Origin of the sequence: Microbacterium sp. 10M-3C3 (assembly GCF_003931875.1) — a bacterium.
Lineage (GTDB): Bacteria > Actinomycetota > Actinomycetes > Actinomycetales > Microbacteriaceae > Microbacterium.
Genome location: NZ_CP034245.1, coordinates 3,224,972 through 3,281,031 on the forward strand (window position 1 = coordinate 3,224,972; position 56,060 = coordinate 3,281,031).

Here is a 56,060-nt window from a genome sequence, read left to right on the forward strand (position 1 = left end):
GCGTGCGCGCGGGCACGACGAGGCCGAGCCGGTCGTACTGCCGCAGCGTCTGCGGGTGCATGTTCGACAGCTCGGCGGCCACCGCGATCGCGAAGATCGGGGCGTCCTCGTCGATCTCGTCGTCAGCCATTCGTCGTCACCTCCTCCGCGCCTCGCGCGCCTTCCTCAGCCGCGCGCCTTGGACAGCAGGTCGGCGCGCGGGTTCTCCTTCGGCTCCACGTCGTGGAAGCGCTCGAGCGCCTCCCGTGCGGCGTCGTCGAGGTGCGACGGCACGACGACCTGCACCTCGGCGAGGAGGTCGCCCGTGCCCTTCGACGTGTGCACGCCGCGGCCCTTCACCCGCAGCACGCGTCCCGACGGGGTGCCGGGGGCGACCCGCAGCTTGACGGGCTCTCCGCCCAGGGTCGGCACCTCGATCGTCGCGCCGAGGGCGGCCTCGGTGAAGGTGACCGGCACCGTCACGCGCAGGTTCAGACCGTCGCGCGTGAACACCGGATGCGGCCGAACCTGCACCTGCACGACGATGTCGCCGGGCTCGCCGCCGTCGGGCGATGGGCGTCCGCGGCCTCGGAGGCGGATCTTCTGCCCGTCCGAGACACCGGCCGGGATCTTGACCTTGAACGGCTTGCCGTCCTCGCCCTGCAACGTGATCGTCTCGCCCTGGGTCGCCGTGGCGAAGTCGATCGTCGTGCGGGCCGTGACATCCGCCCCCCGCTGCGGGCCGCCGAAGCCGCGGAATCCGCCGCTGGGCTGGCCGAAGCGACCGGAGCCGAAGCCCCCGCCACCCTGGTCGAACACCGAGAAGAAGTCGTCGAACCCACTCGTGCTCGTGCGCGTGCGACCACCGCGGCCGCCCTGCCCGAACATGCTGAACACGTCCTCGAACCCGCCCGCGCCCTCACCGCCCGCCGTGAAGCGGGCGCCCGAGCCCATCGCGCGGATCTGGTCGTACTCGGCGCGCTGTTCGGGGTCGCTGAGCACCGCGTACGCCTCGCTGATCTCCTTGAAGGTCGCCTCGGCCTGGGCATCGCCGGGGTTCGAATCGGGGTGATACTTGCGGGCGAGCTTGCGGTACGTCTTCTTCAGATCGGCTTCCGAGACGTCCTTGTCGACACCGAGGACCTTGTAGAAGTCCTTGTCGAACCAGTCCTGACTCGCCATGCGCTCTCCTACTCGGCCGGAACGGCGACGACGACCTTGGCGGGTCGCAGCTCGACCGAGCCGAGGCGGTAGCCGACCTCGACGACCTCGAGGATCGTCGGCTCGGTGACACCCGGCGTGGGGGCCTGGAAGATCGCCTCGTGCTGCTGCGGGTCGAACGGCTCGCCGGCGGCGCCGTACGACACGACGCCCTGACGCTCGGCGAGCGCGCGCAGCTTGTCGGCGATCGCGGCGAAGGGCGTGCCCGCCTCGAGGTCGCCGTGCTTCTCGGCGCGGTCGAGGTCGTCGAGCACCGGCAGCAGACCCTTGACGGCCTCGCCCTTCGCGCGCTCGATCTCCCGCTCGCGCTGCTCCTCGGTGCGGCGGCGGTAGTTGGCGTACTCCGCCTGCAGGCGCTTGAGGTCGGTCAGCAGCGCCGACTCGAGGTCGGCGAAGCGGGCGTCCTCGGATGCGGCATCCGCCGTCTGCTCGGTGCCGAGGATGTCGTCCACGGTCAGCTCGTCCTGCGACGAGGGGTCGGATGCTTCGACAGGCTCAGCAACCGACCCCTCCTCGTCCGGTCGAACCTCGTCCTCGTCCCCGGTCCCTGAGCCCGCCGAAGGGTCGAAGTTCTTGTCCGTCATGTCAGCTCTTCTTCTCGTCCTCGTCGTCGACGACCTCGGCGTCGATGACGTCCTCCTCCGGGTTCGGCGTGGTGCCGTCGCCCGGGGTGCCGGCGGGGGCCTCGTCGGAGGACTGCGCCTGCTGCGACGACTTGTAGATCGCCTCGCCGATCGCGCTCTGGCTCTGGTTGAGCTTGTCGAACGCGGTCTTCACGGCGTCGTCGTCGTCCCCGGCGAGCGCCGACTTCAGTGCGTCGACGTCGGCCTGCACCGACTCCTTCACCTCTGCGGGGATCTTGTCCTCGTTGTCCGTGAGGAGCTTGTCCACCGAGTACGAGAGGGTCTCGGCCTGGTTGCGGGTCTCGGCCGACTCGCGGCGCTTCTTGTCCTCGGCCGCGTGCTCCTCGGCCTCGCGCACCATCCGCTCGATGTCCTCCTTCGCGAGCGACGAGCCGCCCGTGATGGTCATCGACTGCTCCTTGCCGGTGCCCTTGTCCTTCGCCGAGACGTGCACGATGCCGTTCGCATCGATGTCGAAGGTGACCTCGACCTGCGGGATGCCGCGCGGCGCGGGCGCGATGCCGGTGAGCTCGAACGTGCCCAGCGGCTTGTTGTCGCGCGTGAACTCGCGCTCGCCCTGGAAGACCTGGATCGCGACCGACGGCTGGTTGTCGTCGGCGGTCGTGAAGGTCTCGCTGCGCTTGGTCGGGATGGCGGTGTTGCGCTCGATGAGCTTCGTCATGATGCCGCCCTTGGTCTCGATGCCGAGGCTGAGCGGGGTCACGTCGATGAGGAGGACGTCCTTGCGCTCGCCCTTCAGCACGCCGGCCTGCAGGGCGGCGCCGACGGCGACGACCTCATCCGGGTTCACGCCCTTGTTGGCCTCCTTGCCGGCCTCGCGCTTGACGAGCTCGGCGACGGCGGGCATACGGGTCGAGCCACCGACCAGCACGACGTGCGCGATGTCGGACACCTTGACGCCGGCCTCGCGGATGACGTCGTCGAACGGCTTCTTCGTGCGGTCGAGGAGGTCCTTCGTCAGGTCCTCGAACTTCGCGCGCGTGATCGTCTCGCTCAGCGACACGGGACCCGAGTCGGTCAGCGACAGGTAGGGCAGGTTGACGCTCGTCGACGTCGAGCTCGAAAGCTCCTTCTTCGCCTGCTCGGCGGCCTCCTTGAGGCGCTGCAGCGCGATCTTGTCGCCTGAGACGTCGACGCCCGTCGTGTCCTTGAACTGCTTGATCAGGTGGTCGACGAGGCGCTGGTCCCAGTCGTCGCCGCCGAGGCGGTTGTCACCGGCGGTCGCGCGCACCTGGATGGTGGAGAAGTCGTCGTCCTTGCCCACCTCGAGCAGGGACACGTCGAACGTTCCGCCACCGAGGTCGAAGACGAGGATGAGCTCGTCCTCCTTGCCCTTGTCCAGGCCGTACGCGAGCGCGGCGGCGGTGGGCTCGTTGATGATGCGCAGCACGTTCAGGCCCGCGATCTCGCCGGCCTCCTTCGTGGCCTGGCGCTCGGCGTCGTTGAAGTACGCGGGCACCGTGATGACGGCGTCGGTGACGCTGTCGCCCAGGTACTCCTCGGCGTCGCGCTTGAGCTTCTGCAGGATGCGCGCGGAGATCTCCTGCGGCGTCCACTTCTTGCCGTCGACGTCGAAGGTCCAGTTCGTGCCCATGTGGCGCTTGACGCTGGACACGGTGCGGTCGACGTTCGTCACGGCCTGGCGCTTGGCGGTCTCGCCGACGAGCACCTCGCCGTCCTTGGTGAACGCGACGACCGAGGGGGTCGTGCGGAACCCTTCGGCGTTGGCGATCACCTTGGGCTCGCCGCCCTCGAGGACGCTCACGACGGAGTTGGTCGTACCGAGGTCGATTCCCACTGCACGGGGCATATTCGTTTCTCCTTGGTCTGAGCCGGGTGGACGGCTCGTGGTTGCGGAAGTCTGCTCGCTATCTGTCCCCCGAGCTAGCCGAGGGGTGGTCCCCGAGCTAGCCGAGGGGTGGTCCCCGAGCTAGCCGAGGGGTTGAGTCGCGATGACTCAAGCGTAACGAGGGGCTGGCCAGGCGTCAAGTGAACTTGATATGAATTGGCTCAACTTCCCACTAGCATGGGCGCATGCCCCTCCCCTGGACGCTCACGCGCCTCAGCGGCCCGCGCGTCGTCGTCGATCTGCTCCGAGAGGACGACCTCGACGCCCTCGCCGCCATCCAGTCCGATCCCGACATCTGCCGCTACATGCTGTACGAGCCCCGCTCACGCGAGCGCGTCGCCCAGCTGATCGCCGAGAGCATGCCGCTGGACACGCTGACCGCCGACGGCGACGACATGCAGCCCGCGATCCGGCTGGCCGACGGCACGCTGATCGGCACGCTGTACGTCAAGCTCGTCAGCGCGGCCGACCGTCAGGCGGAGATCGGCTGGGCGCTGTCGCCCGCGGCACAGGGGCGCGGATACGCCGCGGAGGCCGCATCCGTCCTGCTCGACGCCCTCTTCGGCGACGCGGGGCTGCATCGCGTGCGCGCCGACCTCGATCCGCGCAACACCGCCTCGATCGCGCTGTGCCGGCGGCTGGGGATGCGCGAGGAGGCGCTGTTTCGCGAGGACCTGTGGTTCAAGGGCGCGTGGGGCGACACCGCCGTGTACGCGATCCTGGATCGCGAATGGCGGGCGCGGCGCGGTGGCGTCGCCGGCGACGCGCCGGGCGTAGCCTGAGCGCGACGGCCCCCGCGACCCCCGCGGCGCGCGGCCGGGCACGATCCGCCGCACCAGGCGTTCACCGAAGGGCAGCACAGTGGCTGACATGACCTCCCCCGACGCCACCCCTCGCGACACCGCCCCCGCGTTCTCCGCGACGACGCCCACCGACGCGCTCGCCGCCGCGGTGGCGACGGATGCGGCGCCCGAGCGCACGCGCCCGCGCATCGTGATCGCGTGGGGGCTGTGGGACTGGGGCTCGGCGGCGTTCAACGCCGTCGTGACGACCTTCGTGTTCACGGTCTACCTCACGAGCGAGAGCTTCGGACCCTCGGGCGTCGTGGAGGCGCAGCTGGGGTGGGCGCTCTCGGCGGCGGGGCTGCTGATCGCCCTGCTCGCCCCCGTGACCGGCCAGCGCTCGGACACCTCGGGGCGACGCAAGCTCTGGCTCGCGGTCAACACGTACATCGTCGTGGCGATGACCGCCGCGATGGTGTTCGTCGCCCCCGACCCCTCGTTCCTGTGGCTCGGGCTCCTCCTCGTGGCCGCCGGCAACGTCTTCTTCGAGTTCGCCGGTGTGAACTACAACGCGATGCTGTCGCAGGTGTCGACGCCGCGCTCGATCGGCCGCGTGAGCGGCATCGGCTGGGGCATGGGCTACGTCGGCGGCATCGTGCTGCTGCTCATCGTGTACTTCGGCTTCATCCAGGGCCTCTTCGGCGTGCCGGAGGGCGACGGCTGGCCGGTGCGGCTCGCCATGCTCGTCTCGGCGGCGTGGTTCGGCATCTTCGCCCTCCCGGTGCTGTTCGCGGTGCCCGAGTACCGCGGCGTGGGCGTGCGCCGCGAGCGTGTCGGCTTCTTCGCGTCGTACGCGCGGCTCGGCCGCGACATCGCCCGCCTCTGGCGCGAGTCGCGGCACACCGTGTGGTTCCTGCTCTCCTCGGCGGTGTTCCGAGACGGCCTGGCGGGCGTGTTCACGTTCGGCGGCGTGCTCGCCGCATCCGTCTTCGGGTTCTCTCCGGGCGAGGTGATCATCTTCGCGGTGGCCGCCAACGTCGTCGCGGGCATCTCCACGATCCTCGTCGGCACGCTCGATGACCGTCTGGGCGCGAAGCCCGTCATCGTGACGGCGCTGATCGGCCTCGTCGTGTCGGGGATGCTCGTGTTCCTGCTCCACGACGGCGGCCAGATCGTGTTCTGGACGGCCGGCCTCGCGCTGTGCCTGTTCGTCGGGCCCGCGCAGTCGGCGTCGCGGACCTTCCTCGCCCGCATCATCCCGCCCGGCCGCGAGGGCGAGGTGTTCGGCCTCTACGCGACGACCGGGCGCGCGGTGTCGTTCCTCGCGCCGACGATGTTCGCGCTGTTCGTCTCGGTGTTCGGCGCCGCGTACTTCGGCATCCTCGGGATCGTGCTCGTCCTCCTCGTCGGACTCGCGCTGCTCATCCCCGTCCGCGCGAAGCAGGACGTGCTGCGCTAGCCTCGCGCGCTGCGCCGAGCGGCGCCGAAAGTGCACGCGCGCGGCGAGAGTGCACGTCCGGGCGAGCGGTCTCGCCGCGACGGTGCACTCTCGGCGGCGGATGCGGCGGGTTCAGCCGCGCGGCCACGCGTCGGCGAGCTTCGCGAGGAGGCGCGCGAGCTCGGCCCGCTCCGCTTCGCTGAAGTCGGCGAGCGCGCTCTGCACGGCGTCGCGGCGCTGATCGCGGAATCCGCGCACGAAGGCGGCACCCGCATCCGTCAGCGCGATGCGCGTGCGCCGCGCGTCGTCGGGGTCGGGCTCGCGCCGAAGGAGCCCGAGCTCCTCGCCCTGCTGCACGAGACGTGACGCGCGGGGCTGGTCGACGCCGATCGCCTCGGCCGCCTCGCCGACGCTGAGCGGATGCTCCGCCGCGGCCAGCGCGTCGAGGAGGCGCAGCCGCGCGAGACCGGCACGCGGACCCCCGCGCATCGCCCACGGGCCGCCCGCGCCCCACGGGCCGGCCTGCCCGCCGGGACCGCCGACGCCGCGCCGGCCGCCGTGCGAACCGTGGCCGTCGGGGTCGTGCGGACCGTGGCCCCCGCGCCAGGCGCCTCTGCCCTCCCACGGACCTTTTCCCTCCCACGGTGGAGCGGGGCGCGGCCCTCGCAGACGCGCGAGGGCGGCGGCAATGGCATCGACGGGGTCGGGAGCGGTCATGGAGACGAATTTACATGCCACTTGACATGCATCGGGAATACATGTCACCCTACATGCAGTTGCTTGTAATATGACATGCACCTTCGGAACGGCGTCGCCACACCGAAGACACCGGCGGCTCGACCGCCCGACGAAAGGATTCCCATGGACAGCACGAATGCTTCCCCCAACGACCGTACGCTCGGCTTCTGGCTGCGCGCGGTCGACGCCCTGCTCGACCGTGCGATCGCCGAGGCGCTCGCGACCGAGCAGCTCTCCCGCCGCGACTGGATGCTGTTGAACGTCCTCGACGGACGTGTCGACGCCCCGTGGTTGCAGGAGCGCCTCGCCCGCAAGGGCGGTGGCCGCATCCGGCGCCTCGCCGACCGCGGCTGGGTCACCCTCGACGACGATCAGTGGACGCTCACCGACGAGGGCCGCGCCGCACGCGAGCGTCTCGGCGAACTCGTCGACGGCGTGCGCAAGCGCGTCGCCGGCGCCGTGTCGCCCGAGGACTACGCGACCACGATCGCTTCCCTCGAGGCCATCGCCCGCGAACTCGGCTGGACCGACGACGGCTCCGTCGCCTTCCGCGGCCGCGGCCGCCGGGGCTTCGGCTTCGGCCCGCGCGGCGGATTCGGTCCGGGCTTCGGCCCGCGGCACGGCTTCGGCCCCTGCGCGCACGGCGAGCACGAGGGCGGCTTCGGCCCGCGCGGCGGATTCGGTCCGGGCTTCGGCCCGCGGCACGGCTTCGGCCCCTACGCGCACGGCTTCGGCCCGCGACCGGGCTTCGGCCCCTTCGGTCGCGGCTTCGGCCCGCACGGGCACGGCCGCGGCTGCGCCCCCGCCGACGACACCGCGTACGAGCGCGGCTTCACCGCCGGGTTCGCTCAGGGCCGCGAGGCCGGAGCCGGCTTCCCCGCCGCATCCGTCGCCCCGACCACGCCCGCCGCTCCGACCGCCTGATCGCGTTCGCAATTCAGGAAGAGCGGTCCGTCACCGCAGAGCCGCTCCCGGAATTCCGGGGGCGGCTCTGCCCGTGTGCGCGGATTCTCCTGAATCACGGACCGGAATCGGCGGCCCGATTCAGCGGCCGGGCGAGCCCGCGTCGGTCACGCCGACGTCGGTGCGGTGGAAGTTCACGAATGAGCGGGATGCGGTGGGGCCGCGCTGGCCCATGTACCGGTTGCCGTACGGGCCGGTGCCGTAGGGGTTCTCGGCGGGCGACGTGAGCCGGAAGAAGCACAGCTGACCGATCTTCATCCCGGGCCACAGCTTGATCGGCAGTGTCGCGACGTTCGACAGCTCGAGCGTGACGTGACCGGAGAACCCGGGGTCGATGAACCCTGCGGTCGAGTGTGTCAGCAGCCCGAGCCGGCCGAGCGACGACTTGCCCTCGAGGCGCGCGGCGACGTCGTCCGGGAGGGTGACCTGCTCGAACGTCGACCCGAGCGCGAACTCGCCGGGGTGCAGGATGAACGGCTCGTCGGGCGCGACCTCGATGAGGCGCGTGAGCTCCGGCTGGTCCTCGGCGGGATCGATGAAGGGGTACTTGTGGTTGTCGAACAGGCGGAAGTACCGGTCGAGCCGCACGTCGACGCTCGAGGGCTGCACCATCGTCGCGTCGTAGGGCGCGAGCCCGATCCGTCCCGAGTCGAGCTCGGCCCTGATGTCGCGATCCGAGAGCAGCACGGCATCAGCCTAGAGCGCGCGCGCTGTTATGCTGTCCGGGCGCCGCACGGGCGCACGGGGCTGTAGTTCAATGGCAGAACTTCTGCTTCATCATCCCAGACGCGCCTCGCCCCTCATCTAGGTCTCCTGGACCCAGCAATTGCTGGTGTCCAGCGGTGTCTTCGACACCATGGGAGACCACCGATGACCGCATTCTCGACGGAGTTTCGACGGAGAAACCCTGCATTGGGTGCCGATCGGCCGCGCCGACGTCACCGTTCTGCACCACATCTCACCCGAGGTTCAGCGCAGCGATGCCGCGTTGCACGGCTGTCGCACCTACGGTGCATGACACCACAGACGCCCCGACCCCGCGACCCCGCCCCGCTCGACCCGACGAGGCTCGACCTGACTGCCGACGGCGCACCGATCATGTGGACGGTCGAGGAGACGGCCGCGTTCCTCGGGCTCACCCGGCACACCCTCGACGTGTGGCGGTCGAACAGGTCCGGCGGACCGGTCTACGTCAAGATCGCAGGCAACCGCATCCGCTACTTTCCTGCCGACGTGCGGGACTGGCTCATCGCCCAGCGGCGGGGGTCGTGATGCCCAGGCCGAAGAAGCAGCCGGGTGAGCTCGGCAGGGTTAGTGTCCAGCAGTACCGGGAGCGGTTCCGCGCCGACACCCGCATTCGTGACGGCGAAGGTCGAGCACACCACGTGCAGGGGTGGGGTCCTTCCCCGGAAGCCGCGCAAGACGACCTGCAGCGCAAGGCCCACCTCATCTGGGGCGGCGTCTTCCAGCAGGTCGACCCGGCCGGGACGGTCGAGCAGCTCGCCGTCGCCTGGTTGCTGGATCTCCGGCGGAATCGGCAATGGGACGAGGCCGACCCGCAGCCGGGCAAGATCAAGCCGCAGTCGATCGATCGCTATGAGGGAACACTGCACAGCACGATCAAGCCGCTGCTCTGGGGAGTGAAGATCACGTCGTTGACGCCGGCGCGCATCTACAACTTCCTCCACGAGGTAGCCCGCACGAAATCGAATCACGAGGCCTTGATGGCTCGCAGCGTGCTCGCCGGCATGTTCGACCTAGCGATTCTGCACGGTGTCGTCTCGCCAGGAGCCAGTCCGGTGCCCTCAGTAAGGACACTCGCCATCCACCGCCCAGCCTCGAAGCTGATTGCGTTGACTGACGACGACCTCGCGGTGATCATCCAGCTCGTCCTGGCGTGGGAGCAGAATCGTGGAAGCAAGACCGGGAAGCGACCCGACGTGCGCCTCCTCGCCGATCTCCTCATACTCACGAACCGCCTGACCATCCGGCTCTCCGAAGCCCTGGCACTCCGGCGCGAAGACGTCGTGCTCCGCCCGAACAAGCAGAGTGTCCTCACCGAGCACGTCTGGATCAACGGCACGATGACCCACACGGACGAAAAGGGTCTCTACAGACAGTCCGAGCTGAAGGGCAAAGGCCAGGAGAGACTGATCGAGGTCGTGAACACCGATGTGCACGCCGTGCTCAAGCGGCGGATGGCCGACTCCCTCGGCGATCTGCTGTTCGTCACACGCGCCGGAAAGGGGATGTACCCCGAGCGCCCACAAGCGCTGGCGCGCAGGTTCCGAGCGGCACACAAGGAGGAGCTGGACGCTATCGGCGTGCCGCAGGAGATGTTCGTCTACCGCTCGATGCGAAAGTCTGCTGCGGCTGCGCTCGGCGCCGACACCGCTCAGCAGGTCCTCGCGCACGAGAGCAAGCGGACGACGACACAGCACTACACCGGCAGAGAGGAGAAGATCGTCGGCGCCGAGTCGCTGCTAGCTTTGAGCGGCTCGATCGAGCACCGCGACTGCCAACCGTAGACACGCGCGTTCGCCATGCGCGCCCACGTCCCGTATGCTGGAGGTCACCTACTCGGGGACGTCGTTCAATGGTAGGACGGCTGCTTCCCAAGCAGCCAACGCGGGTTCGATTCCCGTCGTCCCCTCTCTGTGGCCTCGGCGGACCCCCTTGATACGCGAATGTACTGTGCGTGCGGCTCGGGTCGTCATCGGTACCGGTCAGCCGTGTCTTACGTCGAGTCCTGCTTCTCCCTTGGACAACACGCGGCTGGATTGGGGCTTTGCTATGTGCTTCTAGGAGCATGTGGACGCGATCCGGGAACGGATCAGAGAACTTGATGAGCAATGTGACACCGTCGAGCGGCCCAAACCGTTCCTGATCGCGGCGCGCTCTGTCGACTAGCCAGTCGAACGGTGGAAAGAGCCTTAGCTAGCTCAAGTCGCCCGGAAGCGCCGCGTGCCGTCTACGCAGACTCGGCGGTGGTCTGGCGTACCATACGGCCCACACGCCGCTGCTGGCCGCGCTCGCGGAGTCGTGTTTTCGCTAGAAGGATGAGGCTGATGGGGCCCATGATGAGGAACTTGAGTGCCGACCAGAGGCAGACCAGCACGATCAGGTTGAGCCATCCGGGCGCGCCCGCCTCGATGGCGGTAGTGCACCAGTAGGCGATCGCGAAGTACGGAGCGGCGAGGAGCATCCCGGGGACGCCCCACTTGAGGCCCCTGCGCGTGCGGATGAGGTCGAGGACGATGTTGCTCGGCATCCACACCCGCAAGAACCCACGGATGAAAATACTGGCAGCCAGGATCATTCGGAACACAGCAGGCACCTCCCACAATGGCGACATCGTTCTTGGGGGAAGGACTCGTCCCGGAGCGGAATCTCCGGGTTCGTCGACCGCCGTGCACTGAACCGGCGGCGCATCATGTGTTGATCGCCTGTACTCAGGCTACTCCTCCCATCCCGCTCCCGGAAGGGACCGACGCAGCGGTCCGTACGCACGTCGCGCACCTGACGGTCGAAGGGAGATGAGGCCGATGGCTGATCGGATAGGCGGGCAGCTGGCGTTCGACTTCGACGAGCTGGCTCGAGAGGATGCGCGCGCCAGTCTCGGCGAGTGGTCGGGCGCGCCTTTGCACTTCACGACGGACTACTACCCGCCGCGTGAGCTGGATGAGGCGTTCGCACACTGGTGCTTCCTGAACACGCACTTCGATTCCTACGCGAGCAGCCATATGTGGCACCGCGCTATCACGATTCCCGGCGACATGACGGTCGGTGACAGCGAGCACACGGCCTCGACGTTCACTGCGGAGCTGCGACCCCGTGTCGCGCAGGAGGGGCCCGGTGGGTTGCTCACGCAGCTGATCTGCGAGCCCTGCGAGTGGCATGCGATCAGCGGGGATGAGAATCACGCTGTCGAAGCGTGGCACGATCACGCGTTCCCCGGCTGGCGCGACCTTCCGGTGATCCCTGCGCAGATCCGGGTGCGGTCCGAGTCCGGGTTGACGAAGCTCGCAACGGCGTGGATCGCAGAGCACTATCCGGTTGAGGCGCAGGTGCCGGGCGCGCCGATCATCACGGAGCGCGCCTCGCACGGAACGCGCCACGTGGCCGGCTACTCGCCGTGGGGAGGCTACGACCTCTCCGCTACTGCGCTCGATCGTCCCGCACCGCCATCGACATCTCCGAAGCGTTCTCCCGCTCGCGCGCTCCCTCAGCCATTGCCGCCCGCGGCTGGCCCTGCACGGCCCGGGCATGTCCTCGGCGCATGATCGTGCTCGCATGCCTGGGGCGAGACAACCATCGTCGTCTCGCCCCAGAAGCCGTCGTCGTCGTTTTCAGGTCAGCTCGCCGGTCTGCGTATCGAGGTGCTGGTAGAAGTCCCTCTCAGCCTGGCGGCGACGTTCGACGTCCGCGACGACGAACTTGACGAAGTCCTCGTCACGGTTCGCGATCACGATGTCCTCGACCGGCTCGGCGGCGTCCTCGCCAGGCCACACGGTCTGCCGTGTAGGCCGGTCACGATCCAACCTCGTCCCCGACGCGGCGACCCAGTCCCGTAGACGGCCGCGGGCATCGGTGAAGTCGCGGTGCCAGCCCAGCGGGGCGGAGCCGTTCTGTTCCGGGTCGTAGGCGCACAGCCAGTGCAGGTGCAGCGCGGACAGCTCCCACAGCAGCTCGGGATGCCGGTACCAGAACGGCGGCACCACGCTCGCGGGCAGCCCGTACGTGCGGCGCAGCCAGTTCACCCAGCTGTTGAGCTCCAGCCACTCGTGCTCAGCGTCATCTGCCCGCAGGAGGTTCCAGTTGATCGGGTGCGGCGGTTCCGGGAGCATCGGCATCTCGAACGCCGGCTCCGGCTCGCCGCCCTCCGGGTCGTCGCGGCCGTCGATGTCCACCGATTCGTCGTCGGTTCCGGTCATCGTCTTGGCTTCCGACTCAGCGCCCGAGTGCGGGCGCTGCCTGGGTCTGCGGACGCGGCGCGTTGAAGGGGTCATCGAGCGGCGACGACACCTGGCGCTCCTGACCCCGGCTCGCGCGTGGCGTGCGGTCGACGACGTAGGGGTGACGAGCCGGATCATGGCTGATCTTGTTCGCGATGAACTCCTCGCCCTCGACCGCCTGCCCGTCACGCTGCTGCGTGTAGGAGCGCTCGTTGCCCTGGGCAATGAAGGCGTCCCCTTTCTGCAGGTTCGCCAGCGCCCACTCCGCGGCCTCGCCGTACGCGACGATGTTGCTGAAGCTCGAGTCGAGCTGCGTGAAGGTGCCGTCGTCGTTGCGCTGCGCGTGCGACTGCGCGAACCGGGCGTAGAACTTCGTCCTGCCCTCGCGTGTCTCCGACCGTCGGGGCGTCGTCGCGATGAACCCCGAAACGGACGGCTTCGTGGTGATGGTCATGATCGTGTCCTCCTGCATCCTCGTCACCCCATCCGGGGCGTCTCTGTGCAGGAGAGGTGCACACCCTCACCACAACAGAGAAGTGTGATGCACCCCGTCACAGGATCGCGGCGTCGCCACTGTCACGGCGGGCTCGACCGGCCGACACCAGCAGGAAGGCCCAGAGAGACTGCTGTACTTCGGCGCGTACTCGCGCGAGGCGGGCTGTTGACGAGCCCGCCATTCTCACGGGCCGAGGTTTCGGCCGTTCTCGCGCCCGACTGGAGCGCCGGGAGTCTTGGGCTCGAATGCCGCCGGATGACGATCCGGATGTGAACGTATGCCGAGTGCGGGCCTGTGGGCGTTCACGACTTCCACGGTCAGTGACGCCCGCTCGGTGGCGGTCGGCTCAGGTTCGCCATTGTCCTGCATCGCGGCGAGCTGTGCCTCGACGCGGGTGAGGTCTTCCTCGGCTTCGGTGAGCGCGGTCGCATGCTTGAAGGGCAGGCCAATCCTCGCCTGCGCTTCTGCGGCTGACTGCTGTGCGATGTCACGGTCGCTGCGTGCCTGCTCGAGCAGGGTGGGGATGCCGGAGACACGGTTCTCGATGCGTTGGATGAGTCCGGTTGCGCCGTCCAGAAACGCTTCCCGGGACATGCTGAAGCTACTGCGAGGAACCCCGACGAGACCGACCTCGACCATCAGCGTTCTGAGCATCGGGTGCGTCGACAGGCGGATGTCGAATCCGCTGATCGACCCGATCATGCCGTAGTCGCGACTCGTGTAGAAGGGCACCGACGTGAAGCCTGAGTCCCGTGCCCAAGCCATGAGGGCATGGCCGGCGTCGACGCGAGAGTCGTAGTTGTGGCCGTGCAGTCGCATCCGGAACCGGTCGCCGCCGGTATCCCGGACGCGCGGTGCGGCGGCCTCCAGCCCTTCGATGTCGGCTTGAGCTCGTCGGGCATCATCGCGGGCACGATCCCGGGTGTGCACGAGCATGGACTCGTTGCGTTGGTGCGCGCGTTCCAGCCGGCGTAGGCGCGTGACTTCGTTCTGGACGGTCGAGTGCTCCAGCAGCAGCGGGTTGCCGGAGCTGATCGCCTTCGCCTCCGCTGCCGAGAGGGCGGAGGAGTCGATCTCCTCTATCTCGCGGGTGTCGAGGCGGCCCCGCATCAGCTGCGCGATGAATGTGGCCTTCCGCTCGACGCCCTGCCACATATACGAGTCGAAGGACCGCTCGGTGACGAACCGGACGATCGCGACCTCGGGGTTCTGGTTTCCTTGCCGGAGGATGCGACCCTCCCGCTGGGCGATATCGGACGGGCGCCAGGGGCAGTCGAGGTGATAGAGCGCGACGGCCCTGGCCTGCACGTTCGTACCGACGCCCATCTTCTCGGTCGACCCGACCAGCACGGCGATGTGCCCGGCGCGTGCGGCGGCGAACAGTCGGGCCTTGTCGGCGTCGGTCTTCGCTTCGTGCATGAACCGGATCGCCTCGCCGGGCATGCCGCGCAGCACAAGCTGAGCGTGGAGTTCGTCGTAGGCGTTCCACCTGTCGGGGTTGGGGGTGCCGATGTCAGAGAACACCAGCTGCAACGCGCCGCGCACGGATGAGGGCTGCCCGGTGAGGGTGTCGAGGTACTCGTTGTCGCGTGTCTTTTCCCACACACGGAAGATCGCGTCCGCGGCGGCGTCCACCTTCGTCGGCCCCGACGGCCCTCCGGATGGGAGCACCATACGGATGTCGAGTGCGGCCTTGCGCCCGTCTGTGCTGATGGTGAGCATGTTGTCTTCGTCCGGAGTGACTTGCTTGTTCTGCACCTTCTCCGCGCGATCACCGAGGGATTCGATGTATTGCTCCAGTTCCACGGTGGGCTGCACCGGGACCGTCGCCGGCACCCGCGCGCCGTCGTCCCGTGCCGCGAGGTCGGGCGTCGGGAGTTGCAGGTCGTCGGCGGTCTTCACGTCGGCGAACACCGACCAGAGCTTGAGCATCTCTGGCACGTTCTGGAACTTCGCGAACCGGGTCTTCATCCGGAACGTGTTCCCGGTCGGGGCCATCTCCATCTGCGTCACGGTCTGCCCGAACGTGGCCGCCCAGGCGTCGAACGACCCGATGCCCGCCTTCTCCAGCAGATCGGGGCGCAGGTAGCGCTGCATCACGAACGCTTCGGTCACGCTGTTGCTGATCGGCGTGGCAGTGGCGCCGGTGACCACGCGTTCGCGGCCTTGGGAGCGGAGGTGTTCGAGCTTCATATGCAGGTCCGTGGCGCGGTCGGAGCCGTCGATCGCGGCGTCGCGGATGTTCGACTCGGTGGCGAGGTTCTTGTACATATGCATCTCGTCGACCACCACGTAGTCGATGCCCGTGTCCTCGAAGCACACCCCTTGGTCGCGGCTGGTGTCGGTGCGGTCTTTGAGCTTGTTCTCCAGAGCGAGGAGCTTTCGCTGCACGCGCTTGACGCTCATCCGGTCCTCGCCCTCGGCGTGCTCCAGCACGCCCTTGACCTCTTCGACCTGGGCGCGGATGTACGCCTGCTGCGTCTCGGTGCGCAGCGGGATCTTCGCGAACGCCCCTTGCGTGAGGATCACCGCGTCCCAGTCGTTCGCCGACGCGCGGGCGACGAACAGGCGCCGCTTGTCCGCCGTGAGTTCCTGGCTGGACGCGGCGAGTACTCGCGCCTGCGGGTACAGCTGCAACCATTCCCGCCCGAACTGCTCGAGCATGTGATTCGGCACGACGATGACCGGCTTAGAGATGAGACCCATGCGGCGCATCTCCATCGCGCCCATGATCATCTCTGCCGTCTTCCCCGCCCCGACCTCGTGGAACAGCCCCGCGGCAGGTTCCGCGATCATGCGGGCGACCGCAGCACGCTGGTGCGGGCGCGGCGTGAAGTTCGCCGCCAGCCCTGGCAGGGACAGGTAGTCGCCCGCATCGGTGTAGTCGCGCAGCACGATGCTGTTGAACCGCTTGTTGTACTCGGCGACCAGGTCGGCGGCGCGGGCCGGGTCTTCCCACACCCATTCGGCGAAACGCTCCTGCAACGCCTCGGCCTTCTCCTGCGCCGCGGCGGTCTCGACCGGGTTGAGGACCCGCCTCTTCGTCCCGTCCGCCTCCTCGATCTCGTCGTAGACGAGGATCGTCTTCTGCTCCATCACCGCCTGCGCGATATCCGGCGCCGGGCGGCGCAACGTACCCCATTCAGATGTCGACAGCAGGCCTTGGCGTCCGCCGCGGACTTCCCACATGCCCGGCATCGGGTTCTCCACCCGCACTTCGGGGTTTCGCAGCAGCTCGCGAAGGAAGTCTTGGTGAACCTGCTCGCTGATCCACACCGCCCCCAGTCGCGCCGAGATGTCCTCCACTCCCAGCGGCTCGGGCAGAACGCTCTGGAGCGCGTCGACGTTCCTCTGGAACTCCGGGTCTTCCGCAGCGCGGGAGGTCGCGTCATCGAGCTTGGCTCGGACGTCGCCGGAGAGATATGCGGGCGCGTGCACCAGCTCGCCTGTGACCGGATCGGTGAACACGAGCCCGTCGAGTGCGGGCCGCGCCTCGTGGTCGGTCATGCCGAGCAGGTCGGCGATGAGGGCGATGTCGATACGCCCGGTTCTGTCCAGGCTCACCGCGATCGCGTCGGCGGGGGTCTCCACGCCCTGTACCTCCGCGCGCGGTGCGACGACCCGGCGCGAGAGGATCGCTGCCTGGTGCGCCGTCTGGTCGGTGTCGTCGAACTGCTCCAGAGCCAGGACGAGGGGGCCGAACGGGTCGGATCGCAGCAGGCGCAGCGGGGTCGGGACGATGCGCGCGTACGTGGCGTCACCGGCGTCGTTCGTGCGGCCGGTCGGGCGCAGCCCGTACCTGTTCAGCGGTCCATAGGCGCCGAGGTACTTCTGATAGTCGCGCCGCAAGGCCGCGCGCGCCTCGGTGATCTCCTCGGTGTCATCGACGGTCGCCGCTTCCATCGCCAGCAGCGCGGTCGCGCGATCGCGCAGCCCGAGTAGCGCGGTCAGCTCCTTGCTGGCGGACTTCGGCACCGCGAACGGCTCCAGCCCGCCGCCCGCGACGGTCGCGAAGGCGCCGCCGGGCTGGACGACGATGCTGCCGTCCCACGCCTCCGGCGGCGACGGGGTGAACGCTGCCCGACGCGATTGCTGCGCAGCGGTGCGCTCGGTCATGACGAGCCCGCCTCGGCGCGCGGAGAACACGAGCGCATCGATCGCGCCAGCGAGGTCATTTTCGAGCCGATCGACGTCCGCAGTGACCTTCAGTGAAGCCTGACCGTACATGCCCTGCTCGACGCTGAGCTCCCCGAGGACCTGTTCGGGGTGCTCGTCGAAGTAGGCGTTGATCTTCGTCGGCTGACCATCCAGCGTGATCGTCCGCACGGTCTCCCACAGCTCGTCCGCCGGCGGTTCGCCGTCTTCGCGGCGTCGGAAAATGAGCAGATCGGTGAGCGCCTCGGTTCCGGCCGCCCTGCGGTGCGCGCCGGTCGGGAGACGGATCGCGCCGATGAGGTCGGCGAGGTCGTTCATCTCTCGCCGTGCGCCGGGGCTCTGCGCATCCATCGTGAAGTGCGACGTCAACGTCGCCACCAGGCCGCCCGGGCGGGTCAGCCGGAGCGACTTGAGGATGAAGTGGTTGTGCATCGATTGCTTGGTGGCGTTGTGCACCGGGTCGTGCAGCACCACTTTCGAGAAGGGCACGTTCCCGATCGCCGCGTCGAAGTGCGCTTCCGGGAGGCGCGTATCTGCGAACGACTCCGCCCGCACCTCTGCGTGCGGGTAGAGGCCCCGGCTGATCGCCGCGGTGATCGGATCAAGCTCCACGCCGGTCATGGTCGCGCTGTCGGGGGCGAGGCCGATGAATGTTCCCGCCCCCGATCCGGGTTCGAGCACGGCGCCGCCCTGGAAGCCCAGGGCGGTGAGGGCGCGCCACAGCTGCCGCGCGATCAGCGGGTCGGTGTAGTGGGCGTTGATCGTCGTCCGGGCGGCCGCCTCCCACTCGTCATCCGCCAGCAGGGCGCGCAACTCGTCACGCTCCCGCGCCCAGTCCGGCTTCGCGGCGTCGAACACGTCCGGGATCGCACCCCACGACGACCAGCGCGCCAGCGCCCGCTGCTCATCGCTGCGCGCCGCGCGCCCTTCATCGGCGAGAGCGCGGGTGAGGCGGATCGCCTCGACGTTGGCACGGAACCGCGCCTTCGCCCCGGACGGTGCGAGATCTTCCTGCGACGCCGGGACGAATCGTGACGCCAGCTCAGGAACCGGCGCGGATTCAGCGGTGGCTACTGGAGTTCGCGGAGGAAGCGGATCGTCGCCGCTTCCGTCAGCACCTCGGCGTTCGCCCGCAGGTACTCCCGCGGCGGCTCCGTCGCGACCAGGCCCTCCAGGAACGAGACCGGGACGGCCCAGTCCTTCGCCATCTGCTCCAGCTCCACCGAGGAGGGCATCAAGTCCGGGGAGTCCTGCATCCGCTCCGCCCAGGTCACCAGATTCTCGTCTGAGGGCCGGGTCTGCTCCCACTCCTCGCGGGCCTGATCCAGCGGCAGCTCCGGATCGTGGCTCCACACCAGCTGTGCCATCACGACCTCCTCCGCTGTTCTCCGCGCGGTCGCCAACCGGGCGACCTTCTCGGGATAAGTCTCCCTCGCCGGGTCCGTCCCTGCCAGTATCGCCTGCAGGTCCGACACCTCGGCCTCGACCTGCCGGCCCAGGCTCTCGAAGAACTCCGCCGGGTTCTCCAACGCCGCGTACCTGGCCGGCAGGTGCTGGTGCCAGTGGCTCGTCGCGAGCTGCCCGTACTTGTTCATCCGTGTTTCCTCCACCATCGTTCGCGTCGGTCGCTTCTCCGTCACGGGCGAGCGAGAGGGTCGCGTCCGCTGCGGTCTCACCGAGGCCCCACAGGTCGAACTCGAGCTGGCCCTCGTGCACCTTCGGCCCGCGCCGCCTGACCATCACAGGGCCCCCTCACCCGTCGACAGGGCGCGGCGCTTCATCGTGCGGTCGTTCGGCATGGGTGCTCCTATGGTTCGTCCTGACCGACAGGTGCGTTCTCGACATCACCGGTGGCGGGGGCGGGCCGTTCGAGAAGCCGCTCGATACCGGCCCGATCGGCACGCAGCTCTTTCGCGTCGCGGCGGACCGTCCACGCGCGCAGGCGGGTCACGATCGGCGGGGCGCTGCGCAACAGCACGAGCGCAGTGCCGAACGGCAAGGTCCTGATCGTGTCCGGCGGCATGATCGCCACCCGCCGGATCGACCGTTGTGCCGACCGGGAGCCGTGGTCGCCGACCGTTGTGGAGTCGGTGATCTCGTCGCGTTCGCCGATCAACGTCGACAGGTCGTTCAGATCCCGCGAGTTCGACGCGCCACCGAGGATGATCTTCACGATCGACGCGTCCCAGATCGCACTGGCCGCGTTCTCCGACCACTTCTCCCGTGCCTGCGCGAGCGACTGCAGCACGGGCACGGTGGTGATCCCGGTGCCGCCACCTTCGGCCATCAACGTCGGAAGGGACGGCAGCGGAGCCAGGTTGCCGACCTCATCGAGGGCCAGCAGCAGGGGCGGATCGAGGCGCGCCCCGGGGCTGGTGGCGGCGATGTGCCGGGCGGCCTCGACGAGGTCTTCCACGAAGGCCGCCACCAGCGCCGAGCTGTTGTTCGCGCCCGCACCGGTCGCCAGCAGATACAGCGTGCCCTTCGCGCGCAGGAACGACTCGGGATCGAACTGCTCGGCAGGCCCCGGTGAGACCGCGTCCAGCACTCGCGGGTCGGCGAGCGCGGCCAGCGCCAGGGAGACGCCTTGCCAGATCGAGTCGCGGGTGCGGGGGTCGGAGTCGATCATTGCCTGCAACGACTCCGCCCACCCGGCCGCCGCCCGGGGGTGGCCGACGAGGATCGCCACCGCATCGGCCGCCGCCGACGGGTCGAGGGTCCAGCGGAACAGTTCCGCCGGCTGCCGGTGGTCGAGAGCCGCAGCGTGTAGGAGGGCTTGCAGGGCTGTGCGGGTCTTGCCTTCCCAGAACCCGCCTCCTTCCACACCGCCTGCGGACAGGCCTGTGCCTGCGGCGAGTCCGGCGGCGCGGATCATCGCGGTCAGCGGGTCTTCGCAGCCGCGGATCGGTGACCATCGCAGCCCCGCAGGCAGGCCTTCGGCCAGGTGCTGCGGGTCGAACACCGCGACGGGCCCGATCGCCTGACGGGCGCGGAGGGTCGCGGTGAGGTTATCGGGTCGTGTCGAGGTGGTGACGACTGCGCCGGGTGCGTCGAGGATCATGTTGATCACCACGTGGAGGCCCTTGCCGGAGCGGGGCGGGCCGATGAGGAGGATGGAGTCCTCGACGCTCGCCCACACGCCCGGCCCTCGTGAGGTGCCGAGCAGGTAGGCGATGTCGTCTGCGGCGGGCTTGTGCACCGAGGGGCGCAGCTGGCTGCCACGACGCAGCAACGCCTTGGCCGAGGCGTTCCGCACGACGTCTGCGCGGGTGGCGATCCCGGCGATGCGGTACGGGTCGCTCTTCGATGCGCGCCCGTGCTCGCGCATCAGGCGCCACACCGACCAGCCGATCATCCCGGTCCCGGCGAGGAGGATCAGCGCGGTGGCCCAGTAGGCGATCGGGTTGAGCCCGGGGGCGCCCAGCGGGACGGCGGGGTCGAGGGGGTGCAGCAGCACGCCGAGGCCGGCCTCGACGCCGCCCGTCGGCTGCGGGAGCCCGGTGATCCATGCGGTCAGCGCGGCCGCGCCGCGCAGCACCGCGGCCAGCAGTGCGGCCGCGACGAGGATGCCGATGCCGAAGTTGGTCAGCTCGTCGCCGAGCGACCCTGCGGGTCTCGGAGTGCTCATTGCGGGTGCCCGATCTCGAGCGTTCCCGATACTCGCCCGAGCAGGATCACTTCGCGGGTCGGGCTCGCGTCGAGCTGTGTGGCTTCCAGGACGGTGCGTGCGGTGCCGTCGTGGCTGGCGTCGGTGTGGGCGACGACGACGGCGACCGCGATGTCCTCGCCGGGCACGAACCCGCTGCCGCGCAGTTCGACGAGCTCCACGGCAGCGGCGGCAGTGGCGGCTTGCGGGTCGGGCGCGGTCTCCGACGTGCGCCGCCGGGCGGGTGCGACGATATCGGTGAACACGGTGCCGTCGCTCTCGCGAACTTCGACGCGGATCGCGGAGTGCCGCTGGTCGGTGATCTGGTCGATTAGCCGGGCGAAGTCTTCCCTCCGCCAGGCGGGAGCGAACGGCTCCGACGGATACGGGACGTCATCGATGGTGACCGTCAGCTCGCCGGTCTCGGCGACGGCGATGACGACGCTCGGCAGCACTGTCGGCGCCTGGTCGGTCGGTGCCGCGGCGCGGCGGGCTGCACGTCGGGTCTTCGGCTGTTCATGGTCTGGGCGTTGAGGTTTCACGCCCTGCAGGTGCACGCGCGCATCCGCCCTCACCCCGGTGGGGCGAGGGCGGCGGGCGGATCAGAGCGACGGGGCGGGCGGGGCCGGCCCGCGCCGGTCGGGACCGCCGAAGGCCTGCTCCTGGTCGGCGAGGTTCTTGGTGCGTCGCACCCACCGCTCCACTGTCGTCAGCAGCTCCGGAAGCTGTTCCGGGAAGCTCTCTCCGAACTGTTCCTCCGCCCAGACGTGCGTGCCGTCCGGGTGGCGGGTTCTGCGCTCGGCGCGCCAGAGCCATGATGTCGGCACCCGGTCGGGGTCGTCCCAGCCGACGCCGGGCGCGTACTGCTCTTCGATCGCGAACCGTGTCCGTGAGTGTGCTTCCGGGTAGAACACGTAGTGCCCTGCTCCGAACGTCTCCGGGTCTTCCTCCAGCAGCGACACGGTGCCTTCGTACTTGCGCGCGATGCGGCGTAGCCCCTCGTCGAGCATCAGTATCGCCTGCGTCAGCCGCTCCTCGGCCTCGTTCTCGCTCATGACGCACCGCCCCGGCCGGTCTGCAAGTAGCGGGCGTCTGTCCGGAAGAGTTCGAGCTCAGCGGGGTGCAACTGGTGTTGCGTCACGAAGGATCTGTCCTTGATCCGCCACAGCCCTTGCCCGACGCCCAGTCCGGGCAGGAGTTTCTGCTCGGTTCCCGTCAGCCCGAGAGCCTGCGCGGTCGCGCCGAGCTGGTCGGATTCCTGCCGGTAGACGATCCGCGTCTCGGCGTTGGCGAGCAGCGAGTTCGCGAGGCTTCTCATGGCGGAGCCTTGATCGCCGACGTTGTCCAGGTCGGTGAGCTTGTGGAACAGCAGCATGTTGGCGATGCCGTAGTGCCTCGCGAGCCGCCAGTGTGCGTCCATCCGTTTCAGCAGCGCGGGGTGGGACATGAGCCGCCATGCCTCGTCGTAGATGACCCACCGCTGCCCGCCGTTGGGGTCCAGGAGCGCGGACTCCATCCATGCGGACGAGCAGGTCATCAGCACCGAGATCAGCGTGGAGTTCTCCGTGACACGGGATAGGTCGAGGGAGATCATCGGCAACGACGGGTCGAACCGCACCGTCGAGGGGCCGTCGAACAGCCCCGCAAGGTCACCGGCGACGAGGCGGCGCAGGGCGTGACCGACCAGGCGCCCGTCTTCGGCGAGACGTTCGTCGGCGTCGTGCCCCGGGTCGAGGATGCGGTCGACGATCATCGGAAGGATCGGGACGCTATTCGCTCGCACCGTCTCGGTGAGGGCGAGGTCGATCGCCGTGTGCTCCAGCGGCGTCAACGCTCGGGCCAGCACCGTCTCCGCGAGCGCGCCGATCAGGTCACGCCGCCGCGACGCGACGGTCGACGCCCATTGCTCATCCGAGAGCCCGCTGGGCCGGTGACCCTCATCAAGCGGGTTGAGGCGCGTCGACAGCCCGTGGCCGAGCACGACCGCCCGTCCGCCGACGGCTTCGGCCACGGCCGTGTGCTCGCCTTTGGGATCGCCCGGCACATACACACGCCGCCCGAACGGCAGGCTGCGCGTGTAGAGCGACTTCGCCAGCGACGACTTCCCGGAGCCGACGATCCCGGCCAGCACGATGTTCGGAGCGGTGATCAGCCCCCGCGCGTACAGCACCCACGGGTCGTAGACGAAGCTCCCGCCGGAGTAGAGGTCTTGGCCGACGAACACGCCGTCCGCGCCGAGCCCCCCTTCCGCGACGAACGGATACGCTCCCGCCAGCGTCGCACTGGTGTCCTGGTGGCGGGGCAGGCGGAACCGGCCCGGGGTGCGCAGTGCGCCAGTTCCGGTCTCTCCTGCGGCAGGCAGCAGGGTGGTGGCCTGTTGTTCGCGGCGCGCGGCGTCGGCTCTTGCCTGGGCGCTCTCGCGCTCGGCGGTGCGGCGTTCGGCCTCCAGGCGCGCGGCGGCCTGGCGGCGTTGCTTCCGCAGGCGTCGCCGCTCCGTAGCCGGAGACACGAGCACCGCGGTATGCAGCCGCTCCGGCTCCTGTCGCGCGCTCACAAGGAACGCCCCGTCCCGGGCGGTGTCGAAGACACGGGGCGGGCGGAGAACCAGTCGTGTCGCTGTGCTCTTGCCGCGCCCTGTCGCAGCGCCGCGCGAGCCGCAGCCCCGCCGAGGGCAGCACCCCCGCTGATCCCCACCGCAGCTCCCACCGCACCCCCCGCGCTGCCGACAGCGGCCCCGGCGTCACTGATGCTCGCGGGGCCTCCCACAGTGACGGTGCGCGCGCTGAGGGCGGGATCAGGTGGCGCGTGGTAGGCGCGAAGCAGACCCACATGCCCGAGCGGCGCGTTGTAGGTGAGCGTGTATTCTCCGGCAGTCGCCACCTTGTCGGCCGGGCCCGAGGGCGGTTTGTCGTAGACATACCCGTTCTCCAGCGCCGCTCCGGTTGTCTCCTCGCCGTAGTCCCACTGCGAGAGGTGCTCGATGCCCGCGTCCGGGCCGTTCCGGTCGATCAGCTCGAGCACCGTGTCGGCTTCGTCGCCCTGCAGGAAGATCACGCTGACCCACCGGGGCGGCGGTGGAGCGGCTGGCGGCGGGCTCACGGCCAAGCCGCCCGCAGGGCCCCCGGGGTGCCAGGCGATGCGCCCGGAGTGGCCCAGCGCGGCATCCAGGCGCTGCTCCACACCATCCAGTGCGGTCGCGGACTGCAGCAGATCATCGGCCGCAGCGAGCGCTGCGGACGCGCCGACCGTCTGACTACCGTCATCGTCGTGCGCCCGAGCCCGATGGATGAGGTGCGCCCTCGCGACCTGATCCACCACCTGGCGGAGAGAGCGGATTCCGCCGAGCACGTCGCCGAGAACCCGATAAGTGTCGGCCGGGTTCGTGAAGGTGCGGGTGGCGTGCGCCAGGCCGCGCAGCGCGGCAGACGCTTCGGCTGAATCGGTCAGCGGATCATCGAACGTCGGCATCAGAGGGCCTCCTCGGGCGCGGATGAGAGACAGCCCCGCCACCGCGGGGCTGTCTCTCAGGTGCGCTCGGGCTCCCCGGGTCAGATGCGGCGGCACAGTGGGAGCGCTGCGGCGGTGAACGCCGCCGCCTGCTGCCCGACCAGCAGGCGGGTCTCGCAGGACGCTTGGATCGCCGCCTGCTCGATCGCGGCGACAGCGGCATCGAGCTCATCGACGGTAGGCGCGGACACGGCGATGAGGCCCGTGTAGCGCAGCACGCCGTGCCCGGCGGTGAGGTCGGCTTCCTGCTGGAGCACGTCCTGGTACTCGGCGGTCTGGGCGGCGTCCTCGATCTGCCCTATCCGTTGCCGCTGGGCCATGTCGGAGATGTGCTCGACCTTCTTCTTGCGGATGTCACGGGCGGCCTGATCCGACCGCAACGGCGTGCACAGCAGGGAGAACGCGCGTTGGATGCCGGTGGACAGCAGCACCGGCGAGAGGAACCCGGGATACACCATCGACCGCGGCCACTCCGACACCCACAGCACCGCGTGGTGCGCGGAGTCGGTGCGCAGCCGCGACCAGGACTCGTTCACCGCCACCGGCCCGGCAGTGGCGAGGTCCTGCCCAAGCTGCCCGTGCCGCTCCAACGTGGCCGCGATCGCCGGGTCGTAGGCTGAACGCAGAATCACCGCGATCTGCCCCGTGCCCAGCCACCCCGACGGGGTAAGGTCTGCGGCCCGTAGCGCTGCGGTGAGCGTCGCCATCTCCTGCCGCAGCACCGCCGCCGCGCCCCGCATCCCGCCGCCGGCGGTGCGGATCTGCCGGGCCGCTGCCCCCATGTCCAGGGCGAGGGAGATCGTACTGGCGTGCCGTTCCCCGGCAGGCCCCGCCCGGTCGATCAGCTCCCGATAGGTCGTGGACGCCCACGAACCATCGTCGGCACCGTGCGAGGCCCACCACTCGGCGAGTCCCGTCCCGGAGTCCGGCAGGGTGCGCTCCAGCACCTGCAGCGTCGCCACGCGACCGGAACGGCACACCGTCGCGAGCACACGCCCCCAGGAGGACACCCGGCGTTCCTGTTCGCCGGGGTCGAGGAGCACGAACGCGGGATGCGTCACCTCGCACACCGCGGTCAGCGTGCCCGCGTGGGGGTCGTGGATCATCCCGGCCCCGGTCTCGGGGTCCTCGTACTCCCGCAACCGTGCCATGTCGCCGGGCAGGGCGAGGGTTCCCGCCGGACGCGGCTTGACGACCCGGCGCCGGTAGATCAGCTGGCCGATGGTCGTGCGCCACAGCCACCAGCAGCCGACCGGGAGCCACTCCACGACCGGACGGCCCGCGATCGGCACCCACGTCAGCACCGCCGAGAGCACCCAGACCGGCGCGGTGTATGCCAGTAGCTGACCGCCGCCGGCGTAGAGGGCCCCGACGATGGCGAGGACGCCGATGGCGAGGGTGATCAGCTGGGACAGCGAGAGACCCAGCAGCACTCCACGGCGCGCCAGCCGGGAGAACTTCACCGGCACCAGCTCGCTCACGGTCTCGTTCTTCGAGGCAGCCACGGCAGCTCACTCCTTCCCGGTCGGTTTCGGCGCAGGCGGCGGGCTCTGCCGCGGCGGTGGCGGAGTCGGCTGAGGCGATGAGCCCGAGCCTGCGCTCTGCGGTGGGGCGACCTGCGGTGGGGTCGCCCGCGGTGCGGGTGGCGTCGACGAGGACGAGGGCGGCGGGGTCGTTGACGCCTGGTTCCCGGGCTGCTGGGCACCGTCGGCGGCGGTATCGGCCTGCCCTGCGAGGGCGGCGCCGGCCTTCGGCCCGGCCTCGGCCGCACCCTTGGCGACCTGCGCGGCGATCACCACGGCAGCAGCGGGTCCCGCAACGGCAGCTCCAGCACCGGCCGCGCCGGCACCCGCGCCGCCGGTGCTCGCGCTCGCCCCACCTCCGGCCGCCGCGGCTCCGCCGCCACCGCCCGCCGTCGCTCCGGCCGCGCCCGTGTTCGGAGGCGGTGGAGGTGGAGGCGTTGACCCGCCACCTCCGCCACCTCCGCCACCTCCGCCACCTCCGCTTCCGCTGCCGCTTCCGGTCTTGGTGTCTGCTGCGCCGTCGAGTACCTTCTTCGGTTCCGCGCCCTGCGGCTTGGACGGTGAGGGCACCGGACGGTTGAGAGCCTGCTTCGCGTCCTGTTCGGAGCCGATCGCGTGGTAGAAGTCCAAGCCCGCGAATGCCAGGAACTTGTAGGTCAGATACGGGGCGAAAGCGGCCATCGCCATGAGCACGATCCCGGCGATCGGGTCGCTGATCGAGGCGAGGTCCGCGTCGATCGGGGCAGAGATCTGCGTGATCGCGACCAGGAACATCACGACCAGCACGAGCTTCGAGGCGATCAGGGCGATGACGAACATCGCCCACTTGCCGATCCATCCCCGCGATGCGTCCCAGGACGCCCCGGAGAACGCGAGCGGGGCGAGGACGATCGCCACCAGCAGCAGCGCCTTACGGACCAGCAGGGACAGCCAGACGATCGCGGCGGCGGTGATGGCGAGGCTGGCGAAGAAGATCGTGATGATCGCGCCGACTCCGGGCGAGGCGATGTTGATCCCAACGAGTGCCGCGGCGAGCACCGTGATCTTGTCACCCATGGATTCGGTCGTCTCGCCCGCGGCTTGAATGATGCCGAGGCTGAGCTGGTCGACGATCTCCAGCATCAGAGCCGTGAGCGTGATGACTACGAAGCTGCCGAGCACGCTTTTCGCCAGGCCCAACGCCGCCCTGCTGAGCGCGGTCGGGTCGCGTTTGACCAGCCCGGTGATCAGCTGCAGACAGAAGAACAACAGCATCACGAACACGGCGATGCCGAACAGCAGGTTGTAGACCGAGACGTACTCGGGTGACTGGACATCGACGAGCGTCGTGGTGTCGAACACCGTCCACACGGCCTCGAACAGCCAGCCGGCCGCCGCGCCCATCGCCTGCGCGAGCCAGTCGAACGGGGCGGAGATCAGGCTGGCGGCGGCTTCGCCTGCGGTGTCACAGACGGCGGAGATGACAGGAATGTCGCAGACACCCATCACGAACCTCCCGAAAGATCGGTGCTAGTGGATGGGCGCGGTCAGACCTGCTGGCCGACGTTCCAGAAGAAGTTGATGAGGGTGACCGACGCACCGCACAGGATCGCGGCGCCGCAGGAGACGAGCACGCCGACCTTGCCGCGTGAGGCGAGATGGGGGTTCGAGCTGTTCGCGCCGAAGCCCCACACGATCGCGCTGACGATCAAGGCCAGGACGCTGAGGATCAGACCGACCGTCATCACGGCGCCGACAATCGTGCGCAACTGGGCGATCCCAGGAAGCCCGCTGTCGTTCGGGTTGATGTCGATGTTCATCGGCGCGAGCGCCGCCGGGACGGCGGTGAGGAAATCGGTGGCGAGGTCGAACACGATGGGGCTCCTGACGGGACGAACCCGCACCCACGGGCACGGGAGACGAATGGGATCGCCCAGCAGGTGCACCGCTCTGCCCTCGGCGGCCGAGCGGGGGCGAAGTTCAGAGCTGTTCGCCGATGCCGATCAGCCAGTTCATCCACGCGACGCCGCCACCGGCCAGTGCCGCGGCGCCGACGGCGACGAGCACGCCCGTGCGTGCTTTGGTCGCTGCGGCATGGTTGCCGTTCGCGGACGACACGGCCCAGATGATCGCGCAGACGATGAGCATGAGCACGGCGATCACCAGGACGAAGGTCAGCAGGCCACCGACGACCTCGCGCAGGTCGCCGATGCCCGACAGGCCCTCGAAGTCGGGGAACACGTCCATGCGCGATCAGCTCCGCATCGCCTGGATCGAGTCGTCGCCGGCCTGGTCCGGTTCGTCCTCGGTGTCCGGTGAGGGCGCGCACGAGCCGACCGGGGCGCCGATCTCGGCTTCGGGCAGGTCGGCGGCGTCGTGGGCGTTGAGCCACGCGGCGGCGTCCACCGCGTCTTCGTGGGTGCCGCCTGGGCGCACTTCGAAGTGCAGATGCGGGCCGGTGGAGTTCCCGGAGCTGCCGACATCGCCGATGTGCTGCCCGGCGGTCACCCGGTCGCCGGGCTGGACGTGGATGCCGGACTGCCACATGTGGGCGTACGCGGTCGCCACCGTCGCCCCGTCGATCTGATGCTCGATGACGATCAGTCCGCCATACCCGCCGGAGAACTCCGCGATCGTGACGACCCCCTCCGCTGCGGCGACGATCGGGGTGCTATCAGGCGCGGCGAAGTCGGTGCCGGTGTGGAATGAGGGCTCGCCCGTGATCGGGTGGATGCGTGGCCCGAACCCGCTGGTGAGCACCCAGGTGCCCTCCGGGAGTGGAAACACGACACGCGATGTCTCCGCCATGGAGCCGACCGGGGTTGTCTCGTCAGCACCCCCTGCCGCGGCACTGCCGGTGGTCAGGGCGGTGAGGATGGTCTCGGCGACGGGTTCGTAGTTGCGGTAGCGATCCGGGAAGGCGCTCACCTCGACCGATTGGGCGGCTTCGCCCTTGTCCATCTGCTCCCACCCGGGGATGTCCAGCAGTCCGCGCGGCGAGGGATAGTTCGGACCGCTCGGCCCACCGAAGAACGCCCGAGCCTGATACGTCGAGTCCATCAGCTCGGCGACCGTGCCCCATCCGGACTGCGGGCGCATCTGGAACAGGCCGAGCGAGTCGTGATCTGATCCGTTCCCATCGTTCGGGTAGTCGCCGGACTCGGGATAGGTGCCGGTGTTGGCGAGCATCCGCAGCGTGGACTCGGTGAGCGCAGCCATGAGCGCGATCTGGATGCCGTCGCGGGTGACGCCGTCGATCTGCGACCCGGTCTCGATGATCGTCGCCGCATGCGTGAGTTGGGTGCGGTTCAGCGTGAACGTCTCCCCGTTCGCGGTCGTCACACGCAGCGACTCGGGGATCGCGCCGACGATGAGCCCGGCTCCGGGGACGGTGCAGGCGGCGGAGACCGCGGGGTTCATCAGCACGCCGACGCCGATGAGCCCGAGCGAGGGGCCGAGAAGGACGGCGGCGAGACCCGCGGCGGCGAGCTTCTTCAACATTCCGGATCACCGCAGCGGGTTGTCGAGTTCGGACAGCCGGAGCAGATGACAGGTGTCGTAAGACGGCGGGCAGACGAGGAACACGGTGAACGACACCGCATGCTCGGAATCGACCGGGGTCCCGTTCCAGATGCCGGTGCGGTGCCGGGTGCCCTCGATCGTGATCGCGGTCGTTCCCGCAGCCAGCTGTCCCGACGACTGCGCTTGGGCCTCCGCCCACGCTTCCGGGACGTAGGCGTCCTCGATCGTTAGGGACTGTGCAGTCGCATACTCGCGCAGCTGGAGCCATGCTTCTCGTGTCGGCAGATACGCGGCGACGTCGGAGGCGAGGCCTGCCTGCTCCTCGCCGGTCGGATCGCCGACCTCGAGGATCACGCTCGTGTAGTCCAGCGGCACCAGACCCGCGGCGGTGTCCCACGTGAACAGAGCCTGCGACACGGCTCGAGCGAAGGCCTCCGGGTCTCGAGAGGCCGCGATCGATGACAAGGAAGGAGTCGGGTTCGGCGCGGGGGCGGTCGAGGCCGTGGGGCCGCCGGTCGGTGGCTGCACGGGCGACGCCCCGTCGGGTTCTCTTGGTCCGATAATCAGCCCGTAGACGCCGACACCGGCCAGCACGAGCACGAGCACGGCAGCGACTGCGATGACGACGATCTTGCGGCGGGCGCCGGGCGTGGAGAAGTCTCGGGTCTTCATACCCGTGAGGTGCGCCCGCGCTCCCGCAGACACGTCTCACGATGCCCACTTGACGCGGCCTCAGAGCACGCGCAGGTGCCGTTGCTGCCCGAGCTCGGTGTCCTCGGAGTCGAGAGCAGCTCTGGCGGTGCGCAAGTCATCGGCGAACCGTGCCGTCCCGGCGGCGGCTGCGAGGAAGGAGTCGACCTGCTCATCGGTGAGCACTGCCGCGAGCTCGGCGGCGTCGTAGTGCGTCCACCAGTCGGCGAGCTCACCCCAGGTTTGCACGAATGCGCGCGTGGGGAACCGTACGGTCACATCCTCCTCTGAACCGGGCGTACGCGGCGGCTGGGCTCCCTTCTTTGCTGCGGCCGCTCGCTGAACTGACTCGACTCCGAGCCGTCGCATCTCGGCGCTGCGCGCTTCCTCCTCGTCGGCGCGAGTGCGTGCGTAGAGAGGATGCACGGCAGCGCCCCGCTTGAGCTGTTCCACATCGGCCGTGGCCTGGGCGCGCACATGGTCGGGCTGGGACGGATCGGCAGCGAGGTCCCGCAGGTAGTTGATCTTCTCGTGCGTCTTGTAGGAAACCCCGCCGGGGATCATCGCTGCGGCCTGCTCGCGAGCGTCGCCGGTCGCGGTCGACGGTTCCGGAAATTTTCCGGCACCGTCATGTCCCGGTTGATGCTCGCTGCTGAACTGGGTCGATGCCTTGCGGCGGGCAGCGTCTTCCGCCATCAGCCTCTTCAGTTCCCGGTACAGGCCGGCGGCCTCGAGCTTGGTCAGCGGCTTGTGGAGCGTGTTCTCATCCTGCTCAGCGAGAAGCTGCCCTAGCTGGTCGGAGATCCCGGAACGAATCCACACGTTCACCGTCGTCCAACCGAGCTTCTTGATCGCCGCGAGACGGCGCGCGCCGCACACGAGCACGCCGTCCGGGGTAATCGTGATCGGCTGCAGCAGGCCCTCACGGTCGATGGAGCCGGCCAGTTCATCGATGTCGCCCAGGTCGGTGCGGTGACGGTGCCCAACAAGGATCGAGTCGACAGCACGCCGCAGCTCGATCCCGCCCCCCTTCTGCATCTTCACGATGTTTCGCCCCTGGTGCGGCGTCGACCGTGGATCGGAGCGGCGAGAGAGATCGTGAGAACGAGGTCATCATCGCGCAGAAGCATCTCCGGCGGCTCCTCGAGCAGCAGCCGCAGCAACACGCCTCTACCTGCCGATGTTGCCGCGTATGCCGGATTTGGATTGCCCAGAAGGGCACGAAGCAACGCCGTCCAAGAGGACTGCGGCAGATCCAGCAGCGCGAGCGAATGCCTGTCCCGACGCAGGTTCTCATAGGCGGCCTGCCGAGTGCCCGCCCGCATCAGCGCTGTACAGACATGCTCCACGGCCGCCCGTGCGACATCGGCCGGCCAGTCCAAAGACGAGACCAGGTCGATCGCGTCTTCAACGGCTTTCCCTGCTTTCCCCGCCCTCTCCACAGCTACTTCGCCAGGCTCATCTTCCTCCGCGGCTTGAGGATCGGGAATCTGGAACGCGGGGTGATAGTCCGACAGGGGCGTTTCCCGGTCGGAGAACCGCTCTGGGTCGTGGAACACCGAGATGTGCGGGCGGCGCGCCTGATGCACCGAGCACATCAGCCCCTGCGCTCGTTCCTCGAAGATGCACGTCACCTGCACGCCCTTGGTGACGTATGCCCACGGGTCGTCGGCCTCGCGGGCGCCCTTCCTGCGCATCTCTTCGAACGCCGCCGTCGCTGCCTCCCACGGGTCGAGTCCGTGACGGCGCGCGAGGGGCACGTACTTGCGGGCGGTGTGTTCCATCAGCGCGGCGGCGACCGGATCGTGCTGCCATGCCCCTCGGCCTTCTTCATGCAGGCGTTGCAGCAGCGCCCGCAGCCCTTCGCTGGTCGTGAAGTCCTCGCCGCCGGTCTGTGGGGCGTTCGCGTGCGATGTCGTGGTCATGGTCTAGGCACCTCCTGGCAGGCAGGTGCGCATCCGCTCCCCAGATGAGGTGCGCACAGCTGCATTCCGGAAGGGGCTCATGACCACTCACCCGCTCAGCTCGCCCCGACCGCCGAGCGCGCCGGCCCCGACCGCGCGGTGCCGCGGCCGAATGCGTACAGCGGCGGCAGCCGCTTCGCCCGCTCACCCAGCGACCTCACCCCGTCGAGCGCCTTCTGCCGTGTACGCAACGCCATCGCGGCTTGGAAGTCGATGCCGCGCCCGGCCATCTGCGCGCCCTGCCGGGCCATCAGATCGGTCGGCCGCACCCACTCCACCCCGCGAGCACGCACGTGCGGGTCGAGAGCTCGCTCCGGAGAAGAGCCCCCGGCGACCTTCGCCGCCTCGATCGCTTCTGGCGTCTGCGACCGATCTACGATCTCGTCCTGCGCGATCTCGTCTGGCGTCGCCACCAAGGCGTCGTCTGGCTGCTTGTACGCCTCGGGGGTGGGAGCTGTCGGATCGGACTCCCGAGCTTCCGATCCGGATAGGCCCGGTCGCTCGTGCGCCTCCAGGAAACGGTCGGGCCCGTCAGGCTCATGCACATCGTGGTCGTTCATCGCTACTGCTCCTTCGTGTTGTCGTTCGTGCTCGTGGGTGAGTCGGGGCCATCGGCCAGGTGCCCAGCGGCGAACCACCGGCCGACCGTCGACGCATGCACTCCGAGCTCACGGGCGATCCGCTTGTTAGACCAGCGCGCCTCCCGGAACGCGGCCGCCTGCATCCGCCGATCGCCGCTCGGTCTCTCATCAGGAGCCGCCCGCGCGACATCGCTTTCCGATGTTCGGGCGCGTACCGCCAGCGGAGTCAGATGCTGCGCTGGCGGTGCGTGGTCGTCTCGCGCGGGCGCGACCTTCTCACCGAGCCTTTGAAGTTCCCGTCGTGCTGGGCCGGTGGTCGGTCGGGTGAGCACGACCGTCAGGTGCGTGATCGCCAGCAGCACCACGGGAGGCACGGCGGCGACAGCGGCGGCCAGCACTCCGGGCACGTCGGCGTCCGCGGCGACGACGGCGTGGATCGCGTTGGCAGTCACCGAGACGAGCGCGCCGCCGATCAACAGCGTCCACGGGTACCACGCCGAGCGCTGCCCGCCGAGAGCGACGACGGCGACGGTCGCGACGACGATGATCCCGTCGACAATGAGCGGCCAGGCCCATGACTGCCCGGCGCCGATTCCGGAGCGTGCTGCGAGGTCCGCGAGAGCGGTGAAACTCAACCAGAACGCGCCGGCGGCGATGAACACCGTCCCGACCGCCGCGGTCAGCACCGCCCACCGGCGATCCATCCCGGCGATCATGACAGCCCTCCGAATGCGGGTGCTGGAGCGGCAGGGGCCGGAGCGCGAGCGAAGGAGCCGCCGGGGCGATCCGGCGTCCGCTCCCTGGCCGAGGGATGCGCAGCACGGTAGGCGGAGCGGACGGTCGTGACAATCTCCCGTTCCGCAAGACCTGCATGACCCGCTGCGGCACCCAGAAGGTCAAGAGCTTCCACGGGGTTCACACCGTTCTCCGCAAGGCGGCAGGCAGCCCAGAACAGGCCGCGATTGCGTTCGCCTTCCTGACGGTTCGCGACCCACGCCGCAAGCCGCGACACGTCGGATGCGGCGCCGCTCATCGCCGCGTTCCGAGGTAGCGAGCGAGGTTGCGGGCGCGGGTCGAGGAAGTCCCGCAACCCCGCCGCGTCCACCGGCGCGCTCGGACCAGACCCCAACTGCTGCAGGCGGTAGCCGGCCCTTGCCCCGTTGACGAGAACACTCGACGGCGGCAGCACAATGTATCCGCCGTCCCCGCGGAAGTCGACGGCGGCGCGTGCCGCCTGCCAGGAGCGCTGCTGCTGGCCCGGCACCGCCGGGTAGTAGGCGTGCGTGCCGCCCGACGGCGTGGCCACGAGGAACATCCACCCGTCGACCAAGCCCGCCTGCTGCGCGCGACGCATCGAACCGTAGCCGTTCACGGGCCCATGCACGTCGACGTCGACCACGACGACCCCGGAGACTTCGCCGGTGGGCATGCCGATGTTCGCACCGGGCCGCGCCCGCCACCACACATCGACCTGACGTGCCTCAGTAGTCGCATCGTGGAACCCGTTCTCCGTCACCGGGCGCTTTCCGCCCGGTGCGCACGGGAACACTGGCACCCCAGCGGCGGCGAACTCGCGAGCAGCGACGGCGGGATGCCAGGCTGGTGAGACACGCGTCATCACCTCCGCGAACCCATCACGGGGTTCGCGAGCGTCGTTCCTGTCGACGGCGCTCGAAAACTGGACAGTAGCGGCGCTTGAAAAGTGAACACTCAACGATTGGAGAGTGATCACTTTGGAGGACTGGGCGTTGATCCGGAGGCTGGCCGGCGAGGGCGTGCCGAAGGCGCATATTGCTGAGCGGTTGGGGATCTCGAGGACCACGGTCATCAAGGCGGTGAACTCGGAATCGCCGCCTCACTATGAGCGGACAGCGGCGCCGACGTCGTTCACGCCGTTCGAGTCGCGGGTGCGTGCGTTGCTGCTGGAGACGCCGACGATGCCGGCGACGGTGCTCGCGGAGCGGGTCGGGTGGACGGGCTCGATCCGGTGGTTCCGTGACAACGTGAAGCGGTTGCGGCCCGAGCAGCAGCGTCTCGATCCCGCGGATCGGATCACGTGGGCGGCGGGGGACGCGGCGCAGTGCGATCTGTGGTTCCCGCCGAAGAAGATCCCGCTCGAGGACGGGACAGCGAAGCTGTTGCCGGTGCTGGTGATCACCCCGGCGCATTGCCGGTTCACGACGGGAGTGATGATCCCGACGCGGAAGACGGAGGATCTGCTGCTCGGGACCTGGCAGCTGATCGAGCAGCTCGGCCGGGTTCCGCGTCGGCTGATCTGGGACAACGAGCCCGGCATCGGGCGAGGACGCCGTCACGCGGACGGAGTCGACGCGTTCATGGGAACCCTCGCGACCAAGCTCGTGCTGCTGCCGCCGCGGGATCCGGAATCGAAAGGGATCGTGGAACGCCGCAACGGTTGGTTCGAGACATCGTTCATGCCGGGCCGGTCATTCACCTCGCCCGCGGACTTCAACGAGCAGTTCACCGACTGGCTCGGAGTCGCCAACCAGCGGAGGGTGCGCACCCTGGCCGCCTCTCCGATCTCGCTGCTGCCTGCGGATCTGGCGGCGATGTTGCCGTTGCCGCCGATCCCGTTGCATCTGGGCTGGCGGAACCGGATCCGGCTCGGCCGCGACTACTACGTCCGCATCGACACGAACGACTACTCCGTCGACCCGCGCGCGATCGGCAGGATCGTCGACGTCACCGCGGACCTGGACCGGGTCCGCGTCCGCCTCGATGGACGGATCATCGCCGACCACACCCGTGTCTGGGCACGAGGAATGGTGATCACCGACCCCGCGCATCGAGAAGCTGCGGCCGTCCTACGACGCGAGTTCCAGCAGCCGCGACTTGTTCCAGTCGGCGACGATCTGACTCGGGATCTCGCCGACTACGACCGCGCGTTCGGGCTCGTCGAGGGGAGCAACTGATGGCCGGCAAGACCGACGTCGCGAAGCAGATCACCTATTTCGCCGGCGCACTCAAGGCACCCCGGATCACGGAGGCCGCAGCCCGGATGGCGGACCAAGCACGCGACGCCGGGTGGTCGTTCGAGGACTACCTCGCCGCCGTCCTCGAACGCGAAGTGAGCGCTCGCAACGCCTCCGGCGCGGAGCTGCGGATCAAAGCCGCTGGCTTCCCGAGCCGGAAGACGCTCGAGGACTTCGACTGGGACGCGCAACCAGCCACCCGGCAGCAGATCGCCGCGCTCGCTTCGGGAGGGTTCCTCCTCGAAGCGCAGAACGTGGTCCTGCTCGGCCCTCCCGGGACCGGGAAGACGCACCTCGCGACCGCGCTCGGGATCGTCGCTGCCCGCCACGGGCACCGGGTGTTGTTCGCGACTGCGACCGATTGGGTCACCCGACTCGCCGACGCCCACCGGCAAGGCAACCTCCCACGAGAGCTCACCCGGCTTCGCCGTTACGGGCTGATCATCGTCGACGAAGTCGGCTACCTCCCGTTCGAACAAGACGCCGCCAACCTCTTCTTCCAGCTGGTCTCGTCACGCTACGAACACGCGTCGCTGATCCTGACCTCGAACCTGCCGTTCTCCGGCTGGGGTGGCGTCTTCGGAGACCAGGCCGTCGCCGCCGCGATGATCGACCGGATCGTTCACCACGCCGACGTCCTCACCCTCAAAGGGGCCAGCTACCGCCTCCGCGGCAGAGGCATCGACAGCCTCCCCAGCATTCGCACCACCACCGACGAGACCCCTGGCTAGACTGCCCGCAACCGTTCACTTTTCGAGCGCCGAAAGTGACCAGGATTCACCCGCCGCCGACAGTTCCTCGTCTCCTCGGTAGCCACCCGCTCCTCCTCCCGGCAGGCCACCGCAGGAAGCGGTTGCCCTTGCGACCATGAGGTGCGCCGGGAGGGTCAGCGGAGCGAGGACGGACGAAAGATGGTGTGACGACCGTCAGGCTCCACAACGAACCCGACGTGTCTGGCCCGGTCTACTGGCCCGGCAGCAGATACGTCGAGAGGCAGAAGACGAAAACGGGTCATGCGTGAAGAAAGACGGTTCACACAGCGAGTGACGATGCCGGGACTCAGCCTACGGACTCGTCCTCGATGACCCTCCGAGCGCAAAGTTCCTCGAGGGACGGGTGCGGGGTGAGGCGGTACTGCGTCGGGGTGACCCCGAAGCGGCGCTGGAACCAGTTCGACGCTACACGCGGATCGCGCCATCCGGAGGCAGCCGCGGCGCGGCCCACGGACAGATCGGTCTCCTCGATCAGCCGGGTGAACTCGGTCAGCCGGATCTCCGTGAGGAACCGCATCGGCGGCGCCCCGGTGTGCAGCAGAAACATGCGTGTGAGGTGCGTGCGCGAGAGCGAAGCTTCGCGAGCGAGAGCTCCGACCGTCCACGGCTCGGCCATCCGTGTACGGAGCATGCGTACCGTGTCGCCGATATGGCCGATCACCGCCGGGTCGGTCAGGCGCCCGTCAATCGGTCTCCACGGAGGTTGCGTATCACGTTGGCCATTCTCCGCCGAGAGGAACGTCGGCAGCACCATCCCCACCCAGCGGGCGAGCAGCTCAACCGTGCGAGTAGCGACGACTTCTGGCGGATGAGACCCGTCAGACAGGATGCTCATCTGTCGCCACAGCGGTTCGATCTGCCTCAGCGCCTCCACGCCGGGTTCGATCAGCAGCGGTATGCCGCCCCACTCATGCGGGTGGATGCCCGCGAGGACCCGTGAGCGATCCGGGAAGAACCACGACATCTGCGAGAGCCAGAACTCATCATCAGCGTATACCGCCCACATTCGCACAGACGGGGCCGGCCTAATCTGGCACCAGCGTCCCGAGCCGAGAGCGAACGACGTGCCGGGCCGTAGCGTAAAGACGCCGTCGGCCGTCGCGATCTCGCACGTGCCCTCGAGCACGTTCAGAATCTTCGTCTGCCGGAAGATCGCCCGGCTGGACGGAAGAGTCCTCGCAACCTCGACCGCCACAGCTCCAGCGCCACTGCGTCGCGCGGGCGGGAACGAGAGTTGTTCGTGAGCAGTCGGCGCTGCTGAAAGTTGACTCCCGCTCCCACACCGGCCGACTCCCTGGCGTGCTATCGCTCACTCCCGCGAAGCACGACACGATCGAAGACATGGCAGCCAAGCACGGTGCCGATCAGCCCTGGGAAACGGGAAGCTGTCGCACACGGCAGCGGGGCCGTACTCGCGGAGCTACGAGAAGCAACTGCGTGGTGCCGCGCCGACGAAGCCTCTTGCAAGCGAGACAGCAGCTCTGGACGAGCGCGACGCGGCCGGTTGCGTTCACCGGTCGTGCTGGCTAAGGGTGGCGAGGTAGGCGTTGTATTCCTCCCTTTCTGCGTCATCTTGATCTCGTCGGCGATCAGCGAGTGTGAGGTCACGGGAGCGCCAGCGGGATAGTGTGACAATGAGGACGATCAGCAGGGGTAGCTCGGCATATGTCCATGCCAGGGTCCCCGCGATCGCCTGATCGCGAAGCGGGTCGATTGGCCACCCGATCGTGGGATTGGTGAAGGCCACGAACAGTGGTGTACTGCTCAGGAGAAGGATCAGTCCAAAGACGGCGTGGATCTGGATCTCGGCAATTACGTCGATGAGGCGGGCGGCGTAGGACGGGGTGCGGGGCAGTGGGTCGGAGGACCAGAGCGGGACGGCGGCGATGGTCCCGCTGATGAGGAACGTGAGCAGCAGGAGCTCGTGTCCGGCAGGGAGGCGGATGATGACACTGACCAGGTCGGTCAGGTACAGCCCGAGGTAGAGCGCGGCGGCGACGAGGATCGCGACGACGGGGTGCAGAACGGCTCGGGCTAAGCGCGAGCGCAGACCGGCATGCGCAACACGCAGCGCGAACACGCCGAGGCCGCGGTGCGGTGTAGCCCGCAGGAGTAGTCGACCAGGTGAGCCGACGATCAGCAGTGGGGTGACGACGGTCATCAAGGTGATCTGTTGGAACACCAGTGCGGCGACCGACAGACTTCCGTAGGTGTTCAGACCGAGGCCGCCGGTTAGGAAGAGGAGGACACAACCAAGCAGGAAGGAGATGGTCCGCAAGATGGACCATCGACGGCGCTGGGACCAGAGGCGCATTGCTCCCCAGACATAGAGCGCGGCCAGCAGGACGGCGATCGGCGCAAGAAGCGACGCACTGCTCGGTGCGAGGGCGAGCAGATTCTCGACAGTCGGAGGCGCAGTGCCGGAGAGCGTTGTCGTCATGGTCGGTCGAGGATGCTGCGGGCGATGAGCAGTGCATCCCGGTGTATGCCGTGGATGGTGTCGCTGCCGGGGCGGCTGAATCGGGGCATTCCGGCAACGGTTAGGCCTGGGATCGTTGTCTGGGTAGGGTGGTGGCCTGTCGGATGGGCGTGGTCGGGAAGCCAGTCGTCACCGGGGAGATAGCCCGTGGCGGCAATGACGGATGTCGGCCTGAGGGTGGAACCGTCGGCCAGAGATACGGTCGGTCCGTGGGCGCTGGTGACGGCTGAGCTGATAGCTATTCCGTCGCGTCTGAGCGACTGGTAACTGTCGGTGTAAAGCGGCTCCGGTTGACGCTTGCCCTCGATCAGGTGTCTGTATCTGCCACTGCTATGGGGAAAGAACGCGAGGGCGTGCCGGCGCCGGGGGGTGCGAACCGACAGCGTCACGGTGTGAGAGTCGTTCAGCTCCCTCGCCAGTTGCACACCGGTATTCCCGCCGCCGACGATCAGCACATCGCCGGGCGGGAGTTGCTTCGGGTCGTGATAGTCGCTGCTGTGTAACGCCATTCCGGGAACGTCCAGGCCGGAGAACCATTGTGGACGTCGGGGGCGAGAGGCAGCGCCGGTCGCGCAGACCACATTTCGGGTTTGCACGTCACCGACCGACGTCGAAAGTACGAGGGTCGTCTCTTCTGCGCCGCGTCGCTCCACTCCGATGGCGCGGGTCCTCCACAACGGCTTCACTCCTATGCGAGCAGCGGTATCGGCGAGATAGCGGGACATTTCATTCGCCGTCAGGTGGCGGCGCTGATTTCCTACCGTTGGATAGCCGACCAGAGTGCTGTGGCGTGCGTCGCTGAGCAACACCATCGAGTGCCACCTGTTCGCCCAACTCGTCTCTCCGGAGCTCGCGTCGATGATGACGAACTCGTGTTGTGGGGTAAGCCCGCCTTCCACCAAAGCGGCTGCGACGGCGAGGCCTGATTGTCCCGCGCCGACGATAATCGCTCGCCGACGGCCCATGCCCAGCGGGAGCTTCTTGATCGCTCTCCTACTGGTCATTTTCGGAGTATCCGATTCCAGGCTCGCCGAACGGCGGCTTTCATGTCGTCCCACTCGTCTCGAAACGTCGGGAGCGGTTCTCCTTCGCGGCGTTCTGGCGCTCCCAGCCCGATGAGCACAATAATCACCACGAGTGCGATCAGTTGCGCGACGCTGGTTATCCACACGGGATCGTTCCTGCCGCGACGGGAGGGACACGAGCTGACTCAACCCCACGGGTCGGGATGTTCGACGCAACGACGGACAGTTGGTTCATGGGTGGTTCGTATCTATCCGGAGCCTGTGTAGCTGACACCTGCCGCACGCCGTGGGTCGGCGAAGCCGGTCACGGACCGGGTTTGCCAGTCGATCTCGAGAGCCTGTACCGATCCGAACACGGGCGGGTAGCCAGACACCTCCACGGTGTAGCCGCGACCACGGAGCTCGGCGGCGACACTGTCGGACTCGAGGCGAAGGACGTCGTTGGTGAGCAATTGGAATCGTGGGGCGAGGACGGCTTCTTCGACACTCGCATCGTGCATGGCCCACAGGGCGATGACGGTGGCAAGAGTGCTGGGGATCTGTCGCCCACCGGGAAGACCTACTACCAGTACCGGCGGGCCGGTGGCATCGAGGACGAGGCTCGGCGCCGACCAGCTAACCGATCGTGCGCCGGGCCGGACGACGTTCAGCCCGGCAGTACCGATGTCATTGAACCGTTTGAGGGAGTTGTTGAAGAAGAACCCGGCGACGTACTGTTTCGAGCCCCAGAAGTCGGTGACGGTGTTCGTCATGGACACGGTCAGCCCGTTCTCATCGACGACCGAGATGTGCGTCGTGTTCCCGTCGACATCTTCACCCTCCGCTGTCCCAGCCGCGCCCGCGGAGGCCGCCAGGGCGGCGTTGGCCTCCGGGTCGGTGAGCTCGTCAACGGGGACGTCAACGAAGTTCGGGTCGCCGAAGAGCGTCTGAATCGAGTTGTTGGCGATCCGCCAGGCGCGAGTCTGGATGTCGATGAAATCTGCCGACCCGGGAGCTGCCCCGGCGATTCCGAGGGCTTCTTCGATCTGCAGCTGCTGTATCACCGCGGCGCCCGGCAACGCCGGTGCCGCCGAGACGACGGTGTAGTCCCCGAACGTCCCGGCTGGCGGGTCGGACCATTGCACCTCGTAGGCGGCGAGAGATTCGGCGTCGATCCCGGGCACGTCGGCCAGACGCGGAACCAGCGATCCGGTGTAGAACGCGTCCGCGCCCTCCGTGGCGATCGTGCTGAGCGTCTCGGCGAGCGTGCTCTGCACGAATGTCGCGTCGGCGAGCAGCCTTCGGCCGTCAGCGTCATAGAACGGCGGTACGTCCGCCGCGCCACCAGGGAGGTACTGGAGTTGCCCGGCCAGATATGAGGAGAGGGGGGCGCCGTCTCGTGCGAGCGCGATCGCCGGTTCGAGTAGCGTTTCCCAGGGCAGCGTCCCGTAACGCTCGTGCAGGGCCGCCATTCCGGCGACGAACCCAGGGATCCCCGCTCCCGAGGACGGCACCGAGCCAGCGGTGTTCACCTCGTCGCGGTAGTCCACGTAGTCGAGATCGTCGCTATCGGCGATGATGGCCGAGCCGCCGCCGCCGATACTGGACGCGTCCGGCTGCAGTACCGTGTCGGCGAAGGCCGCGGCAATCGCGGCGTCGACCGCGTTGCCGCCTTGGCGGAGGACAGCTGTGCCGGCTTCGGCGGAGAGCGGATGCCCTGCCGCCACCGCGCCTTGGGCGAGCGGAGGAAGCGTCGGCGTGGGGGAGGGCGTCGAGCTACTGAGGGGTGACCGTGTCGGGGTCGGCTCGGTGGGCGTGCAGCCGGCAAGCATCGCCGTCACGAGGACGAGGGCGGCCAGAACGGCCGGCCGGGTGGCGAGGCGGGGCATCTACCGATGCTAACAAACAATCTGCGTAGCTCAGGAGATGCGTAGGTGTGCAGGTTACGATCCGTAGTGATGGGAACCATTACCGCTGCCTCTGCGTCGAAACGGCTCTTCGCGATCGACGCTGCCCGCGGTCTCGCACTGATCGGCATGATCATCGTCAACGTCGGGCCTGTCGCGAACGAGAGCGTGTTTCAACGGTTGTGGTTTCTGCCCTACGGCCGGGCATCGGTGCTGTTCGTCCTCATTGCGGGCGTATCGATGAGCCTGTTCCTGCGCGCCGACCACGGGCGCCGACGGATCATCGTCGTCCTCTGGCGTGCAGCAATCCTGATTGTCGGCGGTCTTCTGCTCGGTTTACTCCCGCACGGGGTCAACGTCATCCTCCCTCTATACGGCGGGCTGTTCCTTGTGGCCCTCCTCTTATACCGGCTTCCGACCAGCGTGCTGATCGGACTCATCACCGTGTTCATGATCGTCGGTCCGCTCATTTTTGTCGGGGAATCCCTCGATCACACCGGCGAACCCCGTCCGGAGCTGGCATGGTCCGGCGACATTCCCGGCCTGCTGCACACGCTGTTCCTGTCGCGTCCGTACCCTCTGGTCGTGTGGATCATCCCGTTCGTGTTCGGGATGATGCTGGGCCGCATGGACCTGCGCGAGCGGCGGGTCCAGAAGGCGATGATCATCACGGGCGGCATCGCCGGCGTCGGCGCCCTGGCCGCAGCCGAGCTGTTCCCCCTCCTTCTCGGTGAACCCGAGCGCGGCTACGGCCTGCTGTTGACGGGGGTGCCCCACGGGCAGATGCCGTTGTGGGTGATCAGCAGCGTGGGCAGCGCGATCTTCGTCACCGGACTCCTGTTGCGGTTCTGGAGTCATCTGTCTCGCTTCGCGACACCAGTGGTCCTCGCCGGACAGATGGCGCTGACGTTCTACGTCGGCCACCTGTTCCTGCTCGCGGCGCTGCGACCCGAGGACGGATTCACGTTCCTGCAGGGCGTCGGCGTCTCCCTTCTCGCCATCGGCGGATGCATCCTCGGAGCGCTCCTATGGATGCGCCACTTCCGCGCCGGCCCTCTGGAATGGGCCATCCGCGGCCGATGGCTGGAACTACGCCCCGGAGCGTCCCCATGACCCACCACGACCGAGGAATGCGACGACGATGACTACAGTGACGAGCACGCCAGTCCTTCGCCGCACATTGCGGTGGAGTGCGGGGATCACCGTCGGCCTCGCCTTTGTCGGGGCTTGCATCGGTTGGCTCCTTGCCGCAGAGCGGGGTCTGATCAGCGCGATCACCGGAGTCGTGCTGACCGCCGTCTTCTTGGCAATCACCGCGATCAGCCTGCTTGTCGCGAACCGCTGGTACGGCTCGCCGCTGTACGTGCCAATCTTCTTCGCCATCGTCCTCGGCAGCTGGCTGGCGAAGTTCATCCTGTTCTTCATCACGCTCACCCTGCTTCGCGGTCAGAATTGGATCGAGCCGATGATCTTCTTCGTCGCCGTCGTGATCAGCGTGCTCACCACTCTCGTCCTCGACACGATCATCCTGCTGCGATCGGGGCTCGTGCGCAGACCGGGCTCCGGTCACGGACCCGCAGACCCCATGTCCTCCGGGCAAGCACGCGCGTCCACGCGGACTTGACCGGGCTCACAACCACCGCAGGGAACCGGCCTCTCCATCCAGCCTGACGCTCCCGCCCGCCTGCCTGACCTGGTCAACAGAAGATCCCCATGCGGCAGGGCAGCCCCTCCCCACAGGAGCGCAGACGGATGTGAGTCGTCCGCGAAGTGCGCCTGCCGTTGCGGAGAGTGCTAAGGTTGCATCGTATCTACGCAACTATGCAGGTAACGAGGTTTGATGTGTTGAGTGTGCTGCGGGAGTCTCGCTACCGCAATCTGTTCACCGCTCAGGTGGTGGCGCTGCTGGGAACCGGGCTGCTGACCGTCGCGCTCGGCCTGCTCGCGTACGACATCGCCGGGGCTGATGCCGGGGCGGTGCTGGGCACCGCCCTGACGATCAAGATGGTCGCGTATGTGGGCGTGGCGCCCGTGATCGCCGCTCTAGTGAATCGGCTGCCGAGGAAGGCCGTACTGATCGGGGCGGACGTGATCCGCCTCGCCGTCGCCATCTCTCTGCCGTTCCTCACCGATATCTGGCAAATTTACCTGCTGGTGTTCATCCTGCAGTCCGCGTCGGCGACGTTCACCCCCGCGTTCCAATCACTAATCCCCGTGGTTCTGCCCAACGAACGCGACTACACCAAGGCGCTCTCGCTGTCCCGTCTCGCCTACGACCTCGAAGCACTGGTGAGCCCGTTGCTGGCTGCCGCGCTGCTGAGCGTGATCGAGTTCAACCTGCTGTTCGTGGGCACCGCGGTCGGCTTCGCCCTCTCGGCCGTGCTCGTGCTGGTGACCCCGTTCCCCTCGCGCACACCCGTCACGACCACAGGATCGGTGTGGCACCGCACAACCCTCGGCGCAAGAATCTTCGCCAGGACGCCAAGCCTGCGGTTCCTGATGGCGATGAACCTCGTGGTCGGTGCCGGCACCGCTCTGGTGCTGGTGAACACCGTCGTCTACGCCCGAGACGTGTTCCAGTTCGACAACAGCAGCCTCGGATTCGCGCTCGCCTGCTACGGCGCCGGGTCCCTTCTGGTCGCGATCAACGTCCCGAGACTCGTGGAACGCATCGGCGACCGTCGCCTCATGCTCACCGGAGCCACTGTCAGCTCCCTCGCCCTCATCGGTGCAGTGGGAATGACCGCTTGGGCGACGTCGGCCGCCGGGGGAGGTGCTTGGTGGCTGTTGCTCCCGTTGTGGCTGTTCATCGGCGCAGGGAACTCGATGATCAGCACCCCCTCTGCGCGACTGCTCGCTCGCGCATCGGATGACAACACCCGCAACTACATCTACACGGCGCAGTTCTCCCTTTCCCACGCCTGCTTCCTCATCACCTACCCGCTGGCCGGATGGATCGGCGCCGCAAGCCTGACGGTCGCGGCCGCGGTCCTCGCCGTGATCGCCATCGTGGCGGGGCTGATCGCCAGCCGCGGATGGCGATCCCCGACGAACACACCGAAATCGATTGAACAGGAGAAGATGGCCTCATGACCAACTCGGACAGCACATGCGCTCGGCATCCCGACAGCCCCTATGTAGAACTCGCCGTCGAAATCTTCTCCATGCTCGCCGACGCCACGCGGGTCCGCCTCATCCTCGCGCTCCGCGACGGAGAGATGTCCGTCAACCACCTCGCCGATATCGTCGACAAACACTCGACAGCTGTCTCGCAACATCTCGCGAAGATGAGACTCGCCCGCATCGTCACCACCCGGCAGGAAGGAACCCGGGTCTTCTATCGGCTCACCGACGAGCACGCCGTAGCCCTCGTCGACGAAGCGCTCAAGCAAGCCGAGCATGCCATAGGAACACCGCACCACCACCAGGCGTGATTCAGTACGGAGAAGCCCGGTCAGAGTCCTTCCGCGCTATCGACCACTGCCCCTCTCCGGCGGTCGTACTGTCGCCGGAGACCTCAAGCACTTGGTCGACGTGAGCGCGGAGGAACACGCTGAGAGAATGTCGGAACCGGGCCGATGTCCCGCTCGCGAAGTTTCTGGAGGTACGCGTTGTAGTCGTCCAGTTCGGATGATCCGTGGATGTCAACGTACCGGTCCTGTGCCTCGGATCGTGCGGTGTCTTCCCGGAACCATCGGTGCATGACGTAGATCAGCATGAGGAGTGTGGGGGCCTCGCCGTACGACCAGGCGAGTCCGCCGGCGAGTTGCTGGTCTTCGATGGGGTCTAGTCCCATGGCTTGCGTGGGGGCGACGAAGTGGGTGATGAGCATCGTGGTGGCCATCATGAGGAACACGCCGAAGAAGGCGTGCAGGGCTGCTTCGGCGAACACGTCGAGGGCGCGACCGCCGTGGCTGAGGCGGACCGGCAGCGGGTCGGAGCTCAGGATGGGGATCGTGAAGATGACTCCAGCGCCGAGGAACGCCACCTCGAGGGCGATGTGTCCCGCGGTCGAGCCCAGGATGGAGTCTGCGAAGCCCGCGAGGTATAGGCCGTAGAACGCGGCGAGATAGAGAGGGAGTGCGGCCCATGGGCTCAGTGCCCAGCGCGCGAGTCTACTGCGCAGCCCCGCTTGGGCGACGGCGAGCGCGGTGCGTCCCATTCCCACGTGCGGGGTGGCGCGGAGCAGCAAGGTGCCCGGGGATCCCAGGATGAGTAGCGGCGGAATCGCCATCATCAGAGTGAGTTGCTGGAACATGAACACCGACATGAGCGCGTAGCCGTAGTTCTCCACGGCGAGACCGGTCGTCGCCGCTAGGAGCGCACAGCCGATGAGGAAGCTGAGCGTGCGCCAGACCGACCAGCGTCGACGCCGCACCCACATGCGCACGGCCCCGGCGATGTAGAGAACCGCGAGCAGCCCGGCGAACACGGGTAGCACCGGAAACGCCCCAGGAACCACGGCGAAGTAGTCCGGGAAGGCGGGTGCGACGTCGGGGATCCACGGAGTCATCGACGGGTCCCCTCCGGCCCGTCGATGAGCTGAGCGATGAGCACCGACATCAGGGTCGGGGGAACTTGATCAGGCCTCCCGCCACCAGGAAGACGACTGCTGCCGCGGGCTGGATCCCAGTCCAGACAGGTCCGGCGAACGGGAAGGGCATCACCGGATTCCACAGGACGGCGATGGCGACGAACACGGGGATCCACCACCAGTGGCGCGCTTGCACGGCGAACCATCCGACGATCACCGCGAGGATCGACGTGGCGTAGAGCACGACCGGGGCCCAGTCGCTTGCCAGCAGCACGGGGGCGAGGAAGAGTACCGCGGCTGCGAGCAGGCTCGGCGCCAGAGCATTCCGCTGATATGTGGAAGGGGTCCGCTTCTTCTGCGTCATGATTTCTCCATACGTTCGCTCATCTCCTCTGAGGCCAGCGACGGAGTGGGTGCAGCGTTCTCCTCTGCGCCGTGGCGGCGCCGAACAAGCCCGATGGCCAGCACGATGGCACCGACGCCCAGCGCCACGTCTGCCAGGTTGCCGATGAAGAGGTCTGAGTAGGCGAGGAAGTCGGTGACGTATCCGCGACCGAATGCAGGGGGTGCGAAGAGACGGTCCAGGACGTTGCCGATGGCCCCGCCGAGGACGAACCCGATACCGACCGCCCACCAGGTGGTGCGAGAACGGACTGCACTCACGAACAGCACGACCGTCACCACGACTCCGATTGCGGTCAGCAGCGGCGTCGCTCCGGAACCGAACGACAGGATGGCACCCGGGTTGAACGCGAGTTGCAGCCCGAGGAGGTCTCCCAGCAGCGGAATGCGCTCCGTGGTACTCAATTGCGCCAAGGCGACAGCCTTCGACACCTGGTCGATGATGACCGTCGCGCCGGCGACGGCGAATGCAAAGGCGTACTTCGGCACCCGTGCGCCCATCGTCACGCTCCCCTGTCCGTCTTGGCCACGGCACGGTCCCGGCGGCGGCGCTTGCATCCGGCGACGGCGACACCGACAGCACCAGCCACGAGGACGAACCCCATGCCGGTCACAAACAGGATGCCGAGGAACCCGAGATCGTCTCGCTCCACCGGCCGCTCCCCATTCTGCCGTTGGGGGTGGTCGTCGGACTCCGTCTCTTCGACCGTCGGCGACGGCGAGGGGGGTGAGGTCGGCCCGGGAGCGGAGGACGTGGTCGCTGGTGCGACATCCCCAGCGGCGGACGCTGAAGCAGCAGGCGACACCAGCAGAACCGTCGCGGCGATCGGCAGCACGCACGCGACGGTGACCCACGCATACATCCTCACGGCTATCGGATGTTTCATGTGTGATCCTCGTTTCGGTTAGTGGTGTCGTGCGAGCGTGTTCAGGGGCGCTTCATGATGTGACGCGCTATCGAGATCGCGTCACGGCGTGCGCCGGCGAAGGTGTCGGCGTCCCGGCTGCCGTAGGTCGGCATACCCACAACGAACAAACCCGGGACGCCCGTGGTCCCGCGCTTCCCACGACCGGATGTAGCATCGAGTACCCTGCGGGGAAGCCATCCGTCCGCGGGCCGGTATCCGGTCGCGAAGATGATCGATTGCGGAGCGATTCGCCGGCCGTCGTCGAAGACGATGTGCGCTCCGTCCGCGGCGACCGCCGCAGACACCACGTCGATACCAAGCTGCGCCCATTCTGGATCCAGCGAGAGGGCCGCCGCGCCTCTCGCGTCTGTACGACGTCGCCCGACGAGGCGCCGTATCGGTCGACCTGCCGAGGCATACGTCGGTCGGGAGGACAGCGTGACGCGGTGCGTGCTGCTGAGTTCGCGTGCGATCTGCTGGCCGCTGTGACCGGCTCCGACGACCAGAACGTCGCCGCGGGGAATCTGACCTGGTCCGTGATAGTCCGCGCTGTGAACCATGATCCCCGGCACCGCGGCACCCACCGCCCACCCCGGAGTCCGAGGTCGAGCCGCCGCCCCCGTCGCGCAGACGACGTTGCGCGTCTGTACCGGCCCTTCATTCGTTGACAGGAGGAGAGTCGAACCGTCTCCCAGACGTTCCACACCTGTCGCTCTGATGCCCCACATCGTCGTGACCCCCAAACTCGACTCGACGTCGAGGAGATGCTGTTCGATCTCGCGCGGTGACGGGCGTCGATAGGGGTCACCGGTGAGATGCTGGCCGGCGACCGTGCTGCGGCCGGCCTCGGTCAGGAGTTCCATGGACGACCAGCGGAAGGCCCACGAGCGTTGCCCGCCGGGGTTGCTGTCGATCACGGCAAAATCCCGTTGCGGCTGCAGGCCCGAACGTGAGAGTTCGGCGGCGACAGAGAGACCGGCATGGCCGGAGCCGACGATGATCACTCGACGGTGAGAGAGCCCCCGGAGTTTCATGTTCGCTCGCCCGCTGAGACAATCGCAGTCTCCAGGTCGTCGTAGCGCTCGAGCGTGATGGCGTCGCCGTTCACGAAGAACGTCGGAGTTCCGCTCACTCCCAGTGCCCGACCGTCGTTGTAGTCGAGATCGACTCGTGCGACCGTTGCGGGATCCGAGATCGCGGAATCGTAAGCGGCCATGTCCAGGCCCATCTCCTCCGCGAAGCCTCGGAACAGGCTCGCCCGCGATTCCGGGGCTTCACCCCACTCGGCCTGCGTCTCGAAGAGCTTGCGATACATCTCTTCCAGGCGTCCCTGCTGCGCCGCCGCTTCGGCGGCGAATGCGGCGTTCCTGGAGTTCAGGTGCCCCGGCAGAGGGAAGTAGCGGATGACGTAGGTGATCTCGCCGTCGTATCGCTCCCGAAGGTCTTCAACCACGGGGTAGAAGGCACCGCAAGCCTCGCATTCGAAGTCGAGGAACTCGACGACCGTCACCGAGCCGTCTCCCCCATCGTCGAGAACGCGTGAGTTCTCTCGCAGGACCTGTGCCCTGGAACCTCCGTCCTCAGATCCTGGCGGCGAACCGTTTCGCTGGTTGATGAGGACGACGATCACCGCGACGATGATCAGAACGATGGCGGCGGCAAGGGCGACGAGACCGGCTTTCACGGCGGGTTTCATCAGGTACTCCAAGGACTGTTGACACGGTCGAAGATCGAGCGAACGCTCGATGGGGTGCACGCCCGCGAGGCGCGGCACTCCGAGATGTCAGGTCCGCGAGATGCTGAGAGTCGCCAGAGTCAGCGAGGTCCGCCTCAGCGCATCGGGCTTCGAAATAGCACTCGTCCGCGAATGAGCGAGGCCGCTCTCCGCCACCACTGCTGTCGCGCGCCCGAGTAACCGGTACAGCATGACCGCGGCGACGAGCCCGCAGAGAACACCAAGGACGCACAGCACAGCCCCCGCGACCGGGTCCGCCTGTGCTACGCCCGTCGCAAACTGCGTCACCATGCCCGCCGATCCCGCACTGGTTGCATCCGAACCTGCGACATCGGTTTCAAGAGACGACCCGGCTGAAGTCGACGCAGCGGCGACGTCGGCGCTGCAGTAGTCGGCGGCACCAATGGCGAAGATCAGCAGAAGCGTGAGACCGATCATGCCAATAAGCCGCATCATCATCTCACTGCGTTCCAGTCGCCCGGCACAGGCGAATCGGAGTGAGCGGAACACGCTTCGATTGTAGTCATTTGCTCTGGCGCTTCCTTTGAATGAGCCGTAGTCATGCGCTCGCGCTGCACGTTGCGATGACTGATCAGCATCGCTCCTGGTTGGATGAGTGTGTCCTCGTCGCCCCCGCGCATTCCTGCCAGGTGCGACGCCACCCGGTCCGCTACATAGTCGACAACTCGTCCTCTCTGCCAGTTGTACCGTCTCCGGCATGGCCGTACGCGCCTGCTGTGCATTAGCGTTGGTGCGGAGGTGAGCGATGACGGGTGCACGGACCAGGGAGTGGGGCGAGCTCGAACGTGAGTTGCTGCGACTGCTGCGGGGACAAGGGGAACTCGTTAGCGCTCGCCAGCTGCAGGAGTTGTTCTCGGGGCCCGTACCTGCATACACGACGTTGATGACCGCACTCACCCGACTGGAGCGCAAGGGACAAGTGCTGCGCATCGAGCAGTCGCCTCGGAAGGTGCGTTTCTCAGTACCGCGACCGGATGGCAAGGACGCGGGCGCGTCGATGATCTCCACGCTCGACCAGGCGGAGGATCGGAAGGCCGCGTTGCTGGCATTCGCAGGCAACCTGGACGCACAGGACATCGCACTGTTGCGGTCCGTGTTCCCCGACACCGGCCGCCCACGGTGACGGGCGAAGGCCTGCTGCTTTTCACGGCAGCGTCCGCGGGCGCCGCGGTGTTGACGGCGGTGTTGAGCCCGCTGGTGCTGACGGTGGGACGGTGGCAGTTGCTGCACCCGCGGGCCGCGCTGACCGCGTGGTTCGTGGCGTTCTTCCTCGGGCTGAGCTTGGCCGCCGCCGCAGTGGCGGGTAGCGTCATGGCGGCCGTGACCGTCTCGGAGGTGGCATCGCACGGCCAGGCTGTGCTGGTGACGGCGGGCGGGTGGTTGGGCCTGGGGGCTTTCGGGGCCGTGATCGCGTTCGTGGCCACATCGGCTGCGGATTCGACCGGCGCCGAACAGTCGAGTCAAGTAGCGGCGGCGCTGGCCAAATCGCGGGAGGAGCGGGGCGGGTTCACCCTGGTACGGTTCCGCTGCGACCAGCCCATCGCGTGCGCTGTCCCCGGGAAGCACCCGGAGATCCTCCTCTCCACCGCGATGGAGGAGACGCTCACCGTATCGCAGCTGCAGGCGGTCCTCGCACATGAGTACGCGCATCTGCGGCAATGGCACGGGTGGGCGGTCCGGATCGCGCAGATCAATGCGTTGTGCCTGCCCCGCGTGCTGCCGGGGCGCGCACTCCAGCGCGCCACCGTACTGCTCATCGAGTTGGCCGCAGATGACGCGGCCGCCCGGCAGGCGGGCGCCGCGCATCTTGCCAACGCGCTGACTGTGCTCGCGAACACGACCGGCGATGAAAGTATGCACCTGCGTGCCGTGCGCCTCACTGCTCGCCGATGGCCGTCCGCAGGGCGGCGGCGATTGCCGCAGGCGATTCGGATCCTTCCCACCTGACGAAGGACGCAGCAGATCGCATCGAACAGCTCCGGACGACAGTGGCAGCGCTCGGAGGGAAACCCGCCATCGGTGGCGTGGTCGCGCGGACGTCCAGACAAGCACCGCGGCAGGCGCGACTGTCCGCAACTCACCCTCGCGCCACCGGTTCCGGTGAGGTGGCAGCGATCGACTCGGTCCGGCCGAGAACGCCTGTCGAATCCGCCGGCTCCAGGTTTCGTCCTGACCGAACGATCTTGGACATCTTGTAGAGTTAGTGGGGTGCGTGACGGGAAGGACGTGATGGGTATGGATGAGTCCGAGCTCGTGGTGAACGGGATGACCTGCGCACACTGCGAGCGGACGCTGCGAACCGAGCTGAGCGAGGTGCCGGGGGTCGTCGGGGTAGACGCGGACGCCACGTCCGGCCGGGTCCGGCTACAGCACACGAGCCCGGTGGAACGCGCCGCCGTCGAGTCGGCGGTCACGGAGGCCGGCTACACGGTGCTGTCATGGACGACCGACCAGTTGTGACCGTCGCACCCCCGCCCGCACCCGACGTCGCACCGGTGTCCGACCCGCCGGTCAAGCATCTCAGCCGGTGGCCGCTGATTCTGCTCACCGTCCTCGTGGTGATGTTGTCGGTGGCACCGGCGGTCGCGACCACGATCCTGGCCGGCGAAGCCCCATACGACCGGATCTTCGTCAGCTTCCCGGGGCTGGATGTGGGGATCTCCACCGCGGCCGGACAGGGGATCGCGGACCTGTCCTCGACGGTCACGGTCGGTGCGGTGCTATGGATTCTGTTCTTCCGCAATGTGCGCGGGCGAGATGCGTCCCGGGTGGGCGGGTCGATCGAGCTGACCGTGCTGCAGGTCGCGTCCGCGGCGTGGGCGACATCGGCCGGCGCGATGGTCGTGTTGGAGATGCTAGACAGCAGCGGCATCCCTTTCTCCCGACTCGGCGAGCCGGGTGCGATGTCGTTCCTGTACGACGCGAGCGCATTCCCGCGAGCCTGGACGGTCGCGTTCGTCGCGGCGCTGGTGACGTTCGGGGCGAGTATGTTCACCGACCGGTGGACGGGGCTGCTGATCCCGCTGTGGGCATCAGCGTTCGGGATCCTTGCGCCGGTGGTCGTCGGACAGATCCTGGTCGGCCCGAACCACGACTTCGGCAGCGACGCGGGCATCTACCAAGCGCTGCTGACCAGCGCGGCATTCGGGCTGGTGCTGGTCGGCGCCGTCCGCACCCTGACGGGCCGACTCATCGACCCGATCATTCTGTGGCGGTTGGGGAAGACGCTGGTGGTGCTGCTGCCGGTGATCGTGGCCAGCGACCTGCTGCTGGCGTGGTTCAAGCTCGCCGGGTCCGGGCTGCTGGAGTCGGTCACCGGTTGGCAGATTCTGGTCCGTGGTATCTGCCTGCTGGGTGTTGTGGCCGTGATCGCGACCGGGTGCGTGTGGGGGCGGCGCGGACGGTTGACCGCGCGCCGGATCAGCGGGCTGCTGGTGCTCGCGACGGTCCTGATCGGCGGATGGCTCGGGGGCACCGCGGCGATGACCCGGATTCCGCCGCCACAGTATTTCGCGCCGACAAGCATCTCGCAGGTGTTCCTCGGGTTCGAGGTCCCCGACCCGCCGACAGTGCTGGTGCTGTTCACGCAGTGGCGGCCGAACATCCTGTTCCTCGTCGTCGCGATCGCCGCGGTGACGGTGTACCTGTGGGCGGTGCGGCGTGTGCGGCTACGTGGCGACGCGTGGCCGACGGGGCGGACGGCCGCCTGGGTCGCCGGGTGGGCGGTGGTGGTCTTCGTCACCAGCTCGGGGTTCGGGAAGTACTCCGCTCCGGACTTTGGAGTGCACATGATCGTGCACATGAGTCTGAATATGGCTGCCCCGATTCTGCTGGTGCTCGGCGGCGTGATCACGCTGCTGCTGCGAGCGACCCGCTCCGACCCCACGCGCCCGGCCGGAGCGCACGACTGGATCACGTGGGTGCTGCACTGGCCGGTGCTGCGGTTCGTGTTCAACCCGCTGATCGTTTTCATCCTGTTCGTCGGGTCGTACTACGGCCTGTACTTCACCGGTATCTTCGGGGAGTTCATGCGTTTCCATTGGGCGCATCAGCTGATGAACGTGCACTTCCTGATCGCCGGGTACCTGTTCTACGCGCTCGTGATCGGCGTTGACCGGCCACCGCGTCCTCTGCCGCACATCGGCAAGCTCGGCTTTGTTCTCGCCGCGATGCCGTTCCACGCGTTCTTCGGGGTGATCCTCATGACCGGGAACATGCTCATCGCCGAGGACTTCTACCGCAATTTCGCACTGCCCTGGTCAGACCTGCCCGCCGCACAGTACTTCGCAGGCGGGGTCGCGTGGGCTGGGGGTGAGATCCCGCTGCTGCTGGTCATCATCGCCCTCGGAATCCAATGGTCCCGACAGGACGCGAAGGATGCCCGTCGCAAGGATCGGCACCTGGACACCGGCCGCGACGACGAGTTCGACCAGTACAACCGGATGCTCGAACAGCTGGCCGCACGCGGAGCCGCCCGTCCCGCGCCCCGAACCGTCGAGGAGAACGAGACATGACGACCACCACGCCGATGCTCGAGGCGGTGCAGCTGGATGTGTCCGGGATGACCTGCGCGGCCTGCGCGGGCCGCGTCGAGCGTGCCTTGAATGGGCTGGAGGGGGTGAGCGCGAGCGTGAACTACGCCACCGAACGCGCCCTCGTCACTGGACTCTCCCCAGACCGGGTCGACGAGGCGGTCCGGCGGGTGGAAAAGGCCGGGTACGGGGCGCACCCGCATGATGACGCAGACGACGCCTGGTCTCGGCGAGCCACCGAAGTGCGGATCAGCTCGTTGCGGCGCCGGCTGTTGGTCTCGGCGATCCTCACCGTTCCCTTGATGGACATCACTATCGTCCTGGCGCTAGTGCCGGGGTGGCGGTTCCCGGGGTGGGAGTGGGTGTGCGTGCTGTTGGCGCTGCCGATCGTTGCGTGGGCGGCCTGGCCGTTCCACAAGGCGACCCTGCGCAACTTGCGGCACGGCACGGTCAGCATGGACACCCTCGTCTCCCTCGGCATCGCGGCCTCGTTCGGGTGGGCCGTCGCCACCCTCCTGTTCGGCCTCGGTCAGGAGGGCACCGGGTACTGGCTCGGGTTCGGCGTGACCCCGGAAGGCGCGAACTCCGTCTACCTGGATGTCGCCGCCGGGATGACCACCTTCCAGCTCGCCGGCCGCTACTTCGAGACCCGCTCCCGCCGCAAAGCCGGCGACGTGCTCGGCGCGCTGAACCAGCTCGCCGCCACCCACGTCCGCATCCGCACCGACAACACCGAGGAGATCCAGCCGGCGACCGCACTGCGCGCCGGGGACGTCTTCGTAGTACTGCCGGGCGAGACCATCCCCGCGGACGGCGTGATCATCGAGGGGGCCGCGGCGGTGGACGCCAGCATGCTCACCGGCGAACCCGTCCCCGCCGACCTGACACCGGGAGATGGAGTGGTCGGCGGCACGATCAGCATGGACGGCCGGCTAGAGGTACGGGCGACGTTGGTGGGTGCGCATACTCAGCTCGCGCAAATGGCGGCGCTGGCGGAGCAGGCCCAGGCGCGTAAGGCGCGGGTACAGACCCTCGTCGACAAGGTCACCAGCTACTTCGTGCCCGCCGTGATCGTCCTGGCCGTCCTCGTCGCCGCCGGGTGGATGATCGCCGGGACGTCGTTCGAGCAGGCATTCGGGATCGGGATCTCGGTGCTCATCATCGCCTGCCCCTGCGCCCTGGGGCTTGCGACACCGACCGCGCTGATGGTCGGCATCGGCCGAGGAGCGACTCTGGGCATCCTCGTCAAAGGTCAGGACGCGCTCGAAGCCAGCGGCACCATCACCACCGTCGTCCTGGACAAGACCGGCACCCTCACCACCGGCTCGATGACCGCCCACCGCCTCGCCCCCGTTGACGGCGTCACCGAACAGGAGCTCCTCGCCGTCGCCGCGGCTGTCGAGCGCGGCTCCGAGCACATCATCGCCCGAGCCATCCTCACCGCCGCCGAGAACCGAGGCATCGAGATCGCCCCCGTCGCCGGGCTCACCGCCCACCCCGGGCGCGGTGCGTCCGGACAGCTCCACGGCGAGCCGGTCCTCGTCGGCAGCCGGGCGTTCCTCCTCGACCACGCCATCGACGTGCCCGACGAGCCAGACGCCGCCGATAATCTCGACAACAGTACGGGTCAGGCCGCGGAGACATCCGTGCTCGTGGCACGCGGCCGCCTGCTCCTGGGGCGGATCGGGCTCCGGGACACGATCAAACGCGACGCCCGCACCGCAGTCGCCGCACTGCACGCCCAAGGCATGAAGACCGTCCTGCTCACCGGCGACACCCCCGCAGCGGCCGCGAGCGTGGCCGCCCGCCTCGGTATCGACACGGTGCTCGCCGGGGTGCTGCCCGCCCAGAAGGCCGACGCGATCCGCAGCCTGCAGGACAGCGGTGATCGGGTCGCGATGGTCGGCGATGGTATCAATGATGCCGTGGCCCTTGCCGCCGCCGACCTTGGGCTTGCCATGGTCTCCGGCTCCGACATCGCCCTGAAATCCGCCGACATCATCCTCGTCCGCGACGACCTCGCTGTCATCCCCGACGCCATCGCCCTGTCCCGCCGCACCTTGCGCACCATCAAGACCAATCTCGGCTGGGCATTCGGGTACAACATCGCCGCGATCCCCATCGCCGCCGCCGGACTGCT

The 56,060-nt window shown here is 68.2% G+C and carries 54 protein-coding genes, 1 tRNA gene and 1 pseudogene (2 of these 56 running past the window's edge); 18 read left to right on the top strand and 38 right to left on the bottom strand.

The genetic code is table 11. The features are described from left to right. The 4 genes in view from EI169_RS15635 to dnaK are tightly spaced (at most 35 nt apart) and all read right to left on the bottom strand, a layout consistent with a single transcriptional unit that may run on beyond the window. Nucleotides 1-130, bottom strand: the start of a protein-coding gene (locus EI169_RS15635; protein WP_125133141.1) for a MerR family transcriptional regulator. It extends 323 nt beyond the left edge of the window; the window shows 130 of its 453 coding nt (coding positions 1-130); it begins with the start codon at nucleotides 128-130; its stop codon lies off the left edge, out of view. Nucleotides 131-165: 35 nt separating this feature from the next. Then, nucleotides 166-1,161: a DnaJ C-terminal domain-containing protein gene (locus tag EI169_RS15640; RefSeq protein ID WP_125133142.1), complete on the bottom strand. Its 996-nt coding sequence runs from the start codon at nucleotides 1,159-1,161 to the stop codon at nucleotides 166-168. 8 nt (nucleotides 1,162-1,169) lie between these two features. Then, the gene (locus EI169_RS15645) at nucleotides 1,170-1,784 is read right to left on the bottom strand and encodes a nucleotide exchange factor GrpE (protein WP_125133143.1); all 615 of its coding nucleotides are present in this window, start codon (nucleotides 1,782-1,784) and stop codon (nucleotides 1,170-1,172) included. Between the two features lies 1 nt (nucleotide 1,785). Further along, a complete protein-coding gene (gene dnaK, locus EI169_RS15650; RefSeq protein ID WP_125133144.1) occupies nucleotides 1,786-3,654 on the bottom strand; it encodes a molecular chaperone DnaK in 1,869 nt (622 codons plus the stop codon). A gap of 224 nt (nucleotides 3,655-3,878) precedes the next feature. Here dnaK and EI169_RS15655 point away from each other — a divergent pair, with 224 nt between their 5' ends. Beyond that, entirely contained in the window at nucleotides 3,879-4,475 is a 597-nt protein-coding gene (locus tag EI169_RS15655; RefSeq protein ID WP_125133145.1) for a GNAT family protein, read from the top strand. Nucleotides 4,476-4,554: 79 nt separating this feature from the next. Next, on the top strand, nucleotides 4,555-5,934 hold the full coding sequence (locus EI169_RS15660; protein ID WP_240640497.1) for an MFS transporter: 1,380 nt from the start codon (nucleotides 4,555-4,557) through the stop codon (nucleotides 5,932-5,934). Between the two features lie 111 nt (nucleotides 5,935-6,045). Here EI169_RS15660 and EI169_RS16655 read toward each other — a convergent pair whose 3' ends face one another. Then, nucleotides 6,046-6,630, bottom strand: coding sequence for a MarR family winged helix-turn-helix transcriptional regulator (locus EI169_RS16655; protein WP_164515515.1), 585 nt, complete (start codon nucleotides 6,628-6,630; stop codon nucleotides 6,046-6,048). A gap of 144 nt (nucleotides 6,631-6,774) precedes the next feature. Here EI169_RS16655 and EI169_RS15670 point away from each other — a divergent pair, with 144 nt between their 5' ends. Further along, entirely contained in the window at nucleotides 6,775-7,575 is an 801-nt protein-coding gene (locus tag EI169_RS15670; RefSeq protein ID WP_125133147.1) for a hypothetical protein, read from the top strand. Nucleotides 7,576-7,695: 120 nt separating this feature from the next. On the opposite strand, the gene dcd is transcribed toward EI169_RS15670, so the two are convergent. Continuing rightward, nucleotides 7,696-8,301 (bottom strand): dCTP deaminase, encoded by a 606-nt coding sequence (gene dcd, locus EI169_RS15675; protein ID WP_125133148.1) that lies wholly within the window; start codon nucleotides 8,299-8,301, stop codon nucleotides 7,696-7,698. A 327-nt stretch (nucleotides 8,302-8,628) separates the two neighbouring features. Here dcd and EI169_RS15680 point away from each other — a divergent pair, with 327 nt between their 5' ends. The 3 genes from EI169_RS15680 (at nucleotide 8,629) to EI169_RS15690 (ending at nucleotide 10,267) form a co-directional block, all read left to right on the top strand. Continuing rightward, nucleotides 8,629-8,886: a helix-turn-helix domain-containing protein gene (locus EI169_RS15680; protein WP_036286677.1), complete on the top strand. Its 258-nt coding sequence runs from the start codon at nucleotides 8,629-8,631 to the stop codon at nucleotides 8,884-8,886. Continuing rightward, complete coding sequence (locus EI169_RS15685) at nucleotides 8,886-10,142, top strand: tyrosine-type recombinase/integrase (protein ID WP_113681432.1); 1,257 nt, start codon at nucleotides 8,886-8,888, stop codon at nucleotides 10,140-10,142. The genes EI169_RS15680 and EI169_RS15685 overlap by 1 nt, the downstream gene beginning before the upstream one ends. A 54-nt stretch (nucleotides 10,143-10,196) precedes the next feature. After that, a tRNA-Gly gene (locus tag EI169_RS15690) sits at nucleotides 10,197-10,267 on the top strand. Nucleotides 10,268-10,585: 318 nt separating this feature from the next. Here the strand turns inward: EI169_RS15690 and EI169_RS15695 are convergent. Next, nucleotides 10,586-10,933 (bottom strand): sulfate permease, encoded by a 348-nt coding sequence (locus EI169_RS15695; protein WP_309472625.1) that lies wholly within the window; start codon nucleotides 10,931-10,933, stop codon nucleotides 10,586-10,588. A gap of 226 nt (nucleotides 10,934-11,159) precedes the next feature. On the opposite strand from EI169_RS15695, the gene EI169_RS15700 reads away from it, so the two are divergent. After that, a complete protein-coding gene (locus EI169_RS15700) occupies nucleotides 11,160-11,897 on the top strand; it encodes a DUF6349 family protein (RefSeq protein WP_036286684.1) in 738 nt (245 codons plus the stop codon). Between the two features lie 66 nt (nucleotides 11,898-11,963). Here EI169_RS15700 and EI169_RS15705 read toward each other — a convergent pair whose 3' ends face one another. The 20 genes and pseudogenes from EI169_RS15705 to EI169_RS15800 form a co-directional block, all read right to left on the bottom strand. Next, nucleotides 11,964-12,548 carry a hypothetical protein gene (locus EI169_RS15705; RefSeq protein ID WP_036286687.1) on the bottom strand — a complete coding sequence of 195 codons (585 nt, stop codon included), beginning with the start codon at nucleotides 12,546-12,548 and terminating at the stop codon, nucleotides 11,964-11,966. 16 nt (nucleotides 12,549-12,564) lie between these two features. Next, nucleotides 12,565-13,023, bottom strand: coding sequence for a single-stranded DNA-binding protein (locus EI169_RS15710; RefSeq protein ID WP_036286723.1), 459 nt, complete (start codon nucleotides 13,021-13,023; stop codon nucleotides 12,565-12,567). Between the two features lie 225 nt (nucleotides 13,024-13,248). Continuing rightward, nucleotides 13,249-18,078: an SNF2-related protein gene (locus EI169_RS15715; protein ID WP_231477131.1), complete on the bottom strand. Its 4,830-nt coding sequence runs from the start codon at nucleotides 18,076-18,078 to the stop codon at nucleotides 13,249-13,251. 212 nt (nucleotides 18,079-18,290) lie between these two features. Continuing rightward, complete coding sequence (locus EI169_RS15720; protein WP_036286729.1) at nucleotides 18,291-18,815, bottom strand: hypothetical protein; 525 nt, start codon at nucleotides 18,813-18,815, stop codon at nucleotides 18,291-18,293. A 212-nt stretch (nucleotides 18,816-19,027) separates the two neighbouring features. After that, entirely contained in the window at nucleotides 19,028-20,848 is a 1,821-nt protein-coding gene (locus EI169_RS15725) for a TraM recognition domain-containing protein (protein WP_062765639.1), read from the bottom strand. Then, complete coding sequence (locus EI169_RS15730; RefSeq protein ID WP_231729522.1) at nucleotides 20,845-21,423, bottom strand: hypothetical protein; 579 nt, start codon at nucleotides 21,421-21,423, stop codon at nucleotides 20,845-20,847. The genes EI169_RS15725 and EI169_RS15730 overlap by 4 nt, the downstream gene beginning before the upstream one ends. Nucleotides 21,424-21,468: 45 nt before the next feature. Further along, a complete protein-coding gene (locus EI169_RS15735; protein ID WP_036286697.1) occupies nucleotides 21,469-21,921 on the bottom strand; it encodes a hypothetical protein in 453 nt (150 codons plus the stop codon). Beyond that, nucleotides 21,918-23,420 carry an ATP-binding protein gene (locus EI169_RS15740; RefSeq protein WP_036286700.1) on the bottom strand — a complete coding sequence of 501 codons (1,503 nt, stop codon included), beginning with the start codon at nucleotides 23,418-23,420 and terminating at the stop codon, nucleotides 21,918-21,920. Before EI169_RS15740 ends, EI169_RS15735 begins: the two co-directional genes overlap by 4 nt. Next, nucleotides 23,417-24,334 carry a hypothetical protein gene (locus EI169_RS15745; protein WP_051498767.1) on the bottom strand — a complete coding sequence of 306 codons (918 nt, stop codon included), beginning with the start codon at nucleotides 24,332-24,334 and terminating at the stop codon, nucleotides 23,417-23,419. Before EI169_RS15745 ends, EI169_RS15740 begins: the two co-directional genes overlap by 4 nt. 80 nt (nucleotides 24,335-24,414) lie before the next feature. Further along, nucleotides 24,415-25,878: a PrgI family protein gene (locus EI169_RS15750; protein WP_036286702.1), complete on the bottom strand. Its 1,464-nt coding sequence runs from the start codon at nucleotides 25,876-25,878 to the stop codon at nucleotides 24,415-24,417. Between the two features lie 6 nt (nucleotides 25,879-25,884). Beyond that, on the bottom strand, nucleotides 25,885-27,381 hold the full coding sequence (locus EI169_RS15755) for a hypothetical protein (RefSeq protein WP_036286706.1): 1,497 nt from the start codon (nucleotides 27,379-27,381) through the stop codon (nucleotides 25,885-25,887). Nucleotides 27,382-27,422: 41 nt separating this feature from the next. Continuing rightward, the gene (locus tag EI169_RS15760) at nucleotides 27,423-27,695 is read right to left on the bottom strand and encodes a DUF6112 family protein (RefSeq protein WP_051498868.1); all 273 of its coding nucleotides are present in this window, start codon (nucleotides 27,693-27,695) and stop codon (nucleotides 27,423-27,425) included. Nucleotides 27,696-27,855: 160 nt separating this feature from the next. Then, entirely contained in the window at nucleotides 27,856-28,122 is a 267-nt protein-coding gene (locus tag EI169_RS15765) for a DUF6112 family protein (protein WP_036290117.1), read from the bottom strand. A gap of 72 nt (nucleotides 28,123-28,194) precedes the next feature. Further along, nucleotides 28,195-29,376, bottom strand: a pseudogene (locus EI169_RS15770) (M23 family metallopeptidase); the annotation flags it as partial. Nucleotides 29,377-29,382: 6 nt separating this feature from the next. Then, on the bottom strand, nucleotides 29,383-30,069 hold the full coding sequence (locus tag EI169_RS15775; RefSeq protein ID WP_036290119.1) for a hypothetical protein: 687 nt from the start codon (nucleotides 30,067-30,069) through the stop codon (nucleotides 29,383-29,385). A 60-nt stretch (nucleotides 30,070-30,129) separates the two neighbouring features. Then, on the bottom strand, nucleotides 30,130-31,125 hold the full coding sequence (locus EI169_RS15780; protein WP_036290129.1) for a ParB N-terminal domain-containing protein: 996 nt from the start codon (nucleotides 31,123-31,125) through the stop codon (nucleotides 30,130-30,132). 2 nt (nucleotides 31,126-31,127) lie between these two features. Beyond that, nucleotides 31,128-32,012: a hypothetical protein gene (locus EI169_RS15785; RefSeq protein ID WP_036290122.1), complete on the bottom strand. Its 885-nt coding sequence runs from the start codon at nucleotides 32,010-32,012 to the stop codon at nucleotides 31,128-31,130. Nucleotides 32,013-32,107: 95 nt separating this feature from the next. Beyond that, nucleotides 32,108-32,611 (bottom strand): hypothetical protein, encoded by a 504-nt coding sequence (locus tag EI169_RS15790; RefSeq protein ID WP_231477257.1) that lies wholly within the window; start codon nucleotides 32,609-32,611, stop codon nucleotides 32,108-32,110. Nucleotides 32,612-32,613: 2 nt separating this feature from the next. Continuing rightward, nucleotides 32,614-33,336, bottom strand: coding sequence for a DUF2637 domain-containing protein (locus tag EI169_RS15795; RefSeq protein ID WP_240640498.1), 723 nt, complete (start codon nucleotides 33,334-33,336; stop codon nucleotides 32,614-32,616). An 8-nt stretch (nucleotides 33,337-33,344) separates the two neighbouring features. Next, complete coding sequence (locus EI169_RS15800; RefSeq protein WP_036289368.1) at nucleotides 33,345-34,250, bottom strand: bifunctional DNA primase/polymerase; 906 nt, start codon at nucleotides 34,248-34,250, stop codon at nucleotides 33,345-33,347. Nucleotides 34,251-34,356: 106 nt separating this feature from the next. On the opposite strand from EI169_RS15800, the gene istA reads away from it, so the two are divergent. Together istA and istB are read left to right on the top strand one after the other, a co-directional pair. Further along, nucleotides 34,357-35,565 (top strand): IS21 family transposase, encoded by a 1,209-nt coding sequence (gene istA, locus EI169_RS15805; RefSeq protein WP_125133149.1) that lies wholly within the window; start codon nucleotides 34,357-34,359, stop codon nucleotides 35,563-35,565. Next, on the top strand, nucleotides 35,565-36,356 hold the full coding sequence (gene istB, locus EI169_RS15810) for an IS21-like element helper ATPase IstB (RefSeq protein ID WP_125133150.1): 792 nt from the start codon (nucleotides 35,565-35,567) through the stop codon (nucleotides 36,354-36,356). The genes istA and istB overlap by 1 nt, the downstream gene beginning before the upstream one ends. 328 nt (nucleotides 36,357-36,684) lie before the next feature. Here istB and EI169_RS15815 read toward each other — a convergent pair whose 3' ends face one another. The 4 genes from EI169_RS15815 to EI169_RS15830 all read right to left on the bottom strand — a co-directional run bounded on the left by EI169_RS15815 (nucleotide 36,685) and on the right by EI169_RS15830 (nucleotide 41,770). Then, complete coding sequence (locus EI169_RS15815) at nucleotides 36,685-37,524, bottom strand: AraC family transcriptional regulator (protein ID WP_125133151.1); 840 nt, start codon at nucleotides 37,522-37,524, stop codon at nucleotides 36,685-36,687. A gap of 384 nt (nucleotides 37,525-37,908) precedes the next feature. Next, nucleotides 37,909-38,838, bottom strand: coding sequence for a cytochrome c oxidase assembly protein (locus EI169_RS15820; protein WP_036289335.1), 930 nt, complete (start codon nucleotides 38,836-38,838; stop codon nucleotides 37,909-37,911). Continuing rightward, complete coding sequence (locus EI169_RS15825) at nucleotides 38,835-39,881, bottom strand: NAD(P)/FAD-dependent oxidoreductase (RefSeq protein WP_081768038.1); 1,047 nt, start codon at nucleotides 39,879-39,881, stop codon at nucleotides 38,835-38,837. Before EI169_RS15825 ends, EI169_RS15820 begins: the two co-directional genes overlap by 4 nt. Before the next feature lie 269 nt (nucleotides 39,882-40,150). Then, entirely contained in the window at nucleotides 40,151-41,770 is a 1,620-nt protein-coding gene (locus EI169_RS15830) for a gamma-glutamyltransferase (RefSeq protein WP_081768039.1), read from the bottom strand. A gap of 69 nt (nucleotides 41,771-41,839) precedes the next feature. On the opposite strand from EI169_RS15830, the gene EI169_RS15835 reads away from it, so the two are divergent. The 4 genes from EI169_RS15835 to EI169_RS15850 all read left to right on the top strand — a co-directional run bounded on the left by EI169_RS15835 (nucleotide 41,840) and on the right by EI169_RS15850 (nucleotide 45,222). Next, entirely contained in the window at nucleotides 41,840-42,901 is a 1,062-nt protein-coding gene (locus EI169_RS15835; protein ID WP_125133152.1) for a heparan-alpha-glucosaminide N-acetyltransferase domain-containing protein, read from the top strand. Nucleotides 42,902-42,929: 28 nt separating this feature from the next. Further along, nucleotides 42,930-43,412, top strand: coding sequence for a hypothetical protein (locus EI169_RS15840; protein ID WP_051498841.1), 483 nt, complete (start codon nucleotides 42,930-42,932; stop codon nucleotides 43,410-43,412). A gap of 218 nt (nucleotides 43,413-43,630) precedes the next feature. Then, nucleotides 43,631-44,881 (top strand): MFS transporter, encoded by a 1,251-nt coding sequence (locus tag EI169_RS15845; RefSeq protein ID WP_062765650.1) that lies wholly within the window; start codon nucleotides 43,631-43,633, stop codon nucleotides 44,879-44,881. Then, nucleotides 44,878-45,222 carry a metalloregulator ArsR/SmtB family transcription factor gene (locus EI169_RS15850; protein WP_036289360.1) on the top strand — a complete coding sequence of 115 codons (345 nt, stop codon included), beginning with the start codon at nucleotides 44,878-44,880 and terminating at the stop codon, nucleotides 45,220-45,222. Before EI169_RS15845 ends, EI169_RS15850 begins: the two co-directional genes overlap by 4 nt. An 83-nt stretch (nucleotides 45,223-45,305) precedes the next feature. Here EI169_RS15850 and EI169_RS15855 read toward each other — a convergent pair whose 3' ends face one another. The 7 genes from EI169_RS15855 to EI169_RS15885 all read right to left on the bottom strand — a co-directional run bounded on the left by EI169_RS15855 (nucleotide 45,306) and on the right by EI169_RS15885 (nucleotide 49,877). Beyond that, the gene (locus EI169_RS15855; protein WP_082758459.1) at nucleotides 45,306-46,301 is read right to left on the bottom strand and encodes a cytochrome c oxidase assembly protein; all 996 of its coding nucleotides are present in this window, start codon (nucleotides 46,299-46,301) and stop codon (nucleotides 45,306-45,308) included. 49 nt (nucleotides 46,302-46,350) lie between these two features. Further along, a complete protein-coding gene (locus tag EI169_RS15860) occupies nucleotides 46,351-46,686 on the bottom strand; it encodes a DUF6804 family protein (RefSeq protein ID WP_036290874.1) in 336 nt (111 codons plus the stop codon). Next, nucleotides 46,683-47,225 carry a signal peptidase II gene (locus EI169_RS15865; protein WP_051498892.1) on the bottom strand — a complete coding sequence of 181 codons (543 nt, stop codon included), beginning with the start codon at nucleotides 47,223-47,225 and terminating at the stop codon, nucleotides 46,683-46,685. The genes EI169_RS15860 and EI169_RS15865 overlap by 4 nt, the downstream gene beginning before the upstream one ends. Before the next feature lie 2 nt (nucleotides 47,226-47,227). Further along, a complete protein-coding gene (locus EI169_RS15870; protein WP_062765655.1) occupies nucleotides 47,228-47,587 on the bottom strand; it encodes a hypothetical protein in 360 nt (119 codons plus the stop codon). A 65-nt stretch (nucleotides 47,588-47,652) separates the two neighbouring features. Further along, nucleotides 47,653-48,636, bottom strand: coding sequence for an NAD(P)-binding domain-containing protein (locus EI169_RS15875; RefSeq protein ID WP_240640499.1), 984 nt, complete (start codon nucleotides 48,634-48,636; stop codon nucleotides 47,653-47,655). A 26-nt stretch (nucleotides 48,637-48,662) separates the two neighbouring features. Then, nucleotides 48,663-49,328 carry a thioredoxin domain-containing protein gene (locus EI169_RS15880; protein WP_036290865.1) on the bottom strand — a complete coding sequence of 222 codons (666 nt, stop codon included), beginning with the start codon at nucleotides 49,326-49,328 and terminating at the stop codon, nucleotides 48,663-48,665. Between the two features lie 87 nt (nucleotides 49,329-49,415). Then, entirely contained in the window at nucleotides 49,416-49,877 is a 462-nt protein-coding gene (locus EI169_RS15885) for a hypothetical protein (protein WP_125133154.1), read from the bottom strand. Between the two features lie 256 nt (nucleotides 49,878-50,133). Between EI169_RS15885 and EI169_RS15890 the strand changes: the two genes are divergently transcribed. The 5 genes from EI169_RS15890 to EI169_RS15910 form a co-directional block, all read left to right on the top strand. Further along, nucleotides 50,134-50,511, top strand: a complete 378-nt coding sequence (locus EI169_RS15890) for a BlaI/MecI/CopY family transcriptional regulator (RefSeq protein ID WP_036290860.1) — start codon at nucleotides 50,134-50,136, stop codon at nucleotides 50,509-50,511. After that, complete coding sequence (locus tag EI169_RS15895; RefSeq protein WP_231477277.1) at nucleotides 50,508-51,335, top strand: M48 family metalloprotease; 828 nt, start codon at nucleotides 50,508-50,510, stop codon at nucleotides 51,333-51,335. Before EI169_RS15890 ends, EI169_RS15895 begins: the two co-directional genes overlap by 4 nt. Nucleotides 51,336-51,596: 261 nt before the next feature. Beyond that, entirely contained in the window at nucleotides 51,597-51,848 is a 252-nt protein-coding gene (locus EI169_RS15900) for a heavy metal-associated domain-containing protein (RefSeq protein WP_231477275.1), read from the top strand. 35 nt (nucleotides 51,849-51,883) lie between these two features. After that, on the top strand, nucleotides 51,884-53,902 hold the full coding sequence (locus EI169_RS15905; RefSeq protein ID WP_231729527.1) for a cytochrome c oxidase assembly protein: 2,019 nt from the start codon (nucleotides 51,884-51,886) through the stop codon (nucleotides 53,900-53,902). Further along, nucleotides 53,899-56,060, top strand: partial view of a heavy metal translocating P-type ATPase gene (locus EI169_RS15910; RefSeq protein ID WP_036290857.1) — the 5' portion only. 115 nt of this gene lie beyond the right edge of the window; the window shows 2,162 of its 2,277 coding nt (coding positions 1-2,162); the start codon lies at nucleotides 53,899-53,901; its stop codon lies beyond the right edge, outside the window. Before EI169_RS15905 ends, EI169_RS15910 begins: the two co-directional genes overlap by 4 nt.

What these genes read in the sequence shown, in the direction of transcription:
- EI169_RS15640 (WP_125133142.1), bottom strand. Translation starts at nt 1,161, where the DNA reads ATGGCGAGTCAGGACTGGTTCGACAAGGACTTCTACAAGGTCCTCGGT.
- EI169_RS15645 (WP_125133143.1), bottom strand. Translation starts at nt 1,784, where the DNA reads ATGACGGACAAGAACTTCGACCCTTCGGCGGGCTCAGGGACCGGGGAC.
- dnaK (WP_125133144.1), bottom strand. Translation starts at nt 3,654, where the DNA reads ATGCCCCGTGCAGTGGGAATCGACCTCGGTACGACCAACTCCGTCGTG.
- EI169_RS15655 (WP_125133145.1), top strand. Translation starts at nt 3,879, where the DNA reads ATGCCCCTCCCCTGGACGCTCACGCGCCTCAGCGGCCCGCGCGTCGTC.
- EI169_RS16655 (WP_164515515.1), bottom strand. Translation starts at nt 6,630, where the DNA reads ATGACCGCTCCCGACCCCGTCGATGCCATTGCCGCCGCCCTCGCGCGT.
- EI169_RS15670 (WP_125133147.1), top strand. Translation starts at nt 6,775, where the DNA reads ATGGACAGCACGAATGCTTCCCCCAACGACCGTACGCTCGGCTTCTGG.
- EI169_RS15680 (WP_036286677.1), top strand. Translation starts at nt 8,629, where the DNA reads ATGACACCACAGACGCCCCGACCCCGCGACCCCGCCCCGCTCGACCCG.
- EI169_RS15685 (WP_113681432.1), top strand. Translation starts at nt 8,886, where the DNA reads ATGCCCAGGCCGAAGAAGCAGCCGGGTGAGCTCGGCAGGGTTAGTGTC.
- EI169_RS15695 (WP_309472625.1), bottom strand. Translation starts at nt 10,933, where the DNA reads ATGATCCTGGCTGCCAGTATTTTCATCCGTGGGTTCTTGCGGGTGTGG.
- EI169_RS15700 (WP_036286684.1), top strand. Translation starts at nt 11,160, where the DNA reads ATGGCTGATCGGATAGGCGGGCAGCTGGCGTTCGACTTCGACGAGCTG.
- EI169_RS15705 (WP_036286687.1), bottom strand. Translation starts at nt 12,548, where the DNA reads ATGACCGGAACCGACGACGAATCGGTGGACATCGACGGCCGCGACGAC.
- EI169_RS15710 (WP_036286723.1), bottom strand. Translation starts at nt 13,023, where the DNA reads ATGACCATCACCACGAAGCCGTCCGTTTCGGGGTTCATCGCGACGACG.
- EI169_RS15720 (WP_036286729.1), bottom strand. Translation starts at nt 18,815, where the DNA reads ATGAACAAGTACGGGCAGCTCGCGACGAGCCACTGGCACCAGCACCTG.
- EI169_RS15725 (WP_062765639.1), bottom strand. Translation starts at nt 20,848, where the DNA reads ATGAGCACTCCGAGACCCGCAGGGTCGCTCGGCGACGAGCTGACCAAC.
- EI169_RS15735 (WP_036286697.1), bottom strand. Translation starts at nt 21,921, where the DNA reads ATGAGCGAGAACGAGGCCGAGGAGCGGCTGACGCAGGCGATACTGATG.
- EI169_RS15745 (WP_051498767.1), bottom strand. Translation starts at nt 24,334, where the DNA reads ATGCCGACGTTCGATGATCCGCTGACCGATTCAGCCGAAGCGTCTGCC.
- EI169_RS15755 (WP_036286706.1), bottom strand. Translation starts at nt 27,381, where the DNA reads ATGGGTGTCTGCGACATTCCTGTCATCTCCGCCGTCTGTGACACCGCA.
- EI169_RS15760 (WP_051498868.1), bottom strand. Translation starts at nt 27,695, where the DNA reads ATGAACATCGACATCAACCCGAACGACAGCGGGCTTCCTGGGATCGCC.
- EI169_RS15765 (WP_036290117.1), bottom strand. Translation starts at nt 28,122, where the DNA reads ATGGACGTGTTCCCCGACTTCGAGGGCCTGTCGGGCATCGGCGACCTG.
- EI169_RS15775 (WP_036290119.1), bottom strand. Translation starts at nt 30,069, where the DNA reads ATGAAGACCCGAGACTTCTCCACGCCCGGCGCCCGCCGCAAGATCGTC.
- EI169_RS15780 (WP_036290129.1), bottom strand. Translation starts at nt 31,125, where the DNA reads ATGCAGAAGGGGGGCGGGATCGAGCTGCGGCGTGCTGTCGACTCGATC.
- EI169_RS15785 (WP_036290122.1), bottom strand. Translation starts at nt 32,012, where the DNA reads ATGACCACGACATCGCACGCGAACGCCCCACAGACCGGCGGCGAGGAC.
- EI169_RS15790 (WP_231477257.1), bottom strand. Translation starts at nt 32,611, where the DNA reads ATGAACGACCACGATGTGCATGAGCCTGACGGGCCCGACCGTTTCCTG.
- EI169_RS15795 (WP_240640498.1), bottom strand. Translation starts at nt 33,336, where the DNA reads ATGGATCGCCGGTGGGCGGTGCTGACCGCGGCGGTCGGGACGGTGTTC.
- EI169_RS15800 (WP_036289368.1), bottom strand. Translation starts at nt 34,250, where the DNA reads ATGACGCGTGTCTCACCAGCCTGGCATCCCGCCGTCGCTGCTCGCGAG.
- istB (WP_125133150.1), top strand. Translation starts at nt 35,565, where the DNA reads ATGGCCGGCAAGACCGACGTCGCGAAGCAGATCACCTATTTCGCCGGC.
- EI169_RS15820 (WP_036289335.1), bottom strand. Translation starts at nt 38,838, where the DNA reads ATGACGACAACGCTCTCCGGCACTGCGCCTCCGACTGTCGAGAATCTG.
- EI169_RS15825 (WP_081768038.1), bottom strand. Translation starts at nt 39,881, where the DNA reads ATGACCAGTAGGAGAGCGATCAAGAAGCTCCCGCTGGGCATGGGCCGT.
- EI169_RS15830 (WP_081768039.1), bottom strand. Translation starts at nt 41,770, where the DNA reads ATGCCCCGCCTCGCCACCCGGCCGGCCGTTCTGGCCGCCCTCGTCCTC.
- EI169_RS15835 (WP_125133152.1), top strand. Translation starts at nt 41,840, where the DNA reads ATGGGAACCATTACCGCTGCCTCTGCGTCGAAACGGCTCTTCGCGATC.
- EI169_RS15840 (WP_051498841.1), top strand. Translation starts at nt 42,930, where the DNA reads ATGACTACAGTGACGAGCACGCCAGTCCTTCGCCGCACATTGCGGTGG.
- EI169_RS15850 (WP_036289360.1), top strand. Translation starts at nt 44,878, where the DNA reads ATGACCAACTCGGACAGCACATGCGCTCGGCATCCCGACAGCCCCTAT.
- EI169_RS15855 (WP_082758459.1), bottom strand. Translation starts at nt 46,301, where the DNA reads ATGACTCCGTGGATCCCCGACGTCGCACCCGCCTTCCCGGACTACTTC.
- EI169_RS15860 (WP_036290874.1), bottom strand. Translation starts at nt 46,686, where the DNA reads ATGACGCAGAAGAAGCGGACCCCTTCCACATATCAGCGGAATGCTCTG.
- EI169_RS15865 (WP_051498892.1), bottom strand. Translation starts at nt 47,225, where the DNA reads ATGGGCGCACGGGTGCCGAAGTACGCCTTTGCATTCGCCGTCGCCGGC.
- EI169_RS15870 (WP_062765655.1), bottom strand. Translation starts at nt 47,587, where the DNA reads ATGTATGCGTGGGTCACCGTCGCGTGCGTGCTGCCGATCGCCGCGACG.
- EI169_RS15880 (WP_036290865.1), bottom strand. Translation starts at nt 49,328, where the DNA reads ATGAAACCCGCCGTGAAAGCCGGTCTCGTCGCCCTTGCCGCCGCCATC.
- EI169_RS15890 (WP_036290860.1), top strand. Translation starts at nt 50,134, where the DNA reads ATGACGGGTGCACGGACCAGGGAGTGGGGCGAGCTCGAACGTGAGTTG.